The 57,671-nt window shown below is 45.9% G+C and carries 54 protein-coding genes and 1 riboswitch (1 of these 55 running past the window's edge); of the genes, 41 read left to right on the top strand and 13 right to left on the bottom strand.

The window, feature by feature from the left end; genetic code table 11:
• From abc-f to NLX78_RS20340, 4 genes are all read left to right on the top strand, one after another.
• Positions 1 to 975, top strand: partial view of a ribosomal protection-like ABC-F family protein gene (abc-f, locus tag NLX78_RS20355; protein WP_254351430.1) — the 3' portion only. Its footprint begins 876 nt before the window's first position; the window shows 975 of its 1,851 coding nt (coding positions 877-1,851); the start codon falls outside the window, past its left edge; it ends in the stop codon at positions 973 to 975.
• 448 nt (positions 976 to 1,423) lie between these two features.
• Positions 1,424 to 2,455: a phenylalanine--tRNA ligase subunit alpha gene (gene pheS / locus NLX78_RS20350; RefSeq protein WP_269321413.1), complete on the top strand. Its 1,032-nt coding sequence runs from the start codon at positions 1,424 to 1,426 to the stop codon at positions 2,453 to 2,455.
• A gap of 28 nt (positions 2,456 to 2,483) precedes the next feature.
• The gene (gene pheT, locus NLX78_RS20345; protein WP_254351388.1) at positions 2,484 to 4,931 is read left to right on the top strand and encodes a phenylalanine--tRNA ligase subunit beta; all 2,448 of its coding nucleotides are present in this window, start codon (positions 2,484 to 2,486) and stop codon (positions 4,929 to 4,931) included.
• 209 nt (positions 4,932 to 5,140) lie between these two features.
• Positions 5,141 to 7,165, top strand: coding sequence for a cell division protein ZapA (locus NLX78_RS20340; RefSeq protein ID WP_254351387.1), 2,025 nt, complete (start codon positions 5,141 to 5,143; stop codon positions 7,163 to 7,165).
• Positions 7,166 to 7,313: 148 nt separating this feature from the next.
• On the opposite strand, the gene NLX78_RS20335 is transcribed toward NLX78_RS20340, so the two are convergent.
• On the bottom strand, positions 7,314 to 7,673 hold the full coding sequence (locus tag NLX78_RS20335) for a phage holin family protein (protein WP_023987773.1): 360 nt from the start codon (positions 7,671 to 7,673) through the stop codon (positions 7,314 to 7,316).
• A gap of 152 nt (positions 7,674 to 7,825) precedes the next feature.
• On the opposite strand from NLX78_RS20335, the gene NLX78_RS20330 reads away from it, so the two are divergent.
• The 4 genes from NLX78_RS20330 to NLX78_RS20315 all read left to right on the top strand — a co-directional run bounded on the left by NLX78_RS20330 (position 7,826) and on the right by NLX78_RS20315 (position 12,799).
• Entirely contained in the window at positions 7,826 to 10,195 is a 2,370-nt protein-coding gene (locus NLX78_RS20330; protein WP_254351386.1) for an endonuclease MutS2, read from the top strand.
• A gap of 58 nt (positions 10,196 to 10,253) precedes the next feature.
• Entirely contained in the window at positions 10,254 to 10,667 is a 414-nt protein-coding gene (locus NLX78_RS20325) for a DUF350 domain-containing protein (protein ID WP_013309402.1), read from the top strand.
• Positions 10,668 to 10,721: 54 nt separating this feature from the next.
• Positions 10,722 to 11,429, top strand: a complete 708-nt coding sequence (locus tag NLX78_RS20320; protein ID WP_254351385.1) for a hypothetical protein — start codon at positions 10,722 to 10,724, stop codon at positions 11,427 to 11,429.
• A 116-nt stretch (positions 11,430 to 11,545) separates the two neighbouring features.
• On the top strand, positions 11,546 to 12,799 hold the full coding sequence (locus tag NLX78_RS20315) for an MFS transporter (protein ID WP_061829135.1): 1,254 nt from the start codon (positions 11,546 to 11,548) through the stop codon (positions 12,797 to 12,799).
• A gap of 72 nt (positions 12,800 to 12,871) precedes the next feature.
• Here the strand turns inward: NLX78_RS20315 and NLX78_RS20310 are convergent, their stop codons facing one another.
• Entirely contained in the window at positions 12,872 to 14,110 is a 1,239-nt protein-coding gene (locus NLX78_RS20310; RefSeq protein ID WP_254351384.1) for an NAD(P)/FAD-dependent oxidoreductase, read from the bottom strand.
• A 114-nt stretch (positions 14,111 to 14,224) separates the two neighbouring features.
• Between NLX78_RS20310 and NLX78_RS20305 the strand changes: the two genes are divergently transcribed.
• The 12 genes from NLX78_RS20305 (at position 14,225) to NLX78_RS20250 (ending at position 22,954) form a co-directional block, all read left to right on the top strand.
• A complete protein-coding gene (locus tag NLX78_RS20305; protein WP_061829136.1) occupies positions 14,225 to 14,461 on the top strand; it encodes a hypothetical protein in 237 nt (78 codons plus the stop codon).
• A gap of 31 nt (positions 14,462 to 14,492) precedes the next feature.
• Positions 14,493 to 14,879, top strand: a complete 387-nt coding sequence (locus NLX78_RS20300) for a spore coat protein (protein WP_254351383.1) — start codon at positions 14,493 to 14,495, stop codon at positions 14,877 to 14,879.
• Between the two features lie 143 nt (positions 14,880 to 15,022).
• Positions 15,023 to 15,523, top strand: coding sequence for an Lrp/AsnC family transcriptional regulator (locus NLX78_RS20295; protein ID WP_013370105.1), 501 nt, complete (start codon positions 15,023 to 15,025; stop codon positions 15,521 to 15,523).
• Positions 15,524 to 15,535: 12 nt separating this feature from the next.
• On the top strand, positions 15,536 to 16,747 hold the full coding sequence (locus tag NLX78_RS20290; protein ID WP_061829137.1) for an aminotransferase class I/II-fold pyridoxal phosphate-dependent enzyme: 1,212 nt from the start codon (positions 15,536 to 15,538) through the stop codon (positions 16,745 to 16,747).
• A gap of 114 nt (positions 16,748 to 16,861) precedes the next feature.
• Positions 16,862 to 17,068, top strand: a complete 207-nt coding sequence (locus tag NLX78_RS20285; protein ID WP_061829138.1) for an aspartyl-phosphate phosphatase Spo0E family protein — start codon at positions 16,862 to 16,864, stop codon at positions 17,066 to 17,068.
• A gap of 101 nt (positions 17,069 to 17,169) precedes the next feature.
• A complete protein-coding gene (locus NLX78_RS20280; protein WP_069291480.1) occupies positions 17,170 to 17,739 on the top strand; it encodes a type 2 periplasmic-binding domain-containing protein in 570 nt (189 codons plus the stop codon).
• An 18-nt stretch (positions 17,740 to 17,757) separates the two neighbouring features.
• Positions 17,758 to 18,321 (top strand): cob(I)yrinic acid a,c-diamide adenosyltransferase, encoded by a 564-nt coding sequence (locus tag NLX78_RS20275; RefSeq protein WP_061829140.1) that lies wholly within the window; start codon positions 17,758 to 17,760, stop codon positions 18,319 to 18,321.
• Positions 18,322 to 18,342: 21 nt separating this feature from the next.
• On the top strand, positions 18,343 to 19,302 hold the full coding sequence (locus NLX78_RS20270) for an RluA family pseudouridine synthase (RefSeq protein ID WP_254351429.1): 960 nt from the start codon (positions 18,343 to 18,345) through the stop codon (positions 19,300 to 19,302).
• A 43-nt stretch (positions 19,303 to 19,345) separates the two neighbouring features.
• Positions 19,346 to 19,711, top strand: coding sequence for an arsenate reductase family protein (locus tag NLX78_RS20265; RefSeq protein WP_069291482.1), 366 nt, complete (start codon positions 19,346 to 19,348; stop codon positions 19,709 to 19,711).
• 72 nt (positions 19,712 to 19,783) lie between these two features.
• On the top strand, positions 19,784 to 20,680 hold the full coding sequence (locus NLX78_RS20260; protein ID WP_080710677.1) for a 5'-3' exonuclease: 897 nt from the start codon (positions 19,784 to 19,786) through the stop codon (positions 20,678 to 20,680).
• 222 nt (positions 20,681 to 20,902) lie between these two features.
• Positions 20,903 to 21,781 carry an ROK family protein gene (locus NLX78_RS20255; protein WP_254351382.1) on the top strand — a complete coding sequence of 293 codons (879 nt, stop codon included), beginning with the start codon at positions 20,903 to 20,905 and terminating at the stop codon, positions 21,779 to 21,781.
• Positions 21,782 to 21,946: 165 nt separating this feature from the next.
• Positions 21,947 to 22,954 carry an HRDC domain-containing protein gene (locus tag NLX78_RS20250; protein ID WP_025723307.1) on the top strand — a complete coding sequence of 336 codons (1,008 nt, stop codon included), beginning with the start codon at positions 21,947 to 21,949 and terminating at the stop codon, positions 22,952 to 22,954.
• A 161-nt stretch (positions 22,955 to 23,115) separates the two neighbouring features.
• Here NLX78_RS20250 and corA read toward each other — a convergent pair whose 3' ends face one another.
• Positions 23,116 to 24,051 (bottom strand): magnesium/cobalt transporter CorA, encoded by a 936-nt coding sequence (gene corA / locus NLX78_RS20245; RefSeq protein WP_023987788.1) that lies wholly within the window; start codon positions 24,049 to 24,051, stop codon positions 23,116 to 23,118.
• 94 nt (positions 24,052 to 24,145) lie between these two features.
• Here corA and NLX78_RS20240 point away from each other — a divergent pair, with 94 nt between their 5' ends.
• From NLX78_RS20240 to mqnC, 5 genes are all read left to right on the top strand, one after another.
• Positions 24,146 to 24,307: a hypothetical protein gene (locus tag NLX78_RS20240; RefSeq protein WP_254351381.1), complete on the top strand. Its 162-nt coding sequence runs from the start codon at positions 24,146 to 24,148 to the stop codon at positions 24,305 to 24,307.
• 294 nt (positions 24,308 to 24,601) lie between these two features.
• Positions 24,602 to 24,727: riboswitch (SAM riboswitch) on the top strand.
• A gap of 118 nt (positions 24,728 to 24,845) precedes the next feature.
• On the top strand, positions 24,846 to 25,763 hold the full coding sequence (gene metA / locus NLX78_RS20235; RefSeq protein WP_061829145.1) for a homoserine O-acetyltransferase MetA: 918 nt from the start codon (positions 24,846 to 24,848) through the stop codon (positions 25,761 to 25,763).
• A gap of 124 nt (positions 25,764 to 25,887) precedes the next feature.
• Positions 25,888 to 27,072, top strand: a complete 1,185-nt coding sequence (locus NLX78_RS20230) for a PLP-dependent transferase (protein WP_254351380.1) — start codon at positions 25,888 to 25,890, stop codon at positions 27,070 to 27,072.
• Positions 27,069 to 28,247, top strand: coding sequence for an aminotransferase class I/II-fold pyridoxal phosphate-dependent enzyme (locus tag NLX78_RS20225; protein WP_061829147.1), 1,179 nt, complete (start codon positions 27,069 to 27,071; stop codon positions 28,245 to 28,247). The genes NLX78_RS20230 and NLX78_RS20225 overlap by 4 nt, the downstream gene beginning before the upstream one ends.
• Positions 28,248 to 28,679: 432 nt before the next feature.
• Positions 28,680 to 29,813: a cyclic dehypoxanthinyl futalosine synthase gene (gene mqnC, locus NLX78_RS20220; RefSeq protein ID WP_061829148.1), complete on the top strand. Its 1,134-nt coding sequence runs from the start codon at positions 28,680 to 28,682 to the stop codon at positions 29,811 to 29,813.
• A 96-nt stretch (positions 29,814 to 29,909) separates the two neighbouring features.
• Here the strand turns inward: mqnC and NLX78_RS20215 are convergent, their stop codons facing one another.
• The 4 genes from NLX78_RS20215 to NLX78_RS20200 all read right to left on the bottom strand — a co-directional run bounded on the left by NLX78_RS20215 (position 29,910) and on the right by NLX78_RS20200 (position 33,185).
• Positions 29,910 to 30,785: a YitT family protein gene (locus NLX78_RS20215; protein WP_254351379.1), complete on the bottom strand. Its 876-nt coding sequence runs from the start codon at positions 30,783 to 30,785 to the stop codon at positions 29,910 to 29,912.
• Positions 30,786 to 30,857: 72 nt separating this feature from the next.
• A complete protein-coding gene (locus tag NLX78_RS20210; RefSeq protein ID WP_254351378.1) occupies positions 30,858 to 32,084 on the bottom strand; it encodes a cation:proton antiporter in 1,227 nt (408 codons plus the stop codon).
• 4 nt (positions 32,085 to 32,088) lie between these two features.
• The gene (locus tag NLX78_RS20205) at positions 32,089 to 32,583 is read right to left on the bottom strand and encodes a cation:proton antiporter regulatory subunit (RefSeq protein WP_254351377.1); all 495 of its coding nucleotides are present in this window, start codon (positions 32,581 to 32,583) and stop codon (positions 32,089 to 32,091) included.
• A 206-nt stretch (positions 32,584 to 32,789) separates the two neighbouring features.
• Complete coding sequence (locus tag NLX78_RS20200) at positions 32,790 to 33,185, bottom strand: hypothetical protein (RefSeq protein WP_254351376.1); 396 nt, start codon at positions 33,183 to 33,185, stop codon at positions 32,790 to 32,792.
• Between the two features lie 240 nt (positions 33,186 to 33,425).
• Here NLX78_RS20200 and NLX78_RS20195 point away from each other — a divergent pair, with 240 nt between their 5' ends.
• The 12 genes from NLX78_RS20195 (at position 33,426) to NLX78_RS20140 (ending at position 46,191) form a co-directional block, all read left to right on the top strand.
• Entirely contained in the window at positions 33,426 to 34,307 is an 882-nt protein-coding gene (locus NLX78_RS20195; RefSeq protein ID WP_254351375.1) for a putative sporulation protein YtxC, read from the top strand.
• A 61-nt stretch (positions 34,308 to 34,368) separates the two neighbouring features.
• The gene (locus NLX78_RS20190; protein WP_069291488.1) at positions 34,369 to 34,944 is read left to right on the top strand and encodes a 3D domain-containing protein; all 576 of its coding nucleotides are present in this window, start codon (positions 34,369 to 34,371) and stop codon (positions 34,942 to 34,944) included.
• A gap of 84 nt (positions 34,945 to 35,028) precedes the next feature.
• Positions 35,029 to 35,337, top strand: a complete 309-nt coding sequence (locus NLX78_RS20185) for a hypothetical protein (RefSeq protein WP_069291489.1) — start codon at positions 35,029 to 35,031, stop codon at positions 35,335 to 35,337.
• Positions 35,338 to 35,532: 195 nt separating this feature from the next.
• Positions 35,533 to 37,119, top strand: a complete 1,587-nt coding sequence (locus NLX78_RS20180; RefSeq protein WP_254351374.1) for a S1C family serine protease — start codon at positions 35,533 to 35,535, stop codon at positions 37,117 to 37,119.
• A gap of 149 nt (positions 37,120 to 37,268) precedes the next feature.
• A complete protein-coding gene (locus NLX78_RS20175; protein WP_069291490.1) occupies positions 37,269 to 37,958 on the top strand; it encodes a response regulator transcription factor in 690 nt (229 codons plus the stop codon).
• Between the two features lies 1 nt (position 37,959).
• Positions 37,960 to 39,438 carry a sensor histidine kinase gene (locus NLX78_RS20170; RefSeq protein ID WP_069291491.1) on the top strand — a complete coding sequence of 493 codons (1,479 nt, stop codon included), beginning with the start codon at positions 37,960 to 37,962 and terminating at the stop codon, positions 39,436 to 39,438.
• 111 nt (positions 39,439 to 39,549) lie between these two features.
• Entirely contained in the window at positions 39,550 to 40,506 is a 957-nt protein-coding gene (locus tag NLX78_RS20165) for a 4-hydroxy-3-methylbut-2-enyl diphosphate reductase (protein ID WP_013309434.1), read from the top strand.
• Positions 40,507 to 40,770: 264 nt separating this feature from the next.
• Positions 40,771 to 41,808 (top strand): 3-deoxy-7-phosphoheptulonate synthase, encoded by a 1,038-nt coding sequence (gene aroF, locus NLX78_RS20160; protein ID WP_013309435.1) that lies wholly within the window; start codon positions 40,771 to 40,773, stop codon positions 41,806 to 41,808.
• A 271-nt stretch (positions 41,809 to 42,079) separates the two neighbouring features.
• The gene (gene glnA / locus NLX78_RS20155) at positions 42,080 to 43,504 is read left to right on the top strand and encodes a type I glutamate--ammonia ligase (protein ID WP_061829159.1); all 1,425 of its coding nucleotides are present in this window, start codon (positions 42,080 to 42,082) and stop codon (positions 43,502 to 43,504) included.
• A gap of 265 nt (positions 43,505 to 43,769) precedes the next feature.
• On the top strand, positions 43,770 to 44,861 hold the full coding sequence (serC, locus tag NLX78_RS20150) for a 3-phosphoserine/phosphohydroxythreonine transaminase (RefSeq protein WP_081112429.1): 1,092 nt from the start codon (positions 43,770 to 43,772) through the stop codon (positions 44,859 to 44,861).
• Between the two features lie 239 nt (positions 44,862 to 45,100).
• On the top strand, positions 45,101 to 45,565 hold the full coding sequence (gene trmL / locus NLX78_RS20145) for a tRNA (uridine(34)/cytosine(34)/5-carboxymethylaminomethyluridine(34)-2'-O)-methyltransferase TrmL (RefSeq protein WP_061829161.1): 465 nt from the start codon (positions 45,101 to 45,103) through the stop codon (positions 45,563 to 45,565).
• A gap of 377 nt (positions 45,566 to 45,942) precedes the next feature.
• Entirely contained in the window at positions 45,943 to 46,191 is a 249-nt protein-coding gene (locus NLX78_RS20140; RefSeq protein WP_013309439.1) for an AbrB/MazE/SpoVT family DNA-binding domain-containing protein, read from the top strand.
• A gap of 98 nt (positions 46,192 to 46,289) precedes the next feature.
• On the opposite strand, the gene NLX78_RS20135 is transcribed toward NLX78_RS20140, so the two are convergent.
• Positions 46,290 to 47,357, bottom strand: coding sequence for a phosphodiester glycosidase family protein (locus NLX78_RS20135; RefSeq protein WP_254351373.1), 1,068 nt, complete (start codon positions 47,355 to 47,357; stop codon positions 46,290 to 46,292).
• Positions 47,354 to 47,761 (bottom strand): hypothetical protein, encoded by a 408-nt coding sequence (locus tag NLX78_RS20130; RefSeq protein WP_013309441.1) that lies wholly within the window; start codon positions 47,759 to 47,761, stop codon positions 47,354 to 47,356. Before NLX78_RS20130 ends, NLX78_RS20135 begins: the two co-directional genes overlap by 4 nt.
• 275 nt (positions 47,762 to 48,036) lie before the next feature.
• On the opposite strand from NLX78_RS20130, the gene NLX78_RS20125 reads away from it, so the two are divergent.
• Both NLX78_RS20125 and NLX78_RS20120 read left to right on the top strand, forming a co-directional pair.
• Positions 48,037 to 48,693, top strand: coding sequence for a response regulator transcription factor (locus tag NLX78_RS20125; RefSeq protein WP_023987808.1), 657 nt, complete (start codon positions 48,037 to 48,039; stop codon positions 48,691 to 48,693).
• A 50-nt stretch (positions 48,694 to 48,743) separates the two neighbouring features.
• The gene (locus NLX78_RS20120) at positions 48,744 to 49,997 is read left to right on the top strand and encodes an aminotransferase-like domain-containing protein (protein ID WP_254351372.1); all 1,254 of its coding nucleotides are present in this window, start codon (positions 48,744 to 48,746) and stop codon (positions 49,995 to 49,997) included.
• Positions 49,998 to 50,016: 19 nt separating this feature from the next.
• Here the strand turns inward: NLX78_RS20120 and NLX78_RS20115 are convergent, their stop codons facing one another.
• Positions 50,017 to 50,850 carry a DUF2161 domain-containing phosphodiesterase gene (locus NLX78_RS20115; RefSeq protein ID WP_254351371.1) on the bottom strand — a complete coding sequence of 278 codons (834 nt, stop codon included), beginning with the start codon at positions 50,848 to 50,850 and terminating at the stop codon, positions 50,017 to 50,019.
• A gap of 283 nt (positions 50,851 to 51,133) precedes the next feature.
• Between NLX78_RS20115 and NLX78_RS20110 the strand changes: the two genes are divergently transcribed.
• Both NLX78_RS20110 and NLX78_RS20105 read left to right on the top strand, forming a co-directional pair.
• Positions 51,134 to 53,029, top strand: a complete 1,896-nt coding sequence (locus tag NLX78_RS20110) for a PrkA family serine protein kinase (protein ID WP_165176125.1) — start codon at positions 51,134 to 51,136, stop codon at positions 53,027 to 53,029.
• Between the two features lie 296 nt (positions 53,030 to 53,325).
• Entirely contained in the window at positions 53,326 to 54,348 is a 1,023-nt protein-coding gene (locus NLX78_RS20105; protein WP_061831409.1) for a globin-coupled sensor protein, read from the top strand.
• A 38-nt stretch (positions 54,349 to 54,386) separates the two neighbouring features.
• Here the strand turns inward: NLX78_RS20105 and NLX78_RS20100 are convergent, their stop codons facing one another.
• The 3 genes from NLX78_RS20100 to NLX78_RS20090 all read right to left on the bottom strand — a co-directional run bounded on the left by NLX78_RS20100 (position 54,387) and on the right by NLX78_RS20090 (position 57,435).
• Positions 54,387 to 55,265, bottom strand: coding sequence for an arylamine N-acetyltransferase family protein (locus NLX78_RS20100; protein WP_254351370.1), 879 nt, complete (start codon positions 55,263 to 55,265; stop codon positions 54,387 to 54,389).
• Between the two features lie 244 nt (positions 55,266 to 55,509).
• A complete protein-coding gene (locus NLX78_RS20095) occupies positions 55,510 to 56,406 on the bottom strand; it encodes an aminoglycoside phosphotransferase family protein (protein WP_254351369.1) in 897 nt (298 codons plus the stop codon).
• Between the two features lie 18 nt (positions 56,407 to 56,424).
• The gene (locus tag NLX78_RS20090) at positions 56,425 to 57,435 is read right to left on the bottom strand and encodes an aminoglycoside phosphotransferase family protein (protein ID WP_254351368.1); all 1,011 of its coding nucleotides are present in this window, start codon (positions 57,433 to 57,435) and stop codon (positions 56,425 to 56,427) included.
• Positions 57,436 to 57,671 lie beyond the last annotated feature (236 nt).

The raw sequence follows: 57,671 nt of genomic DNA, 5'->3' as shown, positions 1-57,671 counted from the left end.
AAGGTTGAGATGGCCGTTACGCAGAGCTTTTATAAGGCCAAGGCTAAAAAAAATATTTCCCGTTACCATGCGAAGGAGAAGGAACTGGAGCGACTGGAAGCCAATAGAGTAGAGCAACCGCGTGAGGCTGCGTCTTTGCACATGAAATTAAGTGACAGCGGGTTTCAGGCAAAATATTTGCTGCGTGCTGAGCAGGTTGACTTTAGCTACGACGACCGTAGCATTGTGAAAAATCTAAATCTGATCGTTGCACGTGGAGACCGTCTGGCTGTTCGGGGGCCCAATGGAATTGGTAAAACCACGCTGCTTCGGTTATTAACAGGTCAACTGGAGCCGCAGACAGGAAAAATCACAACCAACCCACAGTTGAACATCGGATATTTTTCACAGGAGCTGGAGCAGCTTCCGGAGGATCAAACGTTGCTGGACAGTCTGCTTGCACTCCCGACGATGACTCAAACAGAAGCGAGAACGGTATTGGGCTGCTTTCTTTTTGCGAAAGAAGACGTATTTAAAAGGATCGGGACACTCAGTATGGGAGAAAAATGCAGGGTAGCTTTTCTGCGTCTGTACTTTAGTGGAGCCAATCTGCTGGTGCTGGATGAACCCACGAATTATTTTGACATTGAAACCCGTGAAATTGTAGAGGATTCTTTACGTAACTATGATGGAGCACTGGTGCTCGTCTCACATGATCGGGAGCTGGTGAGGTGCACGGCAACTCGGTTACTGGATATGAAGCCGGGGGGCGGATATGAAATCTATGAGGGGACAGCTGACGAAAAGCAAGAAGATGAGCGGAGCCGTCAACGGGAGCCAGAAGACCAGGAGCGGCGTGAGGAACGGCTTCGATTACAATTGCGTCTTACAGAGTTGATGGGAATGACGGGCACGAATGACGAAAACGAGAAGTTGTTGAGCGAAATCAGGCGCATTCGTGCAAATCTGGAGCGGTTGGATGATCTCGATATCTAAAGAAATGAAACGTATGCCCTGCTTGCCAAAGCGCGGTAGTTTGCATATAATAATGAACAATAGTTCGAATTTTTGAAAATGTCTTGATGGAGAAGAGTAGACAGTGTCCGATTGAACAGGGAGGAAGCGCCGTAGGATTGAGAGCGTTTCTGCAAATACTGGGCTGTTGAAGTTCGCTCCGGAGCAGTTCCTTGAACCTCAGACGCCATGTGAATGGCGAATGTGCAGTAGGGGATACCGGTTCACGACCGTTACAACGTGTAGAGCGAGACGATGATGCATAGCATGAAAATCACCTGTAACTAGTTGCCGTAAGGCAGAATGCTGGGTGAGCTGAGCTTATTGTCTAACGAGGGTGGTACCACGGTCTTTTCGTCCCTTACCGGGAGAAAAGACCTTTTTTTGTTGTCTGAAAAGCTGGAAATGAAGAAAGGGGACTGAACAGGCGATGAGCGAAACCATCCAAATGAAGGAACATTTGCTGGCCTTGAAGGAAGAAGCACTGGAAGTATTGGAGAAGGTGGCAACACCCAAGGAGCTGGCTGATTTACGGGTCAAATATTCGGGGAAAAAGGGCGCATTGACTGAAATCTTGCGCGGTATGGGCAAGCTGAGCGCGGAAGAGCGTCCAGTTGTTGGACAGGTAGCCAATGAGGTGCGCGAGGCGATTGAAGAAGTCGTTAACCGTAAGCAGGACGAGTTCACGAAAGCAGAAACAAATGAGCGTTTGCAAGCGGAAAAGATCGACGTTACGCTGCCTGGACGCGCGTTGCCGCAAGGTGGACTGCACCCGCTCAACAAAGTAATTGAGCAAATCGAGGATATTTTTACAGGTATGGGCTATCGAGTGGCTGAAGGTCCACAGGCAGAGACGGATTATTATAACTTCGAAGCATTGAACCTGCCTAAAAATCACCCAGCACGGGATATGCAGGATTCATTTTACCTGACCGAGGATCTGTTGATGCGTACCCATACGTCACCGGTTCAGATTCGTGCAATGGAAGCGATGAAGGGCGAAACGCCTATTAAGGTTATCTGTCCAGGTACGGTTTTCCGACGTGATGATGACGATGCAACGCATTCTTTTCAATTCCACCAAATTGAAGGGCTTGTCATTGGAAAAGACATTCGTATGAGTGATTTGAAAGGAACCTTACTTCAATTTGCACGCGAAATGTTCGGAGAATCGACCGAAATTCGTTTGCGCCCAAGCTTCTTTCCGTTCACAGAGCCGAGCGCTGAAGTAGACGTGACTTTTGTGAAGAAAAATGGCGAGCGTGTATGGATTGAAATTTTAGGCTGTGGCATGGTCCATCCGAAAGTGTTGGAGATGGGCGGTTTTGATCCCGAGGTGTACAGCGGCTTTGCATTCGGTATGGGTGTAGAGCGGATTGCTATATTGAAATACGGTATCGACGATATTCGCCATTTTTATAACAGTGACCTGTCGTTCCTGAAACAGTTTGCGCGTCAATAAACAACTATATCAAGGGAAGTGAACCCATATGAAAGTATCATTCGAGTGGCTGTCCGATTATGTATCGCTGGATCAGGTAAGCGCGGAGGATCTAGCAGAGAAAATCACCCGTTCGGGCATAGAAATTGATGAAGTCGAGCAGCGCAATCAAGGAATTACTGGTGTCGTTGTCGGCTATGTTAAAAGCAAGGAAAAGCATCCAGATGCTGATAAGCTGAATGTATGTATTGTCGATGCAGGTCAAGAGGAAGATCTGCAAATCGTGTGTGGTGCTAAAAACGTGGATGCAGGTCAAAAGGTTCCTGTTGCAGTTGTAGGTGCAAAGTTGCCGGGAGATTTCCACATTAAAAAGGCCAAGCTACGTGGTGTTGTATCCATGGGCATGATCTGCTCGGCCAAAGAACTGGGCATGAATGACAAGCTGCTTCCAAAGGAATTGCAAGAAGGTATTTTGGTGCTGCCTGAGGATGCTGAAATTGGTATGCCAATTACGAAGCTGCTGGCGCTGGATGATCAGGTGCTGGATTTTGATCTGACACCCAACCGTTCGGATTGCCTGAGCATGCACGGAGCAGCATATGAAGTGAGTGCGATTCTGGGACGTGACATTTCGCTGGCTGACCCGGCTAAGGATTTGGTTGAAATTAGCGATGCAGCGGCAGATCATCTGTCTGTGAAGGTAGATACTCCTGAACTGTGTACGCACTATGCGGCCCGTTATATCACAGGTGTAAAAGTGGGGGCTTCCCCGTTATGGATTCAAAACCGTCTGATGGCGGCAGGTGTTCGTCCGATCAACAACATCGTAGATATTACGAACTACGTTATGCTGGAATACGGTCAGCCGTTGCATGCTTTTGATGCGGATAAGCTGGAAAATGGAAATATTGAAGTTCGACTCGCTCGTGCAGGCGAAACATTGATTACACTTGACGATCAGGAACGTAAGTTGGAGCCGCATATGCTGCTGATTACAGACGGTGTGAAACCCATTGCATTGGCAGGCGTGATGGGTGGAGCCAATTCCGAGGTTACGGATGCGACGGTCAGCATTGCGCTGGAATCTGCCAAGTTTGACGGCGGTACAGTTCGCAAAACATCCCGTCAACTTGGACTGCGTTCAGAAGCAAGTCTGCGTTTTGAAAAAGAGGTTGATCCAGGCGCTGTTGTGCCTGCTGTGAATCGTGCAGCTGCGCTGATTCAGCGTTATGCGGGAGGCACTGTACACCAGGGCATCGTAGAATCAGCGTCTGCAAAAGCTGAAAACCGCATTATCAAGCTGTCGCTAGATAAAATAAACCGATATTTGGGAACCGAACTGTCGCTGCTTGAGGTGAAAACGATTTTCGGTAGACTTCATTTCGGATGTGGCGACGCAGAGCAAGGTGTACTGGAAGTTCAAGTTCCTACACGCCGTGGAGATATTACCATTGACGTGGACTTAATCGAAGAGGTAGCTCGTCTGTATGGTTACGACAATATCCCGACCACGCCGATTGAAGGTCCTACAACTCCGGGAGCTTTGACAGCATCGCAATCATTGCGCCGCTCCCTGCGCAGATTGCTGGCTCATGGTGGTTGGCAGGAGACGATCAGCTACTCTTTTGTACATCCGCAAAGTACGGGGTTATTTAATGCCCTGACAGAAGGTAGCCATCCGGTACGTTTGGCTATGCCTATGAGCGAAGATCGTAGTGTTTTGCGTACGAGTATCATTCCACAGATGCTGGATACAGCGGTGTACAACATGAATCGCAAGCAAGACAATCTGGCGATTTTTGAAATGGGAACTGTATTTTATACAGAGGAACAAACATTAACCCGTCAGCCGCAGGAAATTCAAGTGCTTAGTCTATTGCTGACTGGGGTACGCCGTGAAAAACAATGGAATATTGGTGCTGAAAAGGTTGATTTCTTTGATATTAAAGGCGCGCTTGAAACGGTGTTTGACTATTTCGGATTGAGTGCCAGCATTCGTTATGTGGCTGACCAACCACAAAGCTACCATCCGGGCCGTTCTGCTTCGGTATGGCTGGATGTGAATGGAAACTCTCAACGGATCGGTACCATTGGGCAGATTCATCCGGAGCTTCAACAATCTTATGGGCTGAATGATACGTATGTAGCGGAAATTGCGTTGCAACAGGTCGTAGAACATGCAAACCCTCATATTCAGTTCAGAGAGCTGGCTCGCTTCCCATCCGTGGAACGTGACATTGCCCTCGTGGTGAATAAAGACGTTGAGGCAGGTGAACTGCTTCGTGTTATTCACGCTGCAGGCGGAGAGCTGTTGCAGGATGCACGAGTGTTTGATGTATTTACAGGCAGTAAGCTTGGTGAAGATAAGAAGAGCGTAGCTATCTCTCTGACCTATCGTCATTGGGAACATACGTTGACGGATGAAGAGATCAATGCGGCGCATACTCCTGTCGTTACGTCTCTGGAACAAACTTTTGGAGCGGAATTGAGAAAGTAGCAGGAAATGCGGGAAGCCGTATCGAATCTTAGTGACAGAGGTTCGATACGGCTTTTTGGCCTATCATCATAGAAGCTCTCTTACTCTGATATTTACCCGCTGCGGGGAAGCCGGACTAATAAGGTTGGACGCTTCACGGAAGGCGGGTTACCATAGTACCGGACACACCTTAGAATCAACATACAGTAGTATTGAAGGAGGGCATAATTGTGACTACACCAGATCGTACTCGCGTCACTGTAGAGATCTACGGTACTTCTTATAAACTCGTCGGCAGCAATACCGATTATATGAAGCAGGTTGCCAATTACGTGGATGAGCGTATGCACAGCATTTCTCAAGCTCATTCGCGTCTGGATATGCCCCGAATTGCCGTGCTGGCTGCGGTTCATATGGCAGAAGAAGCTGTACAAATCCAGGAAATTCAGAGTCATATGAACCGCTTAGCAGCGGAACGAGCAGAGCTCCGGGGAGATCTGGCGCAACTCCAGACGGCTCTAGGGGAACAGCAGCAAAAAAATACAGATCTGCATCAATCTTTTATTCAACTAAAGGAAGAAAAGGAAGCAACGCAGAAGAAGCTGATGGAAACCGAATCTGTATCAGCCAAAGAGATTGCCCAATTGAAGGCAAAGCTGGAACAGCAGGAGAAAAAAGCGACTGAACTTGAAAATGGACAAAAACAAGCTAAACGTGAATTGGAGGAGTCTCGTCAAGAAGCTTCTCGCAAGCTGAAAGAGCAGCAGGAGGCGGCTAATGCCCGTATCCGGCAAATAGAAGAGCAGATGAAGAAGGAAGTAGCTGAAGCGACTAAACAGGCTGAAGCCAAGCTGTCAGCTGCAGAGAAGACTCATCAGGAGCAAAAGCGTATAGAACTGGACAAGCTGCGATCTGCTTTGCAGCAAGAGCATAGTAAGAAGGTAAGCGAATGGCAGACCAAGTGCTCAGGGCTGAATGAGCAGCTGGAGCAGGAACGTAAACAGGCTGAATTGGCGTTGAATGAAGAAAAGCTCCAGCATCAGGAAGCGCAGAAGCGAGCTGATGAAGCTGCACTGGAGCAGGAGATTCGGGTTGAGGAGCTTCAGGAACAATTAGAACAAGTACAAGCAGGCAGTACAGAGCTTGTTTCTCGTCTGGGAGAGGCTCAAGAACAAGCAAGAGTACTGAAGCAACAACAGTCCGAGCTGGAGTCTGTGCTGGAAACACAGCGACAGGCTGCGATAGAGCGAGAGCAGGCAGATACGCTTGCGCGTGAAGAACTGCAAAGCCGATATGATCAATTAGCGGCTGAAGCCAAGGCTACGCAGCAGCAGACGGCTAAGCTGGAGGAAGAACAGCGGCGGATGCAGAAGCTGCTGGAGCAAGCTCACGTATCTTCTCGCAAACTGCAAAGTGAGCTGGCTACGCTAGCTGAAAGCGAGAAGTCATGGAAGAAACTCGCAGAAGAACGCCAGTTGGCAGTTGATGAGCTGGAGCTCTCCCTGCTGGAAGCACGTGAACAGAAGGAAGCGATACAGGAGCAATTACAGCACGCAGAGGCTGAGCTCGAAGCTATTAATGATAAATTTGCTTCACAACAGCAACGGCTAGTTCAACTCGAAGCGAGAATCAAGGAGCTTTCACCTGAGCTGATTCGCGTTCAGGATGAGCTTGAGAAAGCCAAAGTCCGAGAGCAAGAGGGAGCTAAGGCATATCAATCGCTTCAGGAGCAATATGGAAGCATGAAGAGCCGAGCTGGACAGCTGGAGCAGAATATTAAGCAGCTTCAACAGGAAGATCACGAACGGCGGAGTAAACTGGAACGTGCTGAGGAAGAATCTCTAGAGTGGCAACTTAAATACGATCAGTTGAAGGCAGAAGCGGAACGTCTGGAAGCTGAAGATGCTGCCCGTAAGGAAGAATTTGCATCTTGGGAACGAGAAATAGCGGTAACCGTTGAACAAAAGGAACAGCTTCAGGAGGAGACTCGTTTGGCGGTTGAAGCTGCCAAAACAGCGAAAGCTGAACAGCAGTCCATAGAGCAGGAACGAATGGCCTTGCAGTCTGAATTGGACGAAGTGGGTCAAAAATATGAAATGGCGGCGCATCAGCTTCGTCTGTTACAAGTACAACAGGACGTAGATCGGGAAAATACGGAGAAGATTTCTACAGAATTACGTCAATTACAGGAAGAATACACTAAACTTCAAACGGAGTACAATGAATGGATTGAACTTATCGAACAGGATCAGTAGATACGGATTAAAAATGTAAGGCAATCCCCGGCTGCTCATCGCCGGGGATTGTTTGCTTTTGTATCCACTCAGAGGTTATATGACACAAAGCTGTCCTTTGGCAGACGAAATCTGCTTCGGGACAGCTTTGTCGGGAGTTCTATTGAAGTTATTTCCCGTCTTTGCGACCTGCTTCAAACGGTGTCGATACCGGAATAAACAGGTCGATAATCCCGATAACCAACGCAGCGAGCAATGCGCCCAGAACGGAAACACTGACATTGGTCACCACATATTGAGCGATCCAGATCACCAGAGCGCTCACAAGAAAACCTACGATACCGCGTCCAAATGGAGAAACGCGTCGGCCGAACACTGCCTCGATAATGTAACCAACCAAGGCGATGACAATGGCAAGAATCAGCGCGCTCCAAAAGCCGCCTACACTAAATCCGGGAACGATCCAGCTTACGACCATCAGCACCAGAGCGGCAACGATGAAACGTACAATGTGCCCGAGAATGCTCACGGAATAACCTCCTTTGTTTTTTGAATTTACAGGGTTAGACAAAGGTTAGTGTGTGGCATGAAGAACTTTCTTATGTGTAAAAAGGAGTTGGCAAATAGCGTAAGTTTGCTGCTTTCGGTATAATATAGATATATGTGAAAGGAGTAGTGAAGTTGGACTCTAAAATTTTTAAAACCCTTGAATATCAAAAAATTCTAAATAAACTAAGTCACTATGCCCAAACGGCAACGGGACAACAAACAGCCCTTCGACTACAGCCCAGCGATGATTTGGAGCATATCAAGAAAATGCTGAAAGGTACGGATGAGGCCTATGCTGCTGATCGACTCAAAGGAGTGCCTTCATTTAACGGAGTAGTGGATATCACTCCGGCAGTGAAGCGTGCCCGTATTGGCGGAACGTTAAGCCCGCAGGAGTTGCTTGGCATTCGGACAACAGTTCAGGCCGCACGCCGTATACAGGTATACGTGGCAAGTTTGCATGAGGAAAATCCTGTCGAAACATTGCTGTATTGGAGCGAGCAGCTTTCGGAGCAGAGAGGTTTAGAAAACTCCATTAAAGGCTGTATTGATGAAAATGCAGAGGTGCTGGATTCTGCCAGCACAGAGCTTTCTCAAATCCGTCGGGAGCTGCGCTCGGGAGAAGTGCGTATTCGTGAAAAGCTGGATTCCATGATTCGTTCCTCAACTGTATCCAAAATGCTTCAAGATCAGTTGATAACGATTCGTGGAGATCGGTTTGTGATCCCAGTTAAGGCCGAATACCGTTCTTATTTTGGCGGAATTGTTCATGATCAATCCGGGTCTGGCGCAACATTGTTTATCGAGCCTGAATCCATTGTAGCCATGAACAATAAGCTGAGGGAAACAAGGCTGAGAGAAGAGCGTGAAATTGAAGTCATTTTACAGAAGCTGACCGCACTTGTCGCAGAACAAGCAGATTTGTTGTTGTATGATGTGGACATATTGGGTAATCTTGATTTTATTTTTGCAAAAGCGCGTCTCGCCCGTGAAATGAAGGCAACCTTACCTTTAATGAATGACCGCGGGTACTTGAAGCTGAAAAAGGGCAGACATCCCCTAATTCCGTTGGAGCAGGTTGTTCCCATTGATGTGGAGTTAGGCAATTCATACACCTCCATTATCGTTACCGGACCGAACACAGGGGGGAAAACCGTTACCCTGAAAACCATCGGCCTACTTAGTTTGATGGCGATGTCTGGACTGTTTGTACCTGTTGAGGATGAAAGCCAGCTGTGTGTATTTGATGCAATCTATGCCGATATTGGTGACGAGCAGAGCATTGAGCAAAACTTGAGTACATTTTCCAGTCACATGACCAATATCATTAGCATCCTGAAAAATATGACGCCCAAAAGTCTTGTATTGCTTGACGAAGTGGGGGCAGGAACGGACCCCGCGGAAGGTTCGGCTCTAGCTGTATCCATTTTGGAGCATATACATGCCATGGGTTGCCGTATGGTTGCCACGACTCACTATAGTGAATTGAAGGCGTATGCCTATGAGCGTAAAGGAATTATTAATGCAAGCATGGAGTTTGATGTCGCTACATTAAGCCCGACTTACCGCCTTCTCGTCGGTGTCCCCGGACGAAGTAATGCATTTGCTATTGCCGAGCGATTGGGATTGCCAGGGCGTATTTTAGACTATGCCCGTGGTGAGGTAACGGAAGAAGACCAGCGCGTCGAGCACATGATCGCGTCACTGGAGCAGAACCGTTTAACAGCTGAGCAAGAACGGGAAAAAGCGGAGCAGCTGCGTAAGGAAATGGAAGCATTGCGTAGCCGTCATCAGACGGAGTTGGATAAGTTGGAGTCCCAACGGGATCGTATGCTGGAAAAAGCTGAGGACGAAGCAAGAGTTCTCGTGGATAAGGCTCGTAGTGAAGCAGAGAAAATCATTACTGATTTGCGTAAATTGGCTCAGGAAGAAGGGGCCTCGGTTAAGGAGCATAAGCTGATTGCAGCTCGCAGAGAATTGGATGAGGCTGAACCGAAGCAACGCAAGAAAAGTACCGTCAAACGCCCGGCCGCTACACGTACTCGTTCTATCATGGCTGGCGATGAAGTATCCGTTCACAGTCTGAATAAAAAAGGCCACGTGGTTGAACTGTCCGGTACCAAGGAAGCTGTGGTTCAACTGGGGATCATGAAGATGAAGGTCAGTCTGGATGATCTGGAACTACTGCAACCTGCACAAACAACGACTCCAAGAGTTCAAAAACCAGTGACTGGCGTTAAGCGGACACGGGATGATAACGTACGAAGTGAACTTGATCTTCGGGGGGCGAACGTGGAGGAAGCCTTGATGGAAGTGGACCGCTTCATGGATGAAGCGTTTCTGGCCAATCTGGGACAGGTACACATTATTCATGGCAAAGGTACGGGTGTCCTGAGAACCGGTATTCAGGAGTACCTCCGCAAGCATAAACATGTGAAAAGCTACCGTATCGGTAATTACAATGAAGGCGGCACAGGCGTAACAGTTGCTGAATTGGAATAGCTATGGGTTGCCGGCTTTGCCCGGGAACGCTTGGTAGAACGGGAGGGACGAAGTGAAGATGGCGATTGATGAATTGCTGTCACATCCGTTGGGGATGATGCTGGGTTATTTCTCGGTGGCGGTGCTGGAGCTAATTGTATTTTTGTCGTGTTTTGAGCTGGTAACCCGCTATAAATGCTGGGAAGAGATCAAGCGCGGCAATGTTTCGGTAGCCATGGCTACGGGAGGGAAAATGTTCGGTATTTGCAACGTGCTCCGCTTTGCAATGGAAGCCAAATCTAGTGTGTATGATACGATGATTTGGTCGTTCGTTGGCTTTTTACTGCTACTTGCGGCGTACTTTCTTTTTGAGTTTCTAACACCGGTATTTTCTATCGATCAACAGATTAAAGAGGATAATCGTGCTGTCGGCTTGTTCTCCATGATTATTTCCATATCTTTATCTTATGTGATCGGTGCCAGTGTAACTTGACACATCTTGTATACTAGAGCTTGGTATACGCTTGGAACGGAAGGATGATAAAGCTTGGAAATGACTATTTGTCCATGGTGTAACATGGAAATTATTTGGGATGAAGAATTAGGACCTGAGGAAGAGTGTCCTTATTGCCATAATGATCTGAAAGGGTACTCTGACATCACCGATGATGAAGATGAGTCTGTTTCTCCACCTGTGCATAGACATGCCGGTGAGCATGGATATGAAGAGACGAAACATGATCATGTGGCTTCTGTAACCCCGGCGCCCCACTCTCATGGAACAGAAGACCTGAAGGGTTATCGGACATTGAGTATTCAGCTCGGTGATGATGAGGAGCAGGATATTTTATATGAGGCAGAGGATGAAATCGTAGTTGAAAAACCGGTTGATGCACCGTTGTTGCAGGATAATGAGCTTCATAAGTTGCCTGTACTGCATACTTTGCAAAAATTCGAAGAAAGCGGTGCGGATCTGATGGCTTATGAACAAGGTGCTGAACAAATACTCGACAGACAAGATGAGGTTCTTGAATGTTCTCAATGTGGAGAGTACATGCTGCATGCGGGTTCGCAAACCGTAACCAGAGAAGGTTTTGAACCGTCGATGTCCCCAGCGCTTGGTAAGCCTGTTCTGGATTTGCCGTTCGTCTTGAATGTTTATGTGTGTCCTAGCTGCTTCCATGTCCAGCAGACACTATCAGAGAATGACCGACTGCGGATGCTGGAGAAGCTCAGCGGTATTTCCAACAATTAAATAGCAATCCCCCGGATAGGCCCAAGCTCAATACGGGCATCTTAAATCGAAGAAATCTTTGAACAAGCTAGCTTGAAATAAGCTGATTGGTGATTTTTCGGTTAGGGGGAACTGCATTGAAATCAAACCTGAACGGACAATCCATTCTGCTATTAAGCTTGAATGGATTGTTTGTGTTTGCAGCAGCATTGTCAGGCACATTTCTTAACGTGTATTTGTGGAAAAGCAGGCAGGATTATGCGATGATCGGCTGGTTTAATGTCAGTCAACAAATTGCCCTGGGAATTATGGTCTGGGTGGCTGGAAAGTGGGTCAAGGAACATAATAAAATGAATGCCCTGCGCGTGGGGACCGCATTATCCGGCCTATTTTATCTGATCGTGTTATATACGGGACCGCAGGCTGTGAACTACATATGGCCGCTCGGGATGTTGCTGGGTGCAGCATTAGGTTTATTCTGGCTGGCGTTTAATGTGATTTTTTTCGAAGTCACGGATCAGGCAAGTCGTGATCATTTTAACGGATGGGTGGGTCTGCTAGGCTCGTTTTCCGGTATAGTGGGACCTTGGCTGTCCGGTTGGATTATTGCCCGTATGGAGGATGACGCAGGTTACCGCGTGATATTCAGTATTTCCTTGGCTTTTTATGTCGTAGGAGTGGTGCTTAGTTTCTTTCTTCGCAAGCGCAAGCCGACAGGAAATTACAATTGGAAGGAGCCCAAGCAGCGATTGTCACAAAAAGGGAGTATGTGGCGTCCGTTGTCGTTATCGCTTGTTGCCCAGGGCATCCGTGAAGGGGTATTTGCCTTCCTGATTACGCTGCTCGTGTATGTAGCTACTCAACAGGAATGGAAGCTGGCGCAGTTTTCACTTATTACATCGGCGGTTTCATTTTTCAGCTTTTGGGCTGTCGGAAAATGGCTCAAGCCACACTATCGTTCGGCGGGTATGCTGTTGGGTGCCGTGTTGTTGGTGATCGCGCTTTTACCGTTATTGTGGCGTATGGAGTATAGTACATTACTGATTATGGGGATCGGCACCGCTTTATTTATGCCCTTGTATTTAATTCCCATGATTTCTGCCAGCTTTGATTTAATGGGTACGAGTAAAGGAGACGCCAATCAGAGAGTGGAACTGGTTGTACTACGCGAACTATGCTTAATGGTAGGCCGATTGACCGGAACACTCATTTTCTTGGGTGTCCTAAGTATCAGCAAGGCTCCCACGGCGATGATCTGGTTGTTGATTGGACTGGCATTGATGCCAGTGCTAGGATGGTTTTTTATGCGAAGTGTGCTGAAAATGGAACAAAAGACAAAGCAGAGCAAGTCTCATTCCCACGCACAACGCTGGCACAAGCAAACCGAATAGTCTGAAAATATATTTAAAAAGACCTCCAGACCCACTTAAAGGGAAAGGAGGTTCTTTTTTTGTTTCCACACGTTAAACCATCGGTTCCGTTGTTTCGGGCGAGGGCTTGGTAGTACGGGTCAAAGAATAAAGCTCCATTTCAGGTCGGTGTGTGCCTGTCAGTTCATCAGCCAAAAGTTGTGCGGCCATCATACTCGTGACTGCTCCATTTCCCCCGTAACCCTCTAAAAAGTAGCAGTTGGGAAAACGCGGATGTGGACCAATATACGGCAAGCCGTCATGAGAGGAGCCGAATACAGCAGCCCATGCAAAGTCGATCTGAAATGATATACCCGGAAAAAATTCCTGTAACGTTTGTAGCAGCTTTTGCTGTTGGTGCAGCAGCCTGATTTCACGTTGATTGGCGTCCAGTACAGGTTCGTCTAAACCACCAATAATAATGCGTCCTTCCGGTGTGGACCGCATATATAGATAAGGACGAGCAGTTTCCCAGATGAGACACTGTTCATGCCACAAGGGTGTATCTCCGATTGGATTGGTGGCGATAGCATATGAGCTTTCTAGAACGGCTCCGCGGTCTTTTTTAATCTCTTGTGTTTCATAACCTGTTGCAAAAATAACTTTTTTCGCTCGGATAATCCCACCGCTGGTATGACAAACGACCTCATTATCGTTGAATTCAAAATGCTCAGCTTCTGTATTCTCGTATAAGCGAACACCAAGACGGCTGGCAGATCGCAGCAGTCCTTGGGCGAACAAAAATGGATTAACCTCGGCATCTTCGCGTGTATATAAGGCTGCTGGTTTTCGGAAAGGAAATCGGGCAGCAATCTGTTGATCATCCCAGTATTCGACGGGAAATCCAAACCGGGTTAGCTGTTTGTACTCTTCCTGAAGTGTCTGCACATCCTCCGATGTACTTGCATAGTACAGGCTACTTCGGCGTGAAAAAGACGGATCAATTTCCAGCGTGGTAGACAGTTTTTCCAACTGATCCAGAGCATCTTTACTCATACGGTAAAACAGTACACCGTTCATTTCACCAAACGTATTGATGAAGGAAGTTAAGGTCTTATCATTGCTATATTGCAGCAGTCCGTTATTGGCCGAAGAACTTCCATGTACTAGCTTGCGTTTGTCAATAACCACGGCGTCTACCTGTCGTTCTCCCAACAGTCGGGAGCAGATGGATCCACCCATCCCGCCACCGATGATCAATACATCACAATTTAAATCCTCTGACAAAGGCGGGAAATCCAACATTTTCTCCAAGGTACTCGGCCAATATGTATTCCCGCTTATCAATTCCATATAAATAGCACTCCTCATAAGGTAATATGTAGTATTTCTTAGGTGTACATAGTATTTCGACAAACGGACAAGATAACCAGCGTGCAACAAAACATTCAAGGAGGCACAGAGATTATGCAATCTACGAACATGCAACCCTTGTCAGGTAAAGAGCTGGAGTACATCGTGGACTCCATTTCCAATGAAGAACTACTACTCAAACAAAGTGCGGCGACAGCGGCTTCTATTCAGCACCCAGCCATCCAACAAGCCTGTTTGCAACTGGCAAGAACTCATGAGCACCACTTGAATCTGCTTTCTAATGCTCTTCAACAGCATCAGCAGCTTGCCCCAATGCAACCGCAGCAGTAATTTGAATTTACAATAAAGGAGGTTTGACAGAATGTATTCACAAAACAATATGTCATTTATGCCCGAAGAAGATTTGCTCTATACCATTCTTGCTGATATGAAACGTACGGTGCGCGAGTACACAACGGCGACGACAGAATCCAATTGCCCGTCTGTGCGTCAGATGTTCACCGACCTTACGAATGATACATTGCGTCTGCAAGGTGATTTGTATCATCTGATGAGCCAAAACAATATGTATACCACTCCGACTAAAGCACTGCGCATCGATTTAGACAAACAGATTCAAGAAGCTCGCAAGACCCAACAAGAATGCCAACAGTTCATTCAGCAAAAGTCGGCATCTGCGGGAGTATATGGCCAATCTATGCACCAGCAAGGACAGTCTACTCATCAAAACAACCCTTATTATATGTAAACGGGATTTTCTGTTTTCGAAGCAGATTCCCATAACAGCCGTCCATCTGCCGGGTTTACCGGAGTGGACGGTTTTTCTTTGCAGGTTTAAAGTGCGTATTGTATGATGTATAGTAATCTCTTTCGATGGAGGCCTTATGTAGAATGACAGAACTGAATGAATTGAAGTTAAAAGTGCTGGAATTGTTAAAAGAAGATGCAAGGAGAACACCGACTCTATTAGCTACTATGCTGGGGGTTGACGAGCAGGATGTTCGCACCTCAATTAAAGAGCTCGAAGACCAACATGTGATCGTCAAATACGCCGCTGTAGTCAATTGGGACAAAGTCGACGACGAAAAGGTTACCGCTTTGATCGAAGTACAGATTACACCTGAGCGTGGAAGAGGCTTTGAAGGGATTGCAGAACGGATTTATTTGTATCCGCAAGTTAAATCGGTCTATCTCATGTCCGGAGCATACGATTTACTGGTAGAGGTTGAAGGCCGCAATCTCCGTGAGGTCGCTAATTTTGTGTCGGAAAAACTGTCGCCTATTGATTCGGTCTTGTCTACCAAGACTAATTTTACGCTTAAAAAATACAAGCAGGACGGAATTATCTTTGAGGACCATCAGGAAGATAATCGTCTGATGATTTCGCCGTAAAGGAAGATCATGATGAATCTCAAAACAGAAGCATTTACCGACAGTAACAAAGCCATGAGTTCCTATTTGTCCCCGTTGGTGCGCGAAATCCCATCTTCGGGTATTCGTAAGTTTTTTGACTTGGTGGGTGGCAACAAGGATATTATTACCCTTGGTGTAGGCGAACCGGATTTTACAACCCCTTGGCATATGCGGGAAGCCTGTGTCTATTCATTGGAGCGAGGTTTTACCAGCTACACGTCTAATGCGGGAACGCCAGAACTGCGTGAAGCGATTAGTGATTATCTGAATGAGCAATTTGAAGTCCGTTATGATCCCAAAAATGAGATTATCGTAACCGTTGGGGGAAGCGAGGCGATTGATCTTGCTTTGCGTGCGTTAATTGTACCTGGCGACGAAATTCTCGTGCCCGAGCCGTGCTACATTTCATATTCTCCAATCACTTCGATTGGAGGCGGGATTCCAGTAGGTATTGAAACATTTGCTAAGGATGAATTCAAGCTGACAGCTGAGGCGTTGGAGGCAAAAATTACACCTAAATCCAAGGTGCTGATTTTATGCTATCCGAGCAATCCAACTGGAGCTACGATGACTTATGAAGATTGGCTTCCGATTGCCGAAGTCGTGGAAAAGCATGATTTGATCGTCATTTCTGATGAAATTTATGCTGAATTGAATTATGGAGAAAAGCATGTCAGTTTTGCCGCTATGCCTGGTATGATGGATCGTACGATTCTCGTCAGTGGTTTTTCCAAAGCCTTCGCCATGACAGGCTGGCGTATTGGATATACATGCGGACATCCAGATCTGATTGCCGCTATGCTCAAAATCCATCAGTACACCGTAATGTGTGCGCCTTCTATGGGTCAAGTTGCGGCACTGGAAGGCTTGCGGAATGGTTTGGGTGAGAAAGATCGTATGGTAGAAGCCTATAATCAGCGTCGCCGTCTGATGGTTGAAGGGTTCCGGGAAATCGGCCTGGAGTGCCATGAGCCAAGAGGGGCTTTTTACGTTTTCCCTAGTATTCAAAGCACGGGACTCAGCTCAGATGAATTTGCACAGCGTCTTTTGGCAGAGGCTAAAGTTGCGGCTGTACCGGGCAATGTGTTCGGTTTGGGAGGCGAAGGCTATCTTCGTTGCTCATACGCGACTTCTGTTGCTCAGCTGACGGAGGCACTGGATCGGATTGGTCATTTTGTAGAAAAAGTAAGAAAAGAAGGTTAAAATTATTTTTTTATGGGTAATTCATAAAAAATAGTCTTTTATTTCTAAATTTCTATGCTATAATTTGAAATCGGAAGCAGGAAGTTCAATTTTTCAATTGTAGGAGGAATGTTCATGTCATATGTTGGATATAATTCATCTAGTTCAATAGGATACGACATTTCCCTGGAAGATGAAATTTTGTTCCTGCGCAATGAGATGATGCGGACATTTCAGGAAGAGCAGTCCTTCACCTCTGATCTTGTTATCCAGATCAGTTGCAAGCTCGATTTGAAAATCAATGAATATATGAAGCTGTATGGTACGGAATGCAAGGTTTAACCGTATGAAGTCAGCCAAATGTAAGAAGAAGGCCGTCGGGCCTTCTTTTTTTGCGTTCACAACTTATGATATATTAATGGCATGGAAGAGGGGGCGTACATATGAGAGCAGGGCTAAAAAGGCTATCGCCATGGATCATCGGAATGCTTGCACTTGTATTATTGGCTGGATGTGGGGGACGGGATAAGGACAGCTTCTCCATTTTTATTATGGATAAAGGGGATGCCTCAGTCATCCGTGAGGAGCTGGCACAAAAGCTTAAGGATAAGCTGGGCGAACAGGCTCCGACCATTGAGATTTCGGTCAGTCCGCTGTATAACCAGCAGAAGCTGGTTGTAGAATATGCAGCCGGGGAGCATGATCTGTTTCTTTTGCCGGAAGAGGACATGAAGCTGTATGGACAGAATGGCTCGAATCTGCCGTTAGATGATGCTTTTGACAAGAAGACGTACGCTCGGGGCGTGTTCGAGGGCGGCGTATTTAAGAAGAAGGGGCAGGAGGAAGAAGGATCAGATGTAAGCAAGGAAACTCATTTGTTCGGAATTCCGGTGGAGCAGATGAAGATGTTTAAGGAGCTAAAATATAACTCCAAAACATTATTTGCTACCGTGCCGCCTCGTACAAGCAATAAGGAAGAAGCCATCAAGGTGCTGAAAGCACTTACGGAATGATAAAGGGGATGGAATGAAATGGGCATATATACTAGAACAGGTGATGAAGGACAAACTTCTGTGATCGGCGGTCGAGTGTCCAAAGATGATGATCGTGTGGAGGCATACGGTACAATTGACGAGCTGAACAGCTTTGTAGGACAAGCGATCAGCTTTGCCGAAGGGGAAGAGTTTACGGATATTCGGACTCAATTGGAAGAAATACAGCAGGAGCTGTTTGATTGTGGTTCGGATTTGGCGTTTGTTAAAATTAGTGAAAGCAAATATAAGGTGAAAGACGAGCTGGCAGAGCGTCTGGAAGGCTGGATTGATGCATGTCAGGAGGAAAATCCGAAGGTGGAGCGTTTTATTATACCGGGTGGTAGCACATTATCCTCAACGCTTCATGTTTGCCGTACAGTTTGCCGACGCGCGGAACGCCGTGCTGTTACACTAGGTAAACATACGGACATTAATCCGGCGGTACGTCGGTATTTGAACCGCCTTTCTGATTATTTCTTTGCCGTCGCTCGCACAGCGAATGTCCGCCAAGGCGTGCCCGATGTCGAATATGTGCGCAGCAAAAAAGTGTTCCGCAAATAAGGAGGCAACCGGGAATTTGTGATGAGCTTGTATTATGAACCTATCGTATATACGATCCCTCCTGAGGAGGAGGGCATGCTGTTGAAGACTATTTTACAAAAACGTATGAACATTTCTCGAAAGTTAATATCCAAACTCAAGCTGACCGAGCAAGGTATTATGCTAAACGGGACACGTGTGTACATCAGCGTAAAGGTGAAGTCCGGGGATCGAGTAGAAATTCGTATGGAGCGCGAGCGTTCTGATGATATTTTACCTGAACCCATTCCTTTTGAGATATTGTTTGAGGATGAACATCTGTTAGTGGTGAACAAGGCGGCGGGCATGATTGTCCATCCGACTCACGGTCATTACACAGGAACACTGGCTAATGGGGTTGTGCATTATTGGCAGGCCAAGGGAGAGTTGTTCCGGTTTCGTCCTGTTCATCGTCTTGATCAGGAGACGACGGGTGTGCTGGTAGTAGCCAAAAATCCGTATGTACACCAGCATATTTCTGAGCAGATGATTGCGGGAACGGTGGATAAGCGCTATACAGCTCTGGTGCATGGACGGCCTGAGCTGCAGGTAGGAAAGGTAGACGGACCGATTGACCGCAACCCGGATGATCCGCATTTACGTATGGTGACCCCGGATGGTTATCCTGCCCTTACGCTGTATAAGCTGGAGGAAGTGTGGAACGGGGGAAGCCGTATTGGGCTAAAGTTGGAATCCGGGCGTACGCACCAAATTCGAGTGCATATGACTTATATCGGTTGTCCGTTGATCGGAGATAAAATGTATCGGATTACACCCGATGAAGCTGCGCAACGTGAGCGATATGATCAGCTTGATGCCAAGATGCCTCGACAGGCTCTGCATGCCTCAGAGCTATCCTTGGAGCATCCTGTTACCGGGGAGCGGCTGACGTTCTATGCTCCTCTACCTGACGATATGGCTGAAATGCAGGAGCTATTAAGAGCGCAATATCTTTCAGAATAAAATATAAATAAGCGATGAAAACCAAATGGAGGTTAATCTAGCGATGAGCCAACTGAAAGTATATCAGTATTCTAAATGCAGTACCTGTCGTAATGCAGTGAAATGGCTGCAAAACAAGGGACATGAGACGGAACTTATTCCTATTTTTGAACAACCGCCCGGCCCGGAGGAATTGGAGGACTTGATCCGCAAAAGCGGGCTGGAGCTGAAAAAGTTTTTCAATACAAGCGGTGAGGTGTACAAAGAGTTAAAGCTGAAAGATAAGCTTGGAGACATGAGCCGTGAAGAGCAAATTTCGCTTTTATCCTCGAATGGAAGATTAATCAAACGCCCGATTGTAACCGACGGTAACAAAGTAACGGTAGGATTCAAAGAGGAAACATTTGAGGGCACATGGGGAGCTCAATAACGCCCAATTAACCCCCACGATATGTTATACTGTGGGGGTTAAATATTATGATGAATGGGAGCAATACAATCTGTGACACAACGCAATGAACAATCCGTAATGCTGGTTGACGGCATGGCCCTGCTATTTCGCGCTTATTATGCAACCGCCGCAAACGGTTATATCCGTCGTACAAAAGCTGGAGTGCCAACGAACGCCATATATGGTTTTATTCGATATTTTTGGGATGCAGTCCAAACGTTTAATCCTACACACGTCATTTGCTGCTGGGATATGGGCGGAACGACATTTCGTGGGGAACATTTTGCTGCGTATAAGGGAAACCGTGCCGACGCACCAGATGATTTGATTCCCCAATTTACATTGATTCGGGAAGTGACGGACAGCCTCGGCATTCCCAACATTGGAGCGGAAGGTTTTGAAGCCGATGATTGTATCGGTACGCTTGCACGCCATTATTCGCAAAATGAGGACATGGATGTAATGATTCTCTCGGGAGATCATGATTTACTTCAATTAGTGGATGATCGGACACGGGTCATTATTATGAAAAAAGGGCACGGCAATTATATGGTATACACCCCGGAGACTCTGCTGACTGAAAAAGGGCTTAAGCCACGCCAAGTGGTGGACCTTAAAGGCCTGATGGGGGATGCAAGCGATAATTATCCAGGAGTACGAGGTATTGGTGAGAAAACGGCACTCAAGCTGGTGCAGGAATATGACTCTATTGAAGGCATTCTGGAGAATTTGGATCAATTAACACCCTCGGTCCGTAAAAAAATTGAGAGTGATTTGGATATGCTGCATCTTTCACGCAAGCTTGCTGAAATTCACTGCGGTGTACCTGTAGCATGTGCTTTGGATAGCTGTCTGCTGACGCTGGATCACGTGCAAATTGTAGACAAGTTTGAGCAGCTTGAAATGAAAAGCTTGTGTACATTGATGGGTGTCGCAACCGGATCATAATGAAGCTGTTAGGCTTGATACGGACAATTTAAGTGAAGTAAGTTTATAGGGATGCTGACGCTAGGTGCGTTAGTGTCCTTATTTTTATACCGTTATGTCAAGGGAGTTGTATAGTCATGTGAAGGATTATATACAATTGCGATAAGGGGATTGACCTCGGGCACATTTCAGGTGAATATAGTGGATAGAGAACCGGATTATTGAAAGGGGACAACAGCAACTATGACAGTATTGGGAGCAATTGAGGCAGGCGGTACCAAATTTGTATGTGGAATTGGCAACGAACATGGGGAGGTACTGGAACGAGCAAGCTTTCCAACGACCACCCCAGCAGAAACAATGGAGAATGTCATCGCATTTTTTGAAGGCAAGGGCATTGAAGCATTGGGTGTAGGCTCGTTCGGGCCGATTGATCCTATCGAAGGCAGTGATACATATGGGTATATTACAACAACGCCAAAACCACATTGGGGAAATTACAATTTAATTGGCAAACTGAAACAGCATTTTGACGTGCCTATGGGATTTGACACGGATGTGAATGGAGCAGCACTTGGTGAGTCTATTTGGGGTGCCGCCAAGGGATTGGACAACTGTCTGTATATTACGATAGGTACAGGCATCGGGGCGGGTGCTTTGGTTGGTGGAAAGCTGATACATGGATTATCCCACCCGGAAATGGGGCATATTCTGGTACGTCGTCACCCAGAAGATACTTACGAGGGGACATGTCCTTATCACGGAGATTGTTTGGAGGGACTGGCAGCAGGTCCTGCGCTCGAAAAAAGATGGAAGGTTAAAGGACATGAGCTTTCTGTCGATCACGCAGCCTGGGAAATGGAAGCGCACTATCTGGCACAGGCTTTAATGAGCTATGTATTAATCCTGTCACCGCAAAAAATTATTATGGGCGGGGGAGTGATGAAGCAGGACCAACTGTTCCCGCTCATTCGTACCAAGCTTCAAGAACTTTTGAACGGATACGTACAGCATTCGAGTCTGACGACAGATATTGAGCAATATATCGTATCTCCGGGATTGGGTGACAATGCTGGATTGTGCGGTGCTCTGGCATTGGCAAAGGAAAAGCTGAATCATTAGAATTTATGGTTGACGGCACTCCAAGGTACGGTTATTATATAGGCAACAGCATAGTACGGCTCAAAAAGGGAAGCACCTTTCTTGCGAATACGCAGGATAGGTGCTTTTTTTGCGTTTTTGTGTTGTGCGGGACTGTCTTTCAACGATAAGAGGGAGGAAGAAATCATGGAGATTGTATTTTTAAATCGCTTGTCCAAACGGAATGAACAGGGCTATGAGGACTTTGCTCAGGTATGGATTGGGCAACATGAAGGGGGATGGAGTGCAGGCTGGAGCACACACCATGTCCCGGATGAAAGTATAGACGACCTTTGGTATGAGGGCAGCTTGTGGCAGGAATTACTGCATGTATACCGTCATGAGCTGGCGCTCAAAATGGCTGAGGGCTACAGGCCCTTAATCCATGGCGTATTTCATGAGCAAGAAGGATCATCAGGACGAGGACAAACGCTGCAAAAGCTGTATTGCTACAGTGATTTGTTTCCACGTGATGAAGTGTATGAGCAGTTGACAATGTGGAGACGACAAAAAGCAGCAACGGAACGAAAAGCGCCTTATTTTATTGCTACGAATCGGCTGCTTCGGCTCATTAGCGTCTATCTTCCTCATACCGAAGAAGAATTGTTGGAGCTACCTGGTATGGGTCAGGGTAAGGTGTCGCAATATGGGACGGAGCTATTGGCTATTACGACACAAAATGACCGGACCACGCCATTTCCGTTGAACTGGGTAACAGAGACGCTGGAAGAAGAAGTTTTTTTGTCATGGCTATACAAGCAAAAAGAGAATCAATACAGGCAGGAGCTGAATAAGTTCAGCCTAACTAGAACGATTATCGAAGGCATTTCGGACGGTCTTTCACTGGAGCATATCGGGATGAAGACAGGTTTGCATCGTAGAGAAATGATTGAAGCTGTGGAGCATTTGGACAGGGATGGTATTGATATGGAGAAGCTGATCCGCAAGGAATTGGTGAATGTATCTGAGGAGGAGCAGGCAGCCATCTGGTCTGCTTATGAAGAGTTGGGGGATACGCTACTCAAGCCTGTCATGCTGAAAGTGTATGGGGAAGAAAAGGCGACAGAAACAGGATTGGATCAAATTTATGAGCGTCTGCGTCTGATCCGTATACGGTTTCGCCATCAGCAGGTACCCGACCGACATGTTGGATAATATAGAACTGATTAGATAAAGCTAAAGTATTAAAGTACATTCAGGGTCCAACATACTAAAAAGCAGCAGCCAGTTCCTCATAGGACACGGCTGCTGCTTTTTATGATCAAGCTTGAAAATCGAAATAGGTATCCAACTCCGTACTTTTTCCCCTTTTCTTTTTAAACCCAGTCTTTCTTGCGGAAAATACAGAACATACTGACACCTAGTGCCACCATAATACCAATGACGACAAAATAGCCATAACGTGTATGAAGTTCAGGCATATTATCGAAGTTCATCCCATATATTCCGGTAATGACCGTCAATGGCATAAATACGGTCGTTATTGCCGTAAACACACGCATAATTTCATTGGCACGATTGGCGATACTGGATTGATAAGCTTCTCGAAGGTTACCCATCAAATCGCGGTAAGTTTCAAAAGTCTCCGAAATTTTCACAGCATTTTCATAAATGTCGCTGAAATATTTTTGCAATTGATCGTCGATGAGTCGCAAATCCCGTTTGTTCAGGGTATTGATGACTTCCTTTTGCGGACCCAGCACTTTTTTCAGCCACAGAATCTCACTGCGTAAGCCGATGATTTCGTTCAAATGCGACTTTTTCGTATGCATTAGAATATCTTCTTCCAGTTTTTCAATGCGGACCTCAATCCGGTCACCAACCAGAAAATAGTTGTCAACAATCAAGTCGACCAGCAGATACATAAAACGGTCAGGCTGGCTGACTTCTTGCTCCCACAGCATAGGCTTGAGGGTACGAAGCTCATTGATTTTCTGCTTGGTCACCGTAATGATAAAATGGCGGCCGAGAAAGATGTTCAAAGCTCGCAAAAATATTTCTTCATCATCAAAACGAATGCTATTTACAACGATAAAATAATGGCTTTCATAAATTTCGATCTTCGGACGTTGTTCCTCTTCACTCAAACAGTCTTCTACTGCAAGATCATGCATGGAAAATAAAGGTTGGAGCACTGCCAAATCATCGACATCGGCATCAATCCAATAAAAACCTTCTGCCGGTGCAGTAAGCGCCATTTCAATTTCTTCGACAGGGGTAAAAACCCCGTTGTTGACCAAACGGATTTTCATATATGTCACTCCTTATGCTCCGTCGTAACGGAAATACGTTTACCTTAAGCATAAGGAATGAACTCAGTTAGCCAGTTAGCCGGTGCGGGTAAGCGTGCATTCTCATCAAAAGCCGGAGGCTTTTGGAGCATGCAGAGCCTGGCGTCCCGTCTTTCGGCAAGCTGAAGTCATTCCTATGCTGTTGTTCAGGGATCGCCGCCTACTCGGACTCGGGTCGCCTTCCATTCCGGATTCACCTCTCAAATGTTCTTTTTAGATTGCCACAGTATCGCAGGAAACACTCAAATCTGCACTACTGCTCCATATTTTTGCCTAATAGCACTTGTATAGTATAACGCTCGGCCTACGGCCTTTCAAGCGCAAAATCATGGGCTAAATCAACAGTAGTGGCAAGAGCTTCAGCGAAAGGAGGGATATGATTTAACCTATGGAAAAGGTAGACAAAATGTGATTGCAGGGCACAAATTTAAAAGTCCCATCTTGACGAAGCCCAGCCGATGCATTAAAGTGAACAACAAGAACTTTGTGAACCCAAAATGAATATAGCGAAATCTTATCAAGAGCAGGTGGAGGGACTAGCCCGATGATACCCGGCAACCGGCGATTTTAATCGCACGGTGCTAATTCTTGCAGGACGCGCGCTTTGTACAAAGAGCGTTGCCCTGACAGATGAGAGAGGCGCATATGGATACAAATATGACCTTTCTCTAACCAGAGAAAGGTCTTTTTATTATATGCCCGGCATCTCAGCAGGACGATTTTCGCAAAACTTACCGAACAAGGAGTGAGTTTACATGCCGATTAAAATCCCAGACACGCTACCTGCCAAGGAAGTGCTGGAGGGCGAAAACATTTTCGTAATGGATGAAAGCCTGGCTTATCATCAGGACATTCGTCCGTTGCGCATCGCCATTTTGAATTTGATGCCTACAAAGGAAACGACGGAAACCCAACTATTGCGCCTGGTCGGCAATACGCCGCTGCAAGTGGACGTCACGCTGGTGCACATGAAGTCTCATGTATCCAAAAATACATCGCAAGAATATTTGAATATGTTCTATAAAACGTTTGACGAGATCAAGAACAGTCGTTTTGACGGCATGGTCATTACAGGAGCTCCGGTTGAACAGCTTGAGTTTGAGGATGTGAACTACTGGGAGGAGATCCGGCAAATCTTTGAGTGGACGAAAACGAATGTAACTTCGACCATGCATATCTGTTGGGCCTCACAGGCAGGTTTATACCATCATTTCAATGTCCCGAAATACGGGCTCGACTACAAATGCTTTGGCGTATTTCCACACACCGTGATTAAACCTAAAGTAAAATTGCTACGCGGCTTTGATGAACTGTTTTATGCCCCTCACTCCAGACATACGGAGGTTCGGCGGGAAGATATTGATCATATCGCCGAATTAGAAGTTTTATCCGAATCCGAGGAAGCTGGAGTGTACCTCGTAGCCACGCTTGACGGTAAACAAATTTTTGTAACTGGGCATTCTGAATATGACCCGCTTTCATTGAAATGGGAATACGACCGCGATGTGGCCAAAGGAATGGATATTGAAGTTCCCAAGAATTATTTTCCTAATGATGATCCTGAGCGCACACCGCCCTCAATCTGGCGGGCGCACGCTAATTTATTATTCTCGAATTGGCTGAACTATTATGTATACCAAGAGACACCTTACGATATCGGGCCCCAGATTTAAAAAGGGGCTTGTAGTTTACCCTTGTACAGTACCACCTTGCAGTAGCGCAGCAGTATAGTCTTTGACATCCATTTTTGCAGGATTGGTTATAGCACCCACTATGGAAGTTAACAGGAGGATTCATATGAGTGAGAAACAGTGGAAAATCGAAAGCAGATTGGCACAAATCGGTTCAGTAGAGGAGCCAGTAACCGGGGCTGTTAATTACCCGATTTACCAATCTACGGCGTTCCGCCATCCCCGTCTGGGTCAAAGCACAGGATTTGATTACATTCGGACGATCAATCCCACGCGAAAGGTACTGGAAGAGGCTTCTGCTGCACTTGAATCTGGTGATGCAGGCTTTGCATGCAGCTCAGGTATGGCAGCGCTGCAAACGGTATTTGCATTGTTTGGACAGGGAGATCATCTCATAGTATCGCTGGATCTGTATGGCGGGACATATCGTTTGCTGGAGCGTATTTTATCTAAATTTGGTGTAACAGCCAGTTATGTGGATACGAACGATCTTGAAGCACTCGAGCAGTCATGTCGACCGAATACCAAAGCTGTATTCATAGAAACACCTACAAATCCGTTAATGATGATTACTGATATTCAAGCGGTGGCTGAATGGGCATCACAACATCAGTTGCTTACCATTGTAGATAATACGCTGCTAACACCATACTTCCAGCGGCCATTGGAACTGGGCGCGGATATTGTGGTACATAGTGCAACCAAGTATTTGGGCGGACACAACGATGTGCTGGCAGGGTTAATCGTAACCAAAGGCAAAGAGCTATCAGCTGAAATTTCCTTTCTGCACAATTCCATAGGGGCCGTGCTTTCCCCGAGTGACTGCTATCAGTTGATGAAGGGGATGAAGACGTTAGCGCTGCGTATGGACCGACATGAGCATAATGCAACAGTGCTGTCTAACTATTTACTGACGCATCCGGCGGTGGCAGAAGTATTCTATCCAGCTCTCGAAGGCCACCCAGGTCGTGAAATTCAAAATAAACAATCTAGCGGAAATACAGGGATCTTCTCCTTTAAAGTAAAGGATGCTCGTTATGTGGAACCTTTGCTTCGTCACATTAAGCTCATTGCGTTTGCGGAAAGTCTCGGCGGTGTGGAATCGTTAATGACCTATCCCGCTGTGCAGACACATGCGGACATACCAGCAGAAATTCGGGATGCTGTCGGGGTAGATGACAGGCTGTTGCGTTTCTCCGTAGGCATTGAGCATACAGACGACCTCATTGAAGATTTGCGTTCGGCGTTGGAAGCGGCACGTCAAGAAGTAGAAGGAGGAGAGCTGCAATGATAGAGGATGCGAGGAGGATCGGGCAGGATTTGAACAAAGAGCGGAAGTTCGCTACCAAGCTGCTGCATTTTGGTTCTGAAATTGACAGCGTTACGGGGGCCTCGAGCGTCCCGATCTATCAAGCTTCTACCTTTCACCATCATGATATTTTTAATCCTCCCCAGCATGACTATAGCCGTTCAGGTAATCCGACACGACAAGCTTTAGAGGATTATATCGCCTTATTAGAAGGCGGGGCGTGCGGCTTTGCCTTTGCGTCAGGTATGGCGGCCATCTCCACTACATTTATGCTCTTATCCGCTGGAGATCATGTCATTGTTTCGGAGGACGTATATGGAGGAACATATCGACTGCTGACCTCCATTTTGAAACGGATGAATATTGAAACGACCTTCGTTGACATGACGGACCTCAACCTTGTGAAAGAGGCGTTGCAGGAGAATACAAGGGCTGTATATATGGAAACCCCGTCCAATCCGACACTCAAAATTACCGATGTAGCAGGAATAACCTCTTGGGCACAGGATCACGGACTTTTAACTTTATTGGATAATACTTTTATGACACCTTATTATCAACGTCCGATTGAGCAGGGAGTCGATATTGTATTGCACAGTGCGACCAAGTTTCTGGGCGGACACAGCGATGTGCTGGCAGGACTTGCGGTAGCGCGTACCGAATCGCTCGGGAGACAAATCAAGCAGCTCCAAAATGGACTGGGTACCGTGCTGGCTCCGCAGGAGTCATGGTTGCTCATGCGCGGTATGAAGACACTGGAGGCTCGTATGGCTCACAGCGAAAAGAGTGCAGCCAAGCTCGCTAACTGGCTGAACGAGCGTAACGACATTGAGGCAGTATACTACCCGGGTCTGGAAAATCATCCAGGGCGTGAAGTTCATGAGCGTCAATCCAGCGGTTATGGTGCAGTGATATCGTTTGATGTGGGTTCTGGTGAGCGTGCAAAAGAAGTCCTCAGTCGCGTACGTATTCCAATTGTAGCGGTGAGTCTGGGAGCTGTGGAAAGCATCTTGTCGTATCCGGCGATGATGTCACATGCGGCTATGCCCCATAGTGTACGATTGGAGCGCGGGATTACGGACGGACTACTTCGTTTCTCCGTAGGTTTGGAGGATATTGACGACCTGATCAGTGATCTGGATGAGGCGCTGCGCTAGAGCGTTAGCACATCTACAGCATCTTTGTCGTTTTCACGCCGGGAGCAAATATGTACAGCACTAAACAGCAAGTTTCCAGTATTTCAGGAGGCTTGCTGTTTTCTATAAGAATGACATGAAGGACAGTGTGAAAAAAGGCACTTTCAGTCCTGCTTTGTTATTTCTTGGCTATACGCAATGTTGAGATAAGCTTGGCAGTTGCTTGTTTTCCTAGGTGAAAAGCAGAAAGAAGCGGGAATAAGTATGGTCCCTTACCTAAAGATATGTTAGTATTATCATTAGGTTTTACTATGCTAAATAGCACAGACAACATACAAGGCCAGTCATGAACATACATTACGGCAGGGTTCGAACGCAGGTTTGTGAAAGCATTCTCGTTCATAAGTCCTGTCGTTCATTTCGTCGCCCTGTGACAGCGAAGGAGGATACACCATGAGTGTAATCGACCATATTTTAGATAAAGCCCTACGCGGCGAACGCCTGAATTTAGAGGATACCGTTGCTTTGTTCGAATCAGACGAGGTAGAAAAAATAGGTCACGCGGCGAATAAAGTCATGAATCGCATGCACCCCGATCCCATTAAAACCTTCGTCATCGGACGAAATATTAACTATACGAACGTATGTGACGTATACTGTCGCTTCTGCGCTTTTTACCGTAGACCGGGTTCCGATGAAGGTTATGTTTTGCCGGATGAGGTGATCTTTCAGAAGATCAAGGAAACGCAGGAGGTAGGTGGCACCGAAATTCTAATGCAAGGCGGTGTGAATCCCAATCTGCCGTTCAGTTATTATACGGATTTGCTGAAAGCTATTAAGGAGCGTTTTCCCGATATTACGATGCACTCCTTCTCGCCAGCTGAAATTCACAAAATGAAGGAAAAATCCGGTCTATCCATGGAAGACACGATTCGAGCCATTCATGAAGCTGGATTGGATTCGCTTCCGGGCGGAGGCGGAGAAATTTTGGATGACCGCACACGCCGCAAAATTAGCCGTCTCAAAGGCTCTTGGCGTGATTGGATGGATGTCATGCAAACGGCCCACAAGGTTGGGATGAACACGACTGCTACGATGGTTATCGGCTTCGGCGAGTTGATGGAGGAGCGTGCGCTGCATTTGTTGCGTGTTCGTGATGCTCAGGACGAATGCATTGAAAACAAATATAATTCTGAAGGATTTTTGGCTTTTATTCCTTGGACCTTCCAGCCAGACAATACCAATCTGAAGAAGGAACGCCAGACGCCAGAGGAATATCTGAAGACCGTTGCGATCAGTCGTCTTGTATTGGATAACATCAAGCATATTCAGTCTTCGTGGGTAACTATGGGACCGGAAATCGGTAAAAAATCGTTGTACTACGGTTGCGATGATTTCGGCAGCACCATGATTGAAGAAAATGTAGTTTCCGCTGCAGGCGCAACGTATAAGGTTAACATCGAATCCATTTTACAGTTGATCCGCGAGACGGGTCACATTCCGGCACAGCGCAATACCCGTTATGATATTATTCGTACTTTTGACAGTGCCAGCAGTATTGAACATGATTTTATCATGCAAAATTAATATCCGTTAATATATTGTTAATTACAAAACGCTTATCCATCACTAATCTATGTATAAGGATTAGTGTAGATAAGCGTTTTTTGATGTGTTACTTTGCTATGTTTTCCATCGTTTCATATACATGATCTCAGCCTGCGGGTCAGCCATTTGGATGACTGCCTTAAAACGCTGCAAATCCAACAGTTGAACGTTGTAAACGATGACCATTTGTTCTTTTTTATCCTCAGATTCGCTTTTAATCTTACCCTCTATCTGTGCAGAGCCTCCAACAGGTGTGCTGTGTATACGCAGCCTGCGATATATGGCATCCTCGACGGTTTGCTGTTTCTTGCTGACAACACAAACCATACGCGTCAGACCGGTAAACATCAGCCGGGTCGTTTCATAGGCGGCGAGGCAGGATAAGGCTGAATAGAGAGCTGGCTCCCAGCCTAGCACAAAGCCGGCGGTAATGAGCAGCAGACCATTACACAGCATAACAATCTGTATTAATGGAATCTTACGGTGTGTTAGCAACAATGTGGATGGACGGCCATCGTCAGATTCGTTAAGTCCTAGTGAATCGAGCAGACCACCATGACGAGCTGCCAGCCCTGCGCCAAGACCGATACAGATTCCGCCGCCCAAAGCGCATACGACCGGATGGCCACTCACTGCCGGAAAAGGCGAAAGAATAATGGCTGAGCCCGAAAAGGCGAACAAGCCGGGTAGTGCTCGAAGCAGCATGGGTTTGTGAGTAGACAGAGAATACAGCAACATGAGTGGCAAGTTCAAAACGAATAGCAGTAACCCAAAATGCTCTTGTGTATAAAGCGACATGAGTCTGGAGATCCCCGTGACGCCTCCAGCGATCATATCATGCGGATGTAAAAACAATTCCAGACCGACGGATGCTGTAATTCCACCAATCACCGTATAAAAGACAGGGAACCTGCTCGCATCTCCCGAAGCGGGCTTTACAAGCCGCCTCATAGAGTTTCGGCATGTTTTACAGCGTGCCGCATAGCCTTCCCTCCTATGGATTGTCGTATCCAGCTTTTGCAGTTATGCCGAGTTACTTTCTTCCTTTCGTAGGCGGGGGTCCTTGAACTTAAATATTTTGTTTAACATATTAAAGATAGGTTTTGACTGCTTTGTCAGAAGTGGTCCAAGAATCGCCAGTATGAGTACATAGATAGCTGCAAAGGGTTGAACAATATCAAGCAAACCGCCTTCCTTGCCCAAGTTGGCCATGATAATCGAAAATTCACCCCGTGCCACAATGGTCAGACCGATATTTGCTGACGCTTTGGGAGATAAGGAGGCCGTACGCCCAGCCAGCATTCCTGCCCAAATGTTACCAAACAACGTGAGGACGACTGCTGCCAGCGCAAGCCATATCGCGTTTCCTCCCAGGGACAGTGGATCGATGGATAGTCCAAAGCTGAAGAAAAACAGGGCACCAAAGAAATCGCGGAAAGGAACAATTAAATGCTCGATTCGTTTGGCATGTTCCGTTTCGGCCAGTACCAGACCGACCAACAGGGCGCCAATAGCTTCCGCCACATGAATCGTTTCCGAAAAACCAGCTACCAGAAACAGAGAGCCAAAAACAACAAGTCCGAATACCTCATTGGAGCGAATACGGAGAATCCGATTTAACAGAGGGACGGCCTTACGGCCGATAATAATGACTGCTAGCATAAAGCCAAGCGCGATTAGCGCTGATAGCAGCACACCCCCGAGCGAGGATGAATCACTAAGAACCAATCCGGAGAGGATGGAGATGTATACGGCGAGGAAAACATCCTCGAACATAATAATGCCCAAAATTATCTCTGTTTCTGCATTGGCAGTCCGCTTGAGATCTACCAGCACCTTCGCAGCAATAGCACTGGATGATATCGTTGTAATTCCGGCGATAACCAGTGTCTCTGCTACAGGAAAGCCGCTCAGGAAGCCAAGAGCCAGCCCCAGTGTAAAATTGATGCCAATATAAATGGTGCCGCCCACGGCAATGGAACGACCTGATTTAATTAACCGACCTACTGAGAACTCGAGACCCAAGTAGAAGAGAAGAAACAGCACTCCGATTCTTCCCATAAAATCAATAAATGGGGCGCTTTCGATAAAGCGAAAATCAAAATGCCATAGCTCCATCGCATGCGGCCCAACTGCCATTCCGATCAGGATATAAAAAGGGATGACCGAGAAGCGCAGTTTGGAGGAAATAAGTCCGGCTGCAGCGATGAGAGCAATTGCCAATCCAACCTCAAATACCAGATGATCCATCCAATCACCCGCTTCCGTTCATAAGGATTTGTTTAAAGCGTTTTTGCTGATCGCGTTCCCCGACAACGACTACAGTGGCATCATCGTTAATAATCACTTCAGGACCAGGATTTACATATTTCATTCCTTTTTTCTCCACAATGGCAATAACAGTGGCTCCCGAATTTTGCCTTACATCCAGCTCACCGATGGTTTTGCCGACACTTGCATAGTGGGATTCCACTCTATACCATTCGATAATAAAATCATCAAACGTCATTTCTACACTTTCAAGCTGTTTGGGCTTATATGTCATACCCCCGATGATGGAGGCTACCAATCGCGCTTCCTGATCATTCAGGGTTGTCATAGAAATACTTTGTTCCAGATCCTCGTAATCAAAGTGATACAACTCGCGCCTGCCATCATCATGAATAATAATGACAATTCGGTCGCCACTCTCTGCATCTATTCGATACTTAATCCCGATTCCTGGCAAAATAGACTCTCGAATATCCATTTGTAAAGCCTCCTGTACGATACGTTATTTAAATGAATGGTATGGGAAATAAATCACATACTTTGGGAGTGACATGGAAACTTTCTTTTTGTATTAAATTTTATGAATTAACGTAAAAAACCTGGTACATACACTTACGTATTACAATTATTGGAAAATATTAACAAATAGACATGCAAATGTGGTGATGTGCAAGCAAAGGGAGGTTAAGCCACATAACTAGAGGTGAATTTGATGGGGAACAAGTACAATTGCTTCTTTAGTTTGCAAATGACAGGAATAAAAGGCAGACGTAGTTTAGGGATGCTCAATAGCAGCACAAGCGCTATCAAAATGACAAAGGGAAGTGATTTGGCCGCAGCGATCACCAGATGAAGTAAAGGGGAGGATTTGCGTATAGCTGGTTTGGAATGGTGCTCCAGACCGTGAGAATCTGTTTCTAACGAGGAAACATCAGCATGAGGCACAACAGAAGATCCCACAGTAAACTGAAGGGATTGAGTGGTGTCTTCCGCATGAAACGTCACAGGAAGGGACAAAATCTGAACGAGGCTCAATATGACGATCATGAATGTACGCAGCATGTTCAGCATCGTTAACATCTTATCTCCTCCCTCTTGTGAAAAATTCATATTACTATAACCTTAACATACCCCACCCTAAATATTCAAACGTCTTTCGTTATTTCCTATATCACAGTAATTGTTTATAACACGCCAAACCAGCTTTTTGAAACTTGATCATCCTCTTTTGGATATGTCTTTCTGTTTCCAGTCGTTCACTTCGTATAACCCTTTAGAGGCCGCCATATACTGAAAGCAGTGATCGAAAGGAGTGAGCCAATGGAACTGTTTACAGTGTGGACCAATACAGACGGAGATCAGGAAACCAACCGGTTTTATGAAGTGGTCAAAAGTAGAACAAAGGGACTACATATGTCACGGCGCGGATTTCGATTCACTTTCAGACAGCTGGACAACAAAGTGGCATGGACCTGCAAGGGCACAGAAAGCAATTCGGCGTTTGAAAGCTTTCTCCCCTGTGTATACAGCATCATGTCTTCGGCAATAGCGGATTATATTATCGAAGTCAAGGAGTGGGGGATGCTCAATCTCATTCTCACCAAAGCCTGTTCGCTGCTGGAGAAAGAGGATACAGAGCAAATTCGCAGTATGATTCGTTCACTGTTAAGCGATGATGGTCCGAGAGGCCGTTTGAAGCGTCATGGTAAGCTGACCACTCTCCTGGAGACGGATTTCAAGGAGCTTCGTGTGATCAATTTGGAAGGACTGATTCAATTTAGGCTCCATGCGTATAAAAAAGAGCTTGAAGAAATCGTCGACTATGCCATGGAAGAATTCTGGGCAGATCGGCAATACGAAGAATTTATGGGGCTGCTTAAATATTTTGTTTTTTTTCAGGAAAGCAAAGTTCCGCTCGTACACGTACTTCACCAAGGCGGACATAATTTTACGATTCTGGATAGTGCCATGGTGCCCATACCGACTCCTGATGCAGATGACATCATTGTCGAGATGCCAGGCATTGAACTAGAAATGGAGGTCGAAGATCGAATCGTAAGCACCCTTATTTCGATTTCTCCTGCTTCCATTATATTGCACACAGACGATGAGCACACCCCCATAGTGCGGACACTCCTGCATATTTTTGAAGATAAAGTGAAGCTGAGCAGACTTTATCCAGGTCAGGATGTTCAAAAATAATAATCTTTTCGTATAAAGCAATGGATTTCTGGAAAGCCTTTGCCTCAAGGGGAGGTTTTTTATGAGATCCATGTTGGTATGGAAACGGATTTTGGGAACCGTGTTAATTGCAACCTGTCTGGTATTGCCCGGCAATGAAGTTTACGGTCACAAAGAACCGGTCCAGCATAAAAAATGGCAGTCCACACCTGTTTTGGCTCCACGCGAAGAGCAGGTTATTACGACCATGACGGTCACGGCTACAGGATATACAGCAGGCTATGAATCGACTGGCAAACGGCCAAGTCATCCCGGCTACGGTATTACGTATTCCGGTGTAAAAGTGCGTCGTGACAAGAACACACTGTCTACGATTGCGGCTGATCCCAAAACGTTTCCTTTGGGAAGCATATTGTACATTCCAGGTTATGGATACGGGATTGTAGCAGATACAGGTTCTGCGATTAAGGGCAATAAAATTGATTTGTATTTTAAAACAACCCGGCAGGTGTATTCTGAATGGGGCAAGAAAGATGTGGATGTTCAAATTATAAAAAAAGGGAACGGAAAATGTACGGAAAAGATGGTAAAATCGCTCCAAAAGGCGATAGAAACGCATAAAACCATTCCGAGTGCGACACTGGATGCTTCCATATAATCCTTGAATATTGTTTTTTCCAACATCACATACTATGTTGCGGGATGAGCTTATCCCGCAAAACATACTGGGAGGTTGAGAATTATGCCAAATCAAGGCGGAAGTTCTTTCACGAACAAAGGCTTCAAGGCAAGCACAGGAAATCAGTTCAAAGCGGAATTTGCACAAGACAATACGGTAGGTGTCGTTTCACAAAAGGTAAAGCAGTCTGAACAAAATAAAATTCAAGACAACTTCCAGACACCAAATGAGAAGTATGATGAAGAATTTGCAACAGATCAAGGCGGTACAGGTGCAGTAGCGCAAAAAGTTCAAAACTCCAGTCGTAACAAAATTCAAAATAATGCTCAAACACCGAACGAAAAGTTCGACGAAAACTTTAACACGAAATAAAAAAGCATATACAATCGATAATGCTCCGGATTATATCCGGGGCATTTCGTTTTAAGTAAAAGTGATTAGGTACAATAGGTCTAAGGTTTTATCTCCTTTTTAATTTTTTTTAAGGTGGAATTAAGGTTTAAAGTGCAAAATAAAGTCAGTTAAACAACACCACCTTGAAGCATAGGGTTTGGGAGGAGATATACAATGGACGAATTTAAAAATAATAACTCCGGACGCCGGAACGACAACGATCAGGTTGATACCGATAACGCAACTCGCCAAAACGATTCGAACGGTTCCTCATATTATTATTCTTACGGCCCTTTTTCTTCAGTTCAATCGGACGGACAACGTAAGGAAGGGCAGTCGTTGGAAAAGGATGTTGAGATTACGGCACCGCAGGCAGTGAGACCTCTTCCTCCCTCTTACCATCGGGCTATGCCTGAGCAGCAGGATGGTTCGGGTCGGAATGGCGGCAACTGGCAATTCAAACCGAATAAGCCCAAGTCGCAGGTAAAAACAATATTCTTATCTTTTTTGGCCGGGATGCTGGTCATTACGGTATTGATGTATACAGCTGACCGAACAAATATGTTCACACCCGAGACGGCGTTGACTTCGGCGGCAGCTGAAAGCGGAGAAACGACTAATTCAGGAACCACCAGCTCGACTCCAAGCGCAGTTCCGGCTGTGATGCCTTCAGGTACCGCTGATGTTCAATCTGTTGTGGCCAAGGCTGGACCGGCAGTCGTCAAAATCGAAACGCTTGCCAAACAAACCAGTGGTAGCAGTGGCAGACAAAGCAGCCCTTATTACAATGACCCGCTGTATCAATACTTTTTCGGTAATCAGTATGGTGACAGTGGCAGCAGCGGTAACAGTAATGAAAATGAAGGTAGCAACAGCGGGCAGCTGACTCCGCTTGGTATTGGTTCCGGCTTTATTTTTGATAAATCGGGTTACGTTCTAACCAACAACCATGTTGTTGAAGGCGCGAGTGTGGTTCAGGTTACAGTAGAGGGAACTAATAAGCCTTACGAAGCCAAAGTCTTGGGCAAAAATGCTGATCTTGATTTGGCGGTACTTAAAATTGAAGGCAAAAACAACTTTCCGACAGTAACTTTGGGTGACTCCGATAACGCTAAAGTCGGCGAATGGATGGTCGCAATCGGCAACCCTGAAGGCTTTGAACATTCGGTAACAGCCGGGGTGCTAAGTGCGAAAGAACGTACGATCACTATTAATAGTGAATCGACTGGAAAACCGACGCAATACAAGCATCTCATTCAGACGGATGCGTCCATTAACCCTGGTAACTCTGGTGGACCGCTGTTAAATCTGCAAGGGCAGGTTATCGGTATGAACGTAGCTGTTAGTGCAGACGCACAGGGAATCGGATTTGCGATTCCGTCCAATACGATTTTGGAAGTGGTCGATAAGCTGAAAAATAACCAGCCTATTCCGAAAGAACCTGTACCTTTCATTGGTGCAAGTCTGTTAAATTTGAGTCCTGAAGTAGCCAAAGAACTGGGTACTTCCCTGACCGAAGGCTCGGTTGTACGGGATATTATATACAAATCACCAGCTTATCAGGCCGATCTGCGTCCTTACGATGTGATTATCGGAGCGAATGGCACGCCTTATAGCACATCACAAGAGCTGATCCAGTTCATTCAAAAACAAAAAGTGGGTACAGCGCTGACACTTAACATCGAACGAGCTGGGCAGAAAAAAGATGTTCAGCTGAAAATTGGCAACAAAAATGACTTTAGCTCGACGCTTCAGCAATAAGATGAAAATTCTACAAAAATGAACAAGTGCACGTAAGAAACGGAAGGAAGATCCCTTCCGTTTCTTGCTGTATGAAGCAGCCAGATGCTACACGCGTCTACTCCTGCTACAATAGAAGGAAAAGAAGAGATAAAGGAGTTCGATCGTGTATGCGTTCTACTATTCTAATCATTGATGACGATGAAAAAATTGTTTCCATGCTGCGCAGAGGGCTGGCATTTGAAGGCTATGAAGTGCTGACAGCCGCCAATGGAGCAGAAGGATTAAATAAAATGTTGACAGCTGAGCCTGATGTGGTCGTGCTAGATGTAATGATGCCGCAGGTCGATGGTTTTGAGGTATGTCGTCGTATGCGGGAGGGTGGAAGTACAGTACCTGTCCTGATGCTTACAGCCAAGGATGAGGTTGAGAATCGGGTTAAGGGCTTGGATCTAGGGGCCGATGATTATCTCGTTAAGCCGTTCGCTCTAGAGGAGCTGCTGGCGCGAGTGCGAGCGCTTTTGCGGCGTAAAACCGAACAACAGGACAATAACGGAAATCGGCTTACCTTCGAGGATTTACAACTGGATAACGAATCCCGCGAAGTGGTTCGTGGCGGCAAACGTTTGGAACTGACGGCCAAAGAATTTGAACTGCTCCATTTGTTCATGCAAAACCCGAAGCGTGTTCTGTCGCGTGATCTGATTATGGACAAAATTTGGGGCTATGACTATAGTGGAGAATCGAATGTGCTGGAAGTATATATTGCCATGCTACGACAAAAAACGGAGCAGGATGGCGGTAAACGACTCATTCGTACAATTCGTGGAGCTGGCTATATTTTAAGAGGTGATATGTAATATGTCTATTCGGTGGCGGCTGACGGCCTGGTATTCGAGCATCTTGGCTATAGTACTAGTCATTTTTGGTCTGGTTACTTACGGACTAGTATATTACTACACATATAATGAAGTGAAAAGTCAGCTTATGACTCAGGCGCCACAGATTAACAAGCAATTACGCCTTATTATAAAAGGGGGATTGTTTGAAGTCCCCAACCTGGATTTGGGATTAGAGCAGGGACGTGGAATAGATGACTCACAGCTCTATGTACAAATTTACAATTATACGTCTGGTGTAACGAAAACGACCCAAAATATGAAAGACCTCAATATCACCTTCCCTGTTCCATCTACAGCGGCAGGAGCAGTTCAAAATGAGGGAATTCGACGTGTGAACGTCAATGGGGATTCCTTTATGATTATTCAACAGCCGATCAAATCCGAGGAGCTGGGCTTGGTGGTCGGGCTGCTACAGGTAGGACAATTCACGGGCTCTCAGGACCGACTCATGAACAGGTTACAAAATGTGCTTGTATACGGCTCGTTGTTTGCATTACTCGCTGCTGCGACTTCAGGTCTCTTTCTGGCTCGCAAGTCTATGAAGCCGCTGGTCAAGGTCATTGAGGGGGCTAATCAGATTCAATCCAGTAATGATTTGAGTGTTCGGATTGAATATGACGGACCACATGATGAAATTGGCCAATTAATCGGGACGGTTAACAACATGCTGGGGCGCACAGAGGTGTTTTACAAGGAGCTGGAAGATGCGTACGGTGCACAGCGCCGTTTTGTGGCTGATGCTTCCCATGAGCTTCGTACGCCGCTAACGACGATCCGTGGCAACGTTGATTTTTTGCTCAAAATGTGGACTACCGAACCAGGAGAGCGACCGAATATGGATGAAGAGATGATTCGCGAGCTTTCTATGGAGGCATTAAATGACATGGCGGATGAAGGCAAACGGATGAGCCGTTTAGTGAGTGATATGTTGTCACTCGCGAGAGCGGACACAGGGAAAACGTTCGATAAGACTCCCGTTGCGCTGGAACCACTTGTAAGTGAGGTTGCCCGTCGTGCTCAGTTTTTAGAGCGAACGGCCGAATGGAATGTGGGAGATTTTTCGTTGCTGAATGGTATTTATATGGATGGCAGCAAGGATTATTTGCAGCAAATGCTATTCATTTTCATTGATAATGCATTCAAATACACACCTGAGGGCACAGTCCGATTTGATGCCATTGTTTATCAAGGACAGGTGGGCCTACGGATCAGTGATACGGGCATTGGAATGGACAAGAGTGAGGTTCCCTTTATTTTTGACCGCTTTTACCGGGCAGATGAGTCACGCGGGGTGACAGAGGGAATTGGGTTGGGGCTATCTATTGCCAAGTGGATTATTGATGAACATCACGGGTCTGTGGAAGTGGTTACGCGCCAAGGAGAAGGAACGACATTTGTCATCTGGCTCCCGGTTAGCTTTTCCGCGCCTTTGGAATAGGCTATAATAGGAAGGCAACTACATCATAGAATTGGCCGGTAAAGGCTAGGATGCCCACAGCTACCGAGTTATCGGAGCTGTATACTGTGTCGAAGAAAGCGGGGGCTCATTTTGGAAGTACTCAGAATTTCGCCCCGGGGTTACTGCTACGGCGTAGTCGATGCCATGGTATTGGCTCGTCAGGCAGCCAGAAATCTGGACTTACCCCGGCCTATTTATATATTGGGCATGATTGTGCATAACAGTCATGTCACCAATTCCTTTGAAGACGAAGGGATTATTACACTGGACGGCCCGAACCGTATGGAGATTTTAAGCCAGGTAGAGAGCGGCACTGTAATCTTCACTGCTCATGGCGTATCACCAGAGGTTCGGAAGCTGGCACGAGACAAGGGGCTGACTACGGTAGATGCGACTTGCCCTGACGTCACAAAGACGCATGATCTGATTCGGGAGAAGTCTGCCGAAGGCTATCAGATTGTTTATATTGGCAAAAAGAATCATCCAGAGCCAGAAGGAGCTATCGGTATTGCTCCTGATCATGTTCATCTGATTGAAAAAGAAGAAGAGATCGACAGTCTTACGTTGCCAGCTGGCAAAATTCTTATCACGAATCAGACGACCATGAGCCAATGGGACATCAAGCACATTATGAAGAAGCTGCTGGAGAAGTTCCCGGGTGCTGAGATACACAATGAAATCTGTTTGGCGACGCAGGTACGTCAGGAAGCGGTAGCTGAGCAGGCTGGACAGGCGGATCTGGTGATCGTTGTCGGTGATCCGCGCAGTAACAATTCAAACCGATTGGCTCAGGTTTCGGAGGAGATTGCTGGTACAACAGCTTATCGTATTTCTGATGTAACCGAGCTGAAGAGAGAGTGGCTTGAAGGTGTAGCCAAAGTGGCTGTGACTTCTGGGGCTTCGACCCCGACACTGATTACCAAAGAGGTTATTACGTATTTGGAGCAGTATGATGCGGCTAACCCGGATACGTGGGAGATTCAGCGAACCATAGATATGAAAAAACTACTGCCTCCTGTACGAGAGAAGTCAAAAACAACGAAATAGTATATGATTGATTACAGCCGTTATTCGGATACAACCATCCGGATAGCGGCTTTTTAAATTGTTTTAATTTGTAGATATTTTCCGGTTAGCTTCGCTAAGTTAGAATATTGAATAATTCGGGATAATTAAGCCTTGACGAGTATAGCTAAAACAGGTATAGTTGCTTTAACGAATAAAAGCTTAAAAGCGAACAAGCGTCTAAGTGTCATAATATTAACCTGTATGTTGGTTTATAAAATATGTTTTATAGAGAGGAAGAAAAAAATGATCGTTATCGCTGGTGTTCAAACACCTGAAGAGCATATTCAAGCTATTGTTGAAGTTATTGAGAAAGAAGGATTGCAGGCTCATGTATCAAGGGGATCGGATCGCACGATCATCGGACTGATCGGTAGCGTAGAGCCCAAACTGGCTGAACATCTGCGTCAAATGAAAGGCGTAGAAAATGTGGTTAAAATATCGAAGTCCTATAAATTGGCCAGCCGTGATTTTCATCCGGAAAATACGGTTATCTCTATTAAAGGTGTAAATATCGGCGGGGGCGAGCTTGTCATTATGGGTGGACCATGTGCTGTTGAGTCTGCTGCACAGATAGATGAAATTGCCGGATTGGTCAAAGCTGCAGGCGCGCAAGTTCTCCGTGGGGGTGCTTTTAAGCCGCGTACAGGGCCATACAGCTTCCAAGGAACGGGTGTAGAAGGTTTAATCATGATGGCTGAGGCGGGGCAAAAGCACGATCTCTTGACCATCACAGAGGTCATGACACCTGAATACGTAGACATCTGCGCGGAATACGCCGATATTCTGCAAGTAGGTACACGTAATATGCAAAACTTTGATTTGCTGCGCAAGCTGGGTACTTGCGGCAAGCCAGTATTGCTCAAGCGCGGTTTCAGCTCGACTTATGATGAGTTCTTGAATGCTGCTGAGTACATCTTGGCAGGCGGCAATCCGAATGTTATGTTGTGTGAGCGCGGTATTCGTACATTCGAAACCTACACTAGAAATACGCTCGACTTGTCCGCGATCCCTGTTTTGCAACAGTTGAGCCATTTGCCGGTCATTTCTGATCCTAGCCATGGCACAGGTAGACGTGAACTGGTTGTTCCTATGACGAAGGCTTCGGTAGCTGCCGGAGCGGATGGTTTAATTATTGAGATGCATACAGACCCTGACAACTCGATGACGGGTGACGGCGTACAATCCCTGTTCCCAGATCAATTTTCAGATTTGCTAAAAGATTTGGAAATATTGGCTCCTGCTGTGGGGAAAACATTTCACACGCCTACTACCATTGCTTAAAACCAATGTTTAACATTAATGCATAAAAGTTTTGCTGCAACGCAGTAATGAGATTTAAATTGCCTAAAAGCCCGATGTTTCGGGCTTTTTGTGCTATTCAAATGTTATCAAGGGCGTAAGCATATCTAACATTAGTTTAAAAAATACCTTACATAGCTATTGACCCGTGTCATGTTTGAGATTTATAATGACGACAGAAAAAAACATTCGATCATGAACATTTCAGGGTTGTATAAGACTTAATGTTCGGAAAAATTGGGAGGAAGAAGACATGTCCGTTGAAAACGTATTGAAAACAATTCAGGAAAATAATATTGAGTGGGTAGATTTTCGTTTTGTAGATTTGTCTGGTCGTGCTCACCATATTTCATTGCCAGCTTCCGAAGTAGATGAAGAGACATTTGTTAACGGTGTTGCTTTCGACGGTTCTTCCATTCCCGGCTATCGTGGCATCGAGGAATCCGACATGGTTATGCTGCCCGATCCAGAAGCGGTTTTTATCGACCCTTTCACTCAGCATCCTACACTGAATATCCTGTGTGACATTGCTACGCCAGACGGCGAAAAATACGACCGCGATCCTCGCGGCATCGCAAAAAAAGCTGAGGCATTTCTGCAATCGGCAGGAGTGGGCACAGCAGCATTTTTTGCACCTGAGTCCGAGTTTTTCATCTTTGATGATGTACGCTACGAAAGCGGCATGAACAGCTCCTCCTTCTTCGTAGATTCCGAGGAAGCAGCTTGGAACACGAACCGTAAGGAAGAAGGCGGCAACCTAGGCTTTAAAGTGGGAGTGAAGGGCGGATATGTACCTGTAGCGCCAGTAGACACCCAACAAGATATCCGTAGTGAAATGTGCCGTTTGCTTGAAGAAGCAGGTCTGAGAATTGAGCGCCATCACCATGAGGTAGCTACGGCAGGCCAGGCGGAAATCAACTTCCGTTTTGATACACTCAAGAAAACAGCAGACAACCTGCTCGTTTATAAATACATTGTACACAACACAGCTCGTCAATATGGTAAAGTGGCAACATTCATGCCGAAACCGATTTTTGGGGATAACGGAAGCGGTATGCACGTTCACCAATCTATTTTCGATGGCGACACTCCTTTGTTCTACGAAAAAGGTGGTTATGCTAATCTGAGCGAAATGGCTCTTCATTACATTGGTGGTATTCTGTACCACGCACCTGCGTTGATCGCTTTGACCAACCCAAGCACCAACTCGTTCAAACGTCTCGTTCCTGGCTACGAAGCACCAGTTAACCTGGTATTCTCCAAAGGTAACCGTTCTGCGGCTGTACGTATTCCAGTAGCAGCTGTTACTCCAAAAGGCTGTCGGATCGAGTTCCGTACACCGGACTCCACAGCTAACCCTTACCTTGCCTTCTCAGCAATGCTGATGGCGGGTCTGGATGGCATCAAGCGCAAACTGAACCCAATCGAATTGGGATATGGTCCACTTGACAGCAACATCTACGAGCTGTCTGACGCTGAAAAAGGTAAAATCCGTAGCGTACCTGGTTCATTGGATGAGGCTCTGGATGCTCTGGAAGCTGACTACGAATTCTTGACTGAAGGCGGCGTATTTACGAAGGACTTTATTGATAACTATGTAGAGCTCAAACGTTCTGAAGCTAAATCGGTGAACATCCGTGTTCATCCACACGAATACAGCCTGTATTTTGACTGCTAATAAGTCGATAGCATAGCTGCTTTGAATAACAAGCATTAGCTTACGGGTAACAGTTGTTATTCAAAATAGGTCTCCGGTCTTATGCCGGGGACCTTTTAATATTAAAGTGAAAATCACAGAATAAAGATGTTAAATATGTTGACATTCACAACTCTGTCACATCATAAATGAAATTGAAAACATTTTTATACAAGTCTTGAACGCATTTATGAATACTGCTATCATAGCGATAATATCCACACCAGAGTAGAGAAGGGATGGGAATTTGTTGAGTAAGAGAGCCTACAATTTTAATGCAGGACCAGCGGCATTGCCGCTCAAAGTACTAGAACGTGTACAAGCTGAATTCGTAGATTTCCAGGGAACAGGGATGTCGATCATGGAAATGTCTCACCGTGGAGCTGTGTATGAATCTGTTCATAATGAGGCGCAGGAACGCCTGTTATCTTTGCTGGGCAATCCACAAGGCTACAAGGTGTTATTCCTACAAGGTGGCGCAAGTACGCAGTTTGCGATGCTGCCTTTAAATTTCTTGAGCGAAGGACAGACTGGGAGCTATGTAATGACAGGTAGCTGGTCGGACAAAGCATATAAAGAAGCCAAGCTACTGGGCAAGGCTCATGTTGCTGCATCCTCCGCTGATGAGAAGTACATGCGTCTTCCGAATGTGGATTCCTTGGACTTGCCTGAGAATACTGCTTATGTGCATATGACGTCCAACGAAACGATTGAAGGTACACAATTTAAGCAATTCCCGGATACGGGTTCCGTACCCTTGATTGTGGACATGTCCAGTGATATTTTTTGCAAGCCTTTTGATGTTACTCAATTTGGATTGATTTACGCTGGCGCACAAAAAAATCTGGGACCTTCTGGTGTGACGGTCGTGATTGCCCGTGAAGAGTTGCTGACTTCCTCACCGGACAATATTCCTACGATGCTGCGTTATAGCACATATGAAAAAAATAACTCTCTCTACAATACTCCCCCATCCTTTGCCATATACATGGTGAATGAAGTGCTGAAATGGATTCAGGAAGAAGGCGGTTTGGAAGGCATTGAGCGTGTGAACCAGCAGAAAGCTGCTTTGCTATACAACCGTATTGACAGTAGCGAAGGCTTCTATCGTGGTTGTGTGGACAGCGCTGATCGCTCTATCATGAATGTAACCTTCCGCCTCGCGAACGAGGATCTGGAAAAACAATTTATTAAGGAATCCGAACAGGCCGGGTTTATCGGACTGAAGGGGCATCGCAGTGTAGGAGGGCTTCGCGCCTCGATCTACAATGCTGTTCCACTGGAGAACTGTCAAGCATTAGCCGAGTTTATGGACGGATTCAAGCAACGTAACAGTTGATTACACGGACATATATTTCGATACACGATATTTGAAATCGAAAATGTAAATGTAGAGCCTTCCCTGAATGTGTATAGGGGAAGGCTTTTAGTGGTGTGGGTTGAAATTTTTGTCGTTTGATGTTCATATCTGTCTGATTTTGTTAAAATAAAAGAATGTGTATGTTTTCAAGGTATACACTTTGGTTAAACTGTAGGTTATTTGTCTGATGAATTTAATGATGAAGGGAACGAAACGTGATGCCATTACATATTGTGCTTGTCGAGCCGGAAATCCCGGCTAACACAGGGAATATTGCTAGAACGTGTGCTGCAACCGGAACTCATCTACATCTGGTGAAGCCACTGGGCTTCCGTACCGACGATGCCACGTTAAAACGGGCCGGACTTGATTATTGGTATGCTGTCCACATTGAATATCATGAGTCTTTTGCTGAAGTGCAGGAGAAATATCAGGAAGGTCGCTTTTTTTATGCGACGACCAAAGCGAATCAGCGATATAGTGATATTGCATTTCAGGATGGAGACTTCTTGGTATTTGGTAAAGAAACGAAAGGTTTGCCGCCAGAGCTGCTAGCTGCTAATCCAAATACATGCATCAAGATGCCTATGTCAGATAAAGTAAGATCTCTAAACTTGTCGAATTCCGCTGCGATTATCGTATATGAAGCGTTGAGACAAATGGATTTTCCAGGTTTATCGTAAAGAACATCGAGTGAACAAGTATAAATGCGAATAAAGAACCAGGACCTTAGTTGGTAATAAAAGTTTCACCTATATTGCTCAAATCTACATGATAGTGGAACTTAAATAAAGGTTGTATGGTCAAAAAATTTGCGAAATTTCTCAGCGAGGGCTAATGATAATTGGCTTTCCGGTCGATAAAAATATTATAGACATTCTGTACCATACTTTGATATGGTTCATGATTTTATGAAAAAATGTAATAAAATTTCCTGTGATCAGCAGGATTCGACAAAAAGACAGCGAATACTACATAAAGAATAGTGTCTTTGTACCTAGTTTTTCGCATGGTAAGAAATTTGTAAGTTATTACTCAATAGGAGAGGTGTACGATTACGATGAAACCTGCCGGTGTGGTACGTAAAGTTGATCAGCTGGGGAGAATAGTTTTGCCTAAGTCACTGCGTAAAAGATATCAAATGAATGAGGGAGATCCTGTCGAAATTTTGGTTCAGGGTGACCACATTATTTTGGAGCGTTATCGTCCAAAATGTGTATTCTGCGGGTCAGTAGAACAAGTGAACGATTTCAAAGACCGTTATATTTGTGCTCAATGCCTGACAGAAATGACACAGTATTCCTCCTAAATGAGGCAAAAGCATCACGACATTCGTTCGTGATGCTTTTTTTCGGATAGTGCCGTACGTCGGCAAGCATATTTAATTTGTTAGCAGACTACACATAGCTATTTATAGAACAAAAAATGAGTAGGGACTGGACGCAAATTACCATCTGACGGTTTGTTTACGACTCGACCGTTAAGTATAAGCGACGAGGAACCGCCTCCGTCCAAATTATAGGCATCTTGAACACCTAGATTGTACATTTTTCCTTGCAGTTCTTCGAGCGTCGCGCCCGAACCCCCGCTTTCATTGTAGCCGTCTACGACAATAATGAGCAACTGATCATCTTTATAGTTGCCAATGACCGTACGTGGGGCCCGCTTGGGGGAGACTTTCCATTTGCCAGGAATAGGCATTTTTTGTCCTCTTTGCAGCAGGACGGGAACGAAGGTAGCACCAAAGGCAGGCTTTAAGCTGTCAAGAGCACCTTGACTGTAAAATTTGCCACCGATAAGCTTGCCATCGTTACTCAGTCCGACGAAGGACAAATCCTTAAAACTGGACTGAAAGCCAGTAAGGTAGTGGCCGTTCAAGACAGTAGTGCTTAATGGATAGCGTTTGCCGTCTCCATCCGCAAAGCCGCCTGCATTGATGCCTGCAATAGCTCCGTGTCTCAAGACTGCACGCATGGTGGTTTCGGAGCCACCCAATTTGTCACTTCCCAAAGACATTTTCATAGCAGTAGGATCTTTAAGTTTGACCTTCATAGCGTAGCCATGATAAATTCCCGGGTTTACCTTAAATAATTCAATGGTAATCCGATTGCTATCTACCCGCTCATAGGGAACCCCCAGTTTGGCGGTGATGCGTCGATCATAGATAATCGCGGGCCGCTTGGACTGCGTAGAGGCAGTCACGACAAGCTGATTCATCGTTTGAGTCGTTTGCTTGTATAGCTCAGAAGTCCGGCGAATTGTAGACAAGGTGTATGTTGCCGTTTGCTTGGCTTCATCAAGCTGCTTGCCTACTGATTGCATTTGTAGAGTGACTTCAGCTTTTTGCAAACTCAAAGAAGTAGACCCAGGAAAGCTCAATGAGGGATGCACTAACAAAATATACCCCAACAAGCCGATAAAAGGAGCAAGGGCCAACATAAAGAACCGGTTCACTTGTTTTGCGTCTACATTCATTTTAGCAAGTCCATTTTTTTCTGAAGTGTATTGAGCTGCTGCTTGACTTCGTTTAATTGGGTATACAGTTTGTTGCTGTTATCGGTCTTATTGTTTGCATTATCCTTCGTAAAGGTCAGTAGTTCATTGAAGGACTGGACTTTTCCCTGCAATCCGCTAACTTCCTTGGAAAGAGCAGTCAGTTGCTTTTCATAGTCAGATTTGAGTGCTTGAATCTGTTGGTCTGTATGGGTCTGCATCTCGTTTAGCATTTGCTGCTTCAAGTGATTGCTATACAGATAGGTTGCGAGAGCACCTAATATAATAAGAATGAACCAAAATAGCAGAAAAGCCTTTACGGGTAACCCCTTTCTTGAATTACTCCGCCGAGCTTCGGCAGGAGGACGTTCAGGTGAAGCTTGCATACGATTTTCAACTCCCGTGTAAAGTCAAATTTCCAGTCTTTATTTGCAGTACCAATTCTATCATGGGCCTATTTATTTCGCAAAAGCGAAATAGCCGTATAAAAATATTGGAAAAAGAGATTGCATCGGAAGGAAGTCCTAGGATACAATTTCCTTAAACGTTTTTCGCTTCCTATACGTTCACATTCGCGCAATTTCTACATATGCAATCCCTAATTTTAGAATTATTTTCGCTACTAACTATGTATTTTTTTGTAAACTCAGGAGGTTTAGATATGAGAAAAGTATGGCAGGTGGTCATCATAGATATCCATCCTACAAGTATGCTGGGAACAAAGCTTATTTTGGAAGACCAGCAGGATTTGCTTGTCAGAGGGATGTCTTCCTCCGGAACGGAAGGCTTGGAGCTGGCTTGCTCCATTCGACCGGAAATCATTTTAATGGACTACAGGTTGCCTGAGGGAACGGCGGAACCATTTTTGACACAAATGCGGGCCTTGTCTCCAGACAGCCATATTGTTATTATGACGGATGAGGATAATATCACGTTGTTTCAGCAGCTAATTTCGCTCGGAGCAAATGGAATGTTATCCAAACAGGCATCACCGAGCCAGTTAATCCATTTGATCAACGGTTTGCGCGAAGGATTTGCTTCTTTACCAATGGATTGGATTCGGTGTGGAAACTGGCCCTTTATGCCGTTAATGGCATCCGAGCCTTTTGACGAATTGACACAAACCGAAGTATTTATTATGGAACGTATTGTACAAGGAATTACATATGACAAAATTGCTATCGAGATCGAAGTTAGCCGGCGCTCCATTGATAATTATCTACGTAAAATTTATGCGAAATTAGGCGTGTCCAGCCGGGCGCAGGCGATTGAACGTTATGCCTTATATGCGCGTCAGATGAAGCAGCTATATGCCTGATGCGTCAGCCCGGAGATCATGACCTATTTTTCAGGAGAAGGAGGATGTTCATGCAATATTCCTTTGCTTCACGAACGGCTGCGATGTTGGCTTCTCCAGTGCGTCATATCCGGGAAAATGCGAGAAGACACTCCTTTATATCTCTGGCTGAAGAACTACCTGCACAAGAGCTGTTTCCGGTGAAGCTGCTGGAAGAAGCGGCCCATGATGTGTTTGGCTCCGGCCCTGACGCCCTCCAGTATGGTGAACCGGAGGGCTATTTCCCTTTGCGAGCATGGCTTGCGGGAGAGTGGGAACAGCGTAAAGGAGTAAGAGTACCACCAGGTCAAATCCTCCTCACGACAGGCAGTCAGCAGGCCATTGACCTGATCATAAGGCTGATGGTGGATGAGCGTGATCCGGTATTGGTCGAAAACCCTACGTCTCCTGGATGTTTACAAGTGCTATCTATGCAGGGTGCTCAGATCGTTCCTGTAGAATCAGATGGGGAAGGTGTCATTCCTGATAAGCTTGAAGCTTTAATGATCCGTTATCGACCCAAGCTTTTTTTTGCCACGCCGACGTTTACGAATCCGACGGGCTCCTTATGGAGCGCGGCTAGGCGTCAGGAAATTTTGAATCTGTGCAGGCATCATGAGGTGCTAGTAGTTGAGGATGATTCTTATGGTGAATTGCATTTAAAGCAAAAAAATGAGTTCGATGACAAGAGTCCACATGGTCAGAGTCGAAAATTTGCAGAGACTTACCCCTCTCTATTTGCGCTGGATCATGCGGGTCAGGGCGGCCAAGTGCTCTATATCGGTTCGTTCAATAAAACAGTTGCTCCTGCGCTAAGAACGGGTTGGGCTGCTGGTCCTGCACCGCTGATTGAAGGGATGTACGCCTTGAAGCAGCTGGCCGATATGCAATCCAGTACGATGAACCAACGGCTGCTGTTCCAATTGCTGACCAGCTCGCGTTTTCAATGGCACGAGCACTTAGCGATGCTGAACAAGGAATATTCGACTCGACTTCAATTAATCTTGGAGCTGCTCAAGCGCCCGTTTTGGAAAGACGTGACGTATCATATTCCGTCCGGTGGCATGTATGTATGGGTGCAGTTGCCCGATGGGCTGGACAGCGCATTGCTGCTAAAGGCGGCGTTACCCAAAGGCGTAGCCTTTATGCCAGGTGCGCTATGTGCGGTTGGCAGTGAAGGCGCGTCCCATATTCGCCTTAATTTTAGCCATCCGGGCCGTGAGCAATTGCTTATGGGCATGAATCTGATCGGTGAGACGATTAGCGAATTTACTGCGCGGAGCTAGCGAAAACCATTGCCCCATGTCAGTCATCCTCCGCTTCCATAACAACGGTGGAGTAAGTGATTGGCGCTTCCGCAATCTGGAGCTGTCCACTGTCCTCGTCAAGCTCTGCGTCTATTTCAGCGGCCGTTTTTATGCCATGCTCTTGCAGTACTGCCGCATACTCGTTCAGGGCAGCTTCGCCAAACGGAGTCAGTCGATAGCGGCCGCGGGATACGCGCTCAAACCAGCCGTAGTAGTTGTGCTGAAGTACGGCAGCAGCTGTGCTGACGGCTGCTATGCGAGCGAGCTGCGCCGGGGCAGCTTCCCCCAAGCCCTGCAAGGCTGCGGCTACGCGCAGCGCTTTTTCCCGGTAGGCAGTGACCAGCTTGCGTCGGGTGCTGCCGCCGGTATTGTGGTCACCGCTGCGTGCGTGAAATTCCCGCAGCAGCTTTTCCTTGCGCGAGCCGTGGCGTACCGTTGCTGCATTGTGGACATTGTCGCTATGCGCCGCAGGCTTACACAGTACCTCAACGAGCGGCGGCTTCGTTTTAAAATGGGTGACGGTGAGCAAGCCAAGTCCCAACTGGCGGCACAGTCCGACCAGCTCGTTCCAGCGTTGATTCACGGCCCCTTTTTTGGCACGATTTCGTTCTACAGCTACATATACATTGCTGCTTAGTTTCAAACGCTGCATGCCTTGCAGCACAAGCGCCAGGTTAAACGTCTTTTTGATCTCCACAATCAATGGTGTCTGTTGCCCTGGCTTGATACCCACCAAATCGCAGTTGCGCACCTCTCCTTTGACTTCATATCCCAAGTTCTCAAAAAAGGCTTTCACCGGAGCGTACAGCTCCGTCTCATGCCGAACCGCCATGACTTCTTCCGCTCCTTTATCCCATTATTCCGAGCTTATATTGTACCATAATGCGTCAGGTCCTCGTTGTTGTTGTATATTTTAGCACAGTGTATCCCTTGGTTTTTTCGAAAAAGCAGAGAGACCTGTCACAAAAAATAGGTCAATTCTGAAATCAATCTGCATAGGTATGTATTACACTTTTTTTAAGGGGATTGCATCATATCCTGAAAGGCGTGACGAGTGTAGCCATAATCATCAGGAGTGGAGGATAGTCATTACGCAGTCATGGGAGGAACCGAGCATGAATATTTTTGAACGCGTTGCGGAGTACCGGGCGGAAAACAACCGTCTGGCCTGGAGCGGCACTTTTAGAGAGTATATTGAGATACTCAAGAAAGACCCGACGCCGGCGATGACAGCTCATGCACGGGTTTACAAGATGATTGAATCTTTTGGTGTAGAAGAGGTTGGGGGACATAAGCGATACAAATTTTTTGAGCAGGAGATCTTTGGACTGGATCGAGCGCTGGAAAAGTTGGTGGAGGAATATTTCCATTCCTCAGCCAGGCGGCTCGATGTGCGCAAGCGTATCCTTCTTTTGATGGGACCCGTCAGTGGGGGGAAATCGACACTGGTCACGTTGCTAAAACGTGGTCTGGAGAAATTTTCAAGAACGGATCAGGGAGCCGTATACGCGATTGAAGGCTGCCCCATGCACGAGGACCCGCTGCATCTGATTCCCCATGAGCTGCGTCCCGATTTTGAAAAGGAGCTGGGTGTACGGATTGAAGGTAATCTCTGCCCATCCTGCCAGATGAGATTGCGCACGGAATTTGATGGTGATATTGAAAAGGTCCGCGTGGAGCGGGTATTTATATCGGAAGAAAACCGGATTGGTATTGGTACGTTCAGCCCTTCTGATCCGAAGTCACAGGATATTGCTGATTTGACGGGCAGCATCGACTTTTCCACGATTACAGAGTATGGTTCGGAATCCGATCCGCGTGCGTATCGGTTTGACGGAGAATTGAACAAAGCGAATCGTGGACTGATGGAGTTTCAGGAAATGCTGAAATGCGATGAGAAGTTTTTGTGGAATTTGCTTTCTCTGACCCAAGAGGGAAATTTTAAGGCTGGGCGGTTTGCGCTCATCAGTGCAGATGAACTGATCGTGGCTCACACCAATGAATCCGAGTATAAAAGCTTTATTGCAAACAAAAAGAACGAGGCGTTGCAATCACGGATGATTGTAATGCCGATTCCTTATAACCTGAAAGTATCTGAGGAAGAAAAGATTTACGCCAAGCTCATTGATCAAAGTGATATGAGACATATCCACATTGCGCCTCATGCGCTGAGAACGGCTGCCATTTTCTCCGTGCTTACCCGCTTGAAGGAGACGAAGAAACAGGGGATGGATCTGGTCAAAAAGATGCGCATGTATGACGGTGAAGAGGTCGAAGGATACAAGGAAGCCGATCTGAAGGAAATGCAAAGTGAGTTTCTGGAGGAAGGTATGTCCGGGGTAGACCCGCGGTACGTCATTAATCGTATTTCTAGTGCATTGATTAAGCAAAATGTGGAATCCATCAATGCCCTAGACATTTTACGAGCAATTAAGGATGGTCTGGATCAACATGCCTCCATCACAAAGGAAGAACGGGAGCGGTATCTGAATTTCATTTCCGTGGCTCGTAAGGAATATGACGAATTGGCGAAAAAAGAAGTGCAGAAGGCCTTTGTGTACTCTTTCGAGGAATCAGCCAAGACGCTGTTTGACAACTATTTGGATAACATCGAAGCTTTTTGCAATTGGGCGAAAATTCGCGATCCGCTCACAGATGAGGAACTCGACCCGGATGAGCGGCTCATGCGCTCTATTGAGGAGCAAATCGGGGTATCGGAAAATGCGAAAAAAGCGTTCCGTGAAGAAATATTAATCCGTATTTCCGCGTATTCTCGCAAGGGACGAAAGTTTGAGTATCATCATCATGATCGGCTGCGAGAAGCCATTGAGAAGAAGCTGTTCGCCGATTTGAAGGATATTGTGAAGATTACGACTTCGACCAAAACGCCTGACGCTAATCAGCTCAAACGGATGAATGAGGTGATTAAGCGACTGATTGAGGAGCACGGCTACACAGGAGCCAGCGCCAACGATCTGTTAAGGTATGTAGGTAGCCTCCTGAATCGGTAAGACGAATAATAAACAAGTACAGTATGGTGAAACCATGGGTTGATCTGGATGGTGTCATACGGTTGTGAGGTATCCGATGAACGTGTTTCGTAGAGGGAATTCGGCAAGCACAGGGGATTTCAGGTGCTGCCGGATTCTTTTTTTTGTATCATTAAGCAGTTGAGTTTATATATAATTTTTCTGAAATTGCTATGAAAAAAATCATAATCAATCTTCTGCTTTTTTAACATTTTCTAAAAAGTTGCCGATAAATATGGTAATGTAAAATCTATGTAAACTATTATTTGGAGGAACTTATGATTCATGTCGCGGAGAGTAGATTAAAACAGATACAATATATTGGTATTACTGATGATGATTTGGCTTTATTGCATCATTATCAGGGACTATTCCAATCTATTGTGAATGAGGTGGTCGATCGGTTTTATGAGCATGTAGAAAAGGTTCCGCATCTCATGTCGATTATTTCCAAATGGTCGAATATTGAACGACTAAAACAAACACAACGTGAATACTGGCTTTCTCTCGCAGATGGAAAAATAGATGATCAGTTTATCGAACACCGTCTTTTTGTGGGGCAGGTACATTCCCGAATCGGATTGTCTTCCGATTATTATTTAGGCACGTACATTGCTTATCTTGATATTGCAGTCGACATTTTAAAACGTTCGGGGATAGAGGATTGGTTTTCTATTGTGCATGCTCTTTCCAAAATGTTCAACCTGGATTCCCAGCTTGTACTGGAAGCTTATCAGGAAAAGGAAAAGGAACAAATCAACGAGCTGGCCGACGAACAAACGCAGGTGTTGACCGTTGTGTCCCGAATTGCGCAAAATTTGACCGGGATGATTGCTGAGCTTAGGGAAAATACGGATAATATCGCGGAGAGTGCCTGCAACACTGCTTCTTCGCAGGAACATACAGAGGAATTGGTACAGCATTTGAGTGACGAGATTAAGCATATTGAGCAGATGAGCGGTACGATCCGGGAACTGTCCGATCAGACTCATCTGCTGGGACTGAATGCGGCGATTGAAGCTGCCCATGCGCAGGAAGCAGGGCGCGGGTTTCAAATTGTGGCACAGGAGGTGCGAAAGCTTGCATCTAATTCGAAGCAAGCACAGGAGCAAATTCAGCGCAAGGTGCTGGATATTGCCCGTATGCTTGACAGTGTGCAATCCGAAACAGCTGTCACAACAGCCAGTGCCCGGCAACAGGCTTCCAGCTCAGAGGAATTGGCTTCGTTCACAAAGCTGATCGAAAACATGGTGAAGGAATTGGAAATGCTGCAGCACTCCTCGGAAATGCTAAAGGTGTAAGATGTGGCTTGAAGGCTATCCTTACGTTGGAGGCTTCACTACTGTAACGATTCAGTCATAGACTTTTTCCATTCTATATGAGCCGCAAGTACTCTTTTCCATAACTCGTCCCGTTCCTGGCGACTGTAGTTAACGAGCGGCTCGCCAAATACATCTGCCAACACTTCTAGCCACTGCGACTTCTTATCCAGTTCTATTTTTTCCAAACTGTGTAGCCCGCGTCTTTTCCAAATACATCCTCTGAGTTCATTCGCCTCTAATGCTTGCCTTTGCCGAATCAGAAACAGGTTAAACCATGGAGATTCCGCTGAGCGGCTATAGAAATGATGTTTCGGCATAAATTCTTCCAAATCCTGAACAACCGCAGGGAAAAAATCAACGCCAACAAATGAAGCAAGTGAGTCATGCTCTAAGCGCCAACCTTTTGTAACAACTCCGGATTCCATAACTTTATAATGAAGAGGGGCTTGTTCATAAGTCCCCATACGGAGTGGAAGAGGCTCATAGGGCATATCGCCTAGCCCGACATCAACAATCCATACTTCATCTTCATGATGCTCATTTAGCAAGTTCACTGTTAGTCCAAGATGAAATGAATTAATGCGTGGTTCAGCTCCCAGAGGTTGTACCCCGGCACGATGCAGAGAGACTTTGTACCCTAGTGAATATAGTAGTGCACTAAAGGCACCATTCAGATGAAAACAATAACCACTTCTCCCATGTAGAATGAGTTGAATGGATTCTCGAAAACCAATGGCTGCCGGCTTCCTTGCGAAAATGTCCAATGTTTGCCATGAAAGATGTTTTACATGAGCCTTATGCAGTTCAACTAAATAGGAAAGGGTAGGAGGCTGAATTTCGGGAATTCCGATTCTGTTTAAATAAGCTTTTATTTCTTCTTTTGTCATGGTGTACATGTACCATCACCTCTATTGTTAGTTTCCCAAATTCTCTTATCGAAACCATTAAGCATTGAGTCTTAGCATCATTGTAGAAGGGGGAAGTGCTGTTTACAATGCTATACATTTTTGGTTGTACCGGTACAGTCAGCAATTCGATTGGCTTTAGCGACATGCGTTTTTCCTGTAGTTGGTTGTCAGAACACAAAAAAACAGACCGCTTCATCGGGTCTGTTTTTTTGTTTAGTTCCAAGCTGACAGATTATAAGAGTGATCTAAGTTCACGTCGGTATTTGTTCAAATGCGCGAACGACGGAATGACTCGCTTGGCAGAACGGAAGCCGCCTATTCTGATATTGCGGACCACATGATAGGGAGAGATCAATAGTGCGTGAAGCAGATGCAAATCATGGGTGCTCAATGGACGATATCGTTGATAGTAATCTATCGCGCGCAGCATCTTTGTCCCATTCCAAAGACAATTCCGATGAAGAAGATGGGAGAGATCTTTCATCCTTACATGTAGGGAGCAATTTTCAAAGTCGATCATATGGATTTTGAGCTGTTTGTCTTTAATCAGATTGGGATAATTATAGTCGCCGTGTATAAATGCGGCGGCTTTTTGCTCCTGAGCAATGGCTTCTCTAACTTTGGGCTGCTGTAGGCGATGGGACACTTCCTCACAAAGAGCTACGAGATGTGCTGTGCCTCTGTATGGGATGAGGCGTTTTTTGTATCCAGCTATTTCATCGCTCAAGTCTTCATAACGGATTCTGGATGGCGGAGCTTCAGTGACAGGAAAGCCCACGGCACTGGAATGGAATTTGGCTAAAGTAGCAATTCCCTTTTTGAAGTCTATTCTTTTTGTGAATTCTGGTCTGAGTCCATGAACCCAATTGGTTAATGTATACGAAACACCTTCATAGGTCATGTAAGCCGTTTGTTGTACTGTTGGATAGACCTTTTGGCTGCGTGTAAACCCGCGCTCATCCAAGTAGGACAAGACACGTGTAATAAAACGGATCTCTTCTTCCGGGAATTTGTAGGGTTTTAAGCAATAAGTCGTATTAGCGGTCTCAATCTTGTGAATGTCCTTCATTTGACGGCTACGCTGAATTTTGATTCCGTACATCTGCTCAACGTTCGATAAAATCGACATTTTGCTCCTCACTTTCTTTTATACATGAGCCCAATCCTGCAAAATATGGATGATTTGTAATCGAAGAGGCCACGACTGATCCCAATTGTCCAGGATTTCGCGATCTCTTGAACGATTCGGGTGTCGGGAAGCATGCCAGGCTTCTCGTGGTAGTTTATATAAAGCTGTAACAATCTTCCGTTCAGTACGGCTTAGCGGTTTGCGTTTTTGGTATCCCTTCAGCAAGGATTGCACAAATTCAGGGTTGAATTGAGTCGTATTCATAAGGGCCTTTGCCAAATCAGCATAGGCTGAGCCGATCTTAACCCGATCCCAATCAATGATTTTGAGATGACCGTCATCCGAAATAATGACATTTGGGGTAGTGATATCACTGTGTATCAAGGAGGGATGCCGATGTTCCATCCGAAGCAGCCTTATAATGGATGCATCCTGCAAATCCTTCCATGCTCGCGTGGATAAACGTTTGCAGTCTTCGCCGTGAGCATTGTACCAGTTGCGGTACGTTTTATCATGGCGACTGGTTTTTGTCATTTTTTTTTGAAAAAGACGATCCTGGTTTTTCCATATCCGCAATTGTTGAATGGTCGGAGGGGACTTTCCTTTATCCATCTGATGCAAGCCGGTGGAGGTGACGTGAAGTGTGGCAAGTGCCCGCCCCAGTTTTTCGAAATCTTCAGCGGTCTCCAGTCCCCGTCCTTTGATCCACTGACTTACATAAAATGGCGTTCCCTGATACAGAGTCCATAACTTGCCGGAATGAGTGGGGAGCCATGCGGGCATGTAGGTATACTTTCTCTTTTTCAAAAGCCTGATATGGCTCCCAGCTCGTTCCATCTGTTGAATCGTATTTGAACGGACCATCTTTGTACGACTAAAGGGTTTTAATGCATAAGTTCCCTTTTTCGTTTTCACCTGGATCACTGCATTTTTTCGGTATAATGATGAGACTAAGCTTGATTTTAACGGGATCAGGCCGAAACGACGGGTGATTTTGCGAATCTGTGCTTTAGTATAGGATTTCGCCATAAGAACCTCACTTGACTTTGGATTGAAGAAAAAAGGTAATCCTCTGTTAGTTATCAGTCTATTCATGAAGAAATAATAGGTGCAGTTTTATGGAGCCATCTTCGTTCTTTTCCTGTGTCACATTGGTCAAAAAAACGGAGCAGCGAAAGTTCGCTGCTCCGTCAGATTGTCGAGAAACCCCGTCTTTTGAGACGTGGGTTTCTTTTTCTTTACATCATAAGGCTCTGGTCTCTGGA

Source organism: Paenibacillus sp. Lou8.1 (genome assembly GCF_024213565.1).
Taxonomy (GTDB): Bacteria; Bacillota; Bacilli; order Paenibacillales; family Paenibacillaceae; genus Paenibacillus; species Paenibacillus polymyxa_B.
This window is presented reverse-complemented; position numbering and strand designations above follow the sequence as displayed.

What these genes read in the sequence shown, in the direction of transcription:
- pheS (WP_269321413.1), top strand. Translation starts at nt 1,424, where the DNA reads ATGAGCGAAACCATCCAAATGAAGGAACATTTGCTGGCCTTGAAGGAA.
- pheT (WP_254351388.1), top strand. Translation starts at nt 2,484, where the DNA reads ATGAAAGTATCATTCGAGTGGCTGTCCGATTATGTATCGCTGGATCAG.
- NLX78_RS20325 (WP_013309402.1), top strand. Translation starts at nt 10,254, where the DNA reads ATGGCGATTGATGAATTGCTGTCACATCCGTTGGGGATGATGCTGGGT.
- NLX78_RS20310 (WP_254351384.1), bottom strand. Translation starts at nt 14,110, where the DNA reads ATGGAATTGATAAGCGGGAATACATATTGGCCGAGTACCTTGGAGAAA.
- NLX78_RS20305 (WP_061829136.1), top strand. Translation starts at nt 14,225, where the DNA reads ATGCAATCTACGAACATGCAACCCTTGTCAGGTAAAGAGCTGGAGTAC.
- NLX78_RS20300 (WP_254351383.1), top strand. Translation starts at nt 14,493, where the DNA reads ATGTATTCACAAAACAATATGTCATTTATGCCCGAAGAAGATTTGCTC.
- NLX78_RS20295 (WP_013370105.1), top strand. Translation starts at nt 15,023, where the DNA reads ATGACAGAACTGAATGAATTGAAGTTAAAAGTGCTGGAATTGTTAAAA.
- NLX78_RS20290 (WP_061829137.1), top strand. Translation starts at nt 15,536, where the DNA reads ATGAATCTCAAAACAGAAGCATTTACCGACAGTAACAAAGCCATGAGT.
- NLX78_RS20285 (WP_061829138.1), top strand. Translation starts at nt 16,862, where the DNA reads ATGTCATATGTTGGATATAATTCATCTAGTTCAATAGGATACGACATT.
- NLX78_RS20280 (WP_069291480.1), top strand. Translation starts at nt 17,170, where the DNA reads ATGAGAGCAGGGCTAAAAAGGCTATCGCCATGGATCATCGGAATGCTT.
- NLX78_RS20275 (WP_061829140.1), top strand. Translation starts at nt 17,758, where the DNA reads ATGGGCATATATACTAGAACAGGTGATGAAGGACAAACTTCTGTGATC.
- NLX78_RS20270 (WP_254351429.1), top strand. Translation starts at nt 18,343, where the DNA reads ATGAGCTTGTATTATGAACCTATCGTATATACGATCCCTCCTGAGGAG.
- NLX78_RS20265 (WP_069291482.1), top strand. Translation starts at nt 19,346, where the DNA reads ATGAGCCAACTGAAAGTATATCAGTATTCTAAATGCAGTACCTGTCGT.
- NLX78_RS20255 (WP_254351382.1), top strand. Translation starts at nt 20,903, where the DNA reads ATGACAGTATTGGGAGCAATTGAGGCAGGCGGTACCAAATTTGTATGT.
- NLX78_RS20250 (WP_025723307.1), top strand. Translation starts at nt 21,947, where the DNA reads ATGGAGATTGTATTTTTAAATCGCTTGTCCAAACGGAATGAACAGGGC.
- corA (WP_023987788.1), bottom strand. Translation starts at nt 24,051, where the DNA reads ATGAAAATCCGTTTGGTCAACAACGGGGTTTTTACCCCTGTCGAAGAA.
- metA (WP_061829145.1), top strand. Translation starts at nt 24,846, where the DNA reads ATGCCGATTAAAATCCCAGACACGCTACCTGCCAAGGAAGTGCTGGAG.
- NLX78_RS20230 (WP_254351380.1), top strand. Translation starts at nt 25,888, where the DNA reads ATGAGTGAGAAACAGTGGAAAATCGAAAGCAGATTGGCACAAATCGGT.
- NLX78_RS20225 (WP_061829147.1), top strand. Translation starts at nt 27,069, where the DNA reads ATGATAGAGGATGCGAGGAGGATCGGGCAGGATTTGAACAAAGAGCGG.
- mqnC (WP_061829148.1), top strand. Translation starts at nt 28,680, where the DNA reads ATGAGTGTAATCGACCATATTTTAGATAAAGCCCTACGCGGCGAACGC.
- NLX78_RS20215 (WP_254351379.1), bottom strand. Translation starts at nt 30,785, where the DNA reads ATGAGGCGGCTTGTAAAGCCCGCTTCGGGAGATGCGAGCAGGTTCCCT.
- NLX78_RS20210 (WP_254351378.1), bottom strand. Translation starts at nt 32,084, where the DNA reads ATGGATCATCTGGTATTTGAGGTTGGATTGGCAATTGCTCTCATCGCT.
- NLX78_RS20205 (WP_254351377.1), bottom strand. Translation starts at nt 32,583, where the DNA reads ATGGATATTCGAGAGTCTATTTTGCCAGGAATCGGGATTAAGTATCGA.
- NLX78_RS20200 (WP_254351376.1), bottom strand. Translation starts at nt 33,185, where the DNA reads ATGTTAACGATGCTGAACATGCTGCGTACATTCATGATCGTCATATTG.
- NLX78_RS20195 (WP_254351375.1), top strand. Translation starts at nt 33,426, where the DNA reads ATGGAACTGTTTACAGTGTGGACCAATACAGACGGAGATCAGGAAACC.
- NLX78_RS20190 (WP_069291488.1), top strand. Translation starts at nt 34,369, where the DNA reads ATGAGATCCATGTTGGTATGGAAACGGATTTTGGGAACCGTGTTAATT.
- NLX78_RS20185 (WP_069291489.1), top strand. Translation starts at nt 35,029, where the DNA reads ATGCCAAATCAAGGCGGAAGTTCTTTCACGAACAAAGGCTTCAAGGCA.
- NLX78_RS20180 (WP_254351374.1), top strand. Translation starts at nt 35,533, where the DNA reads ATGGACGAATTTAAAAATAATAACTCCGGACGCCGGAACGACAACGAT.
- NLX78_RS20175 (WP_069291490.1), top strand. Translation starts at nt 37,269, where the DNA reads ATGCGTTCTACTATTCTAATCATTGATGACGATGAAAAAATTGTTTCC.
- NLX78_RS20170 (WP_069291491.1), top strand. Translation starts at nt 37,960, where the DNA reads ATGTCTATTCGGTGGCGGCTGACGGCCTGGTATTCGAGCATCTTGGCT.
- aroF (WP_013309435.1), top strand. Translation starts at nt 40,771, where the DNA reads ATGATCGTTATCGCTGGTGTTCAAACACCTGAAGAGCATATTCAAGCT.
- glnA (WP_061829159.1), top strand. Translation starts at nt 42,080, where the DNA reads ATGTCCGTTGAAAACGTATTGAAAACAATTCAGGAAAATAATATTGAG.
- trmL (WP_061829161.1), top strand. Translation starts at nt 45,101, where the DNA reads ATGCCATTACATATTGTGCTTGTCGAGCCGGAAATCCCGGCTAACACA.
- NLX78_RS20140 (WP_013309439.1), top strand. Translation starts at nt 45,943, where the DNA reads ATGAAACCTGCCGGTGTGGTACGTAAAGTTGATCAGCTGGGGAGAATA.
- NLX78_RS20135 (WP_254351373.1), bottom strand. Translation starts at nt 47,357, where the DNA reads ATGAATGTAGACGCAAAACAAGTGAACCGGTTCTTTATGTTGGCCCTT.
- NLX78_RS20130 (WP_013309441.1), bottom strand. Translation starts at nt 47,761, where the DNA reads ATGCAAGCTTCACCTGAACGTCCTCCTGCCGAAGCTCGGCGGAGTAAT.
- NLX78_RS20125 (WP_023987808.1), top strand. Translation starts at nt 48,037, where the DNA reads ATGAGAAAAGTATGGCAGGTGGTCATCATAGATATCCATCCTACAAGT.
- NLX78_RS20120 (WP_254351372.1), top strand. Translation starts at nt 48,744, where the DNA reads ATGCAATATTCCTTTGCTTCACGAACGGCTGCGATGTTGGCTTCTCCA.
- NLX78_RS20115 (WP_254351371.1), bottom strand. Translation starts at nt 50,850, where the DNA reads ATGGCGGTTCGGCATGAGACGGAGCTGTACGCTCCGGTGAAAGCCTTT.
- NLX78_RS20110 (WP_165176125.1), top strand. Translation starts at nt 51,134, where the DNA reads ATGAATATTTTTGAACGCGTTGCGGAGTACCGGGCGGAAAACAACCGT.
- NLX78_RS20105 (WP_061831409.1), top strand. Translation starts at nt 53,326, where the DNA reads ATGATTCATGTCGCGGAGAGTAGATTAAAACAGATACAATATATTGGT.
- NLX78_RS20100 (WP_254351370.1), bottom strand. Translation starts at nt 55,265, where the DNA reads ATGTACACCATGACAAAAGAAGAAATAAAAGCTTATTTAAACAGAATC.
- NLX78_RS20095 (WP_254351369.1), bottom strand. Translation starts at nt 56,406, where the DNA reads ATGTCGATTTTATCGAACGTTGAGCAGATGTACGGAATCAAAATTCAG.
- NLX78_RS20090 (WP_254351368.1), bottom strand. Translation starts at nt 57,435, where the DNA reads ATGGCGAAATCCTATACTAAAGCACAGATTCGCAAAATCACCCGTCGT.